62 protein-coding genes, 1 pseudogene, 1 riboswitch and 1 other annotated feature (1 of these 65 cut by a window edge) are annotated in these 57671 nt (G+C 36.3%); of the genes and pseudogenes, 40 read left to right on the top strand and 23 right to left on the bottom strand.

Annotated features, from left to right (window positions below; all coding sequences use genetic code 11):
- From zwf to AC1Q8L_RS18590, 7 genes are all read left to right on the top strand, one after another.
- Positions 1 to 747, top strand: the 3' portion of a protein-coding gene (gene zwf / locus AC1Q8L_RS18620) for a glucose-6-phosphate dehydrogenase (protein WP_016512522.1). Its footprint begins 738 nt before the window's first position; only the last 747 of its 1485 coding nucleotides appear in the window; its start codon lies off the left edge, out of view; the stop codon is at positions 745 to 747.
- A gap of 39 nt (positions 748 to 786) precedes the next feature.
- Positions 787 to 2781, top strand: a complete 1995-nt coding sequence (gene tkt / locus AC1Q8L_RS18615) for a transketolase (protein ID WP_000193055.1) — start codon at positions 787 to 789, stop codon at positions 2779 to 2781.
- 112 nt (positions 2782 to 2893) lie between these two features.
- Complete coding sequence (gnd, locus tag AC1Q8L_RS18610; protein ID WP_001195925.1) at positions 2894 to 3787, top strand: phosphogluconate dehydrogenase (NAD(+)-dependent, decarboxylating); 894 nt, start codon at positions 2894 to 2896, stop codon at positions 3785 to 3787.
- Positions 3788 to 3896: 109 nt separating this feature from the next.
- Positions 3897 to 4565, top strand: coding sequence for a fructose-6-phosphate aldolase (gene fsa, locus AC1Q8L_RS18605; RefSeq protein WP_098311814.1), 669 nt, complete (start codon positions 3897 to 3899; stop codon positions 4563 to 4565).
- A gap of 395 nt (positions 4566 to 4960) precedes the next feature.
- Complete coding sequence (gene gntP, locus AC1Q8L_RS18600; protein WP_001057636.1) at positions 4961 to 6286, top strand: gluconate permease GntP; 1326 nt, start codon at positions 4961 to 4963, stop codon at positions 6284 to 6286.
- Between the two features lie 131 nt (positions 6287 to 6417).
- Entirely contained in the window at positions 6418 to 7959 is a 1542-nt protein-coding gene (gene gntK, locus AC1Q8L_RS18595; RefSeq protein ID WP_000254948.1) for a gluconokinase, read from the top strand.
- A gap of 120 nt (positions 7960 to 8079) precedes the next feature.
- Positions 8080 to 9147: a lactonase family protein gene (locus AC1Q8L_RS18590; RefSeq protein ID WP_098311815.1), complete on the top strand. Its 1068-nt coding sequence runs from the start codon at positions 8080 to 8082 to the stop codon at positions 9145 to 9147.
- 46 nt (positions 9148 to 9193) lie between these two features.
- On the opposite strand, the gene AC1Q8L_RS18585 is transcribed toward AC1Q8L_RS18590, so the two are convergent.
- Complete coding sequence (locus AC1Q8L_RS18585) at positions 9194 to 9367, bottom strand: DUF1272 domain-containing protein (RefSeq protein ID WP_001162788.1); 174 nt, start codon at positions 9365 to 9367, stop codon at positions 9194 to 9196.
- 196 nt (positions 9368 to 9563) lie between these two features.
- Here AC1Q8L_RS18585 and AC1Q8L_RS18580 point away from each other — a divergent pair, with 196 nt between their 5' ends.
- Positions 9564 to 10385, top strand: a complete 822-nt coding sequence (locus AC1Q8L_RS18580) for a pentapeptide repeat-containing protein (RefSeq protein ID WP_000181428.1) — start codon at positions 9564 to 9566, stop codon at positions 10383 to 10385.
- Positions 10386 to 10404: 19 nt separating this feature from the next.
- A complete protein-coding gene (locus AC1Q8L_RS18575; protein ID WP_254904540.1) occupies positions 10405 to 10530 on the top strand; it encodes a hypothetical protein in 126 nt (41 codons plus the stop codon).
- Between the two features lie 37 nt (positions 10531 to 10567).
- Here the strand turns inward: AC1Q8L_RS18575 and AC1Q8L_RS18570 are convergent, their stop codons facing one another.
- Positions 10568 to 11452, bottom strand: a complete 885-nt coding sequence (locus AC1Q8L_RS18570; protein ID WP_098311816.1) for a DMT family transporter — start codon at positions 11450 to 11452, stop codon at positions 10568 to 10570.
- Positions 11453 to 11650: 198 nt separating this feature from the next.
- Here AC1Q8L_RS18570 and AC1Q8L_RS18565 point away from each other — a divergent pair, with 198 nt between their 5' ends.
- The gene (locus AC1Q8L_RS18565; protein ID WP_071714591.1) at positions 11651 to 12001 is read left to right on the top strand and encodes an SH3 domain-containing protein; all 351 of its coding nucleotides are present in this window, start codon (positions 11651 to 11653) and stop codon (positions 11999 to 12001) included.
- 61 nt (positions 12002 to 12062) lie between these two features.
- Positions 12063 to 12863 carry a glycosyltransferase family 2 protein gene (locus AC1Q8L_RS18560; protein ID WP_071714590.1) on the top strand — a complete coding sequence of 267 codons (801 nt, stop codon included), beginning with the start codon at positions 12063 to 12065 and terminating at the stop codon, positions 12861 to 12863.
- Here AC1Q8L_RS18560 and AC1Q8L_RS18555 read toward each other — a convergent pair.
- The 5 genes from AC1Q8L_RS18555 to AC1Q8L_RS18535 form a co-directional block, all read right to left on the bottom strand.
- Positions 12832 to 13755 carry an NAD-dependent epimerase/dehydratase family protein gene (locus tag AC1Q8L_RS18555; RefSeq protein ID WP_016512528.1) on the bottom strand — a complete coding sequence of 308 codons (924 nt, stop codon included), beginning with the start codon at positions 13753 to 13755 and terminating at the stop codon, positions 12832 to 12834. The genes AC1Q8L_RS18560 and AC1Q8L_RS18555 overlap by 32 nt on opposite strands.
- The gene (locus AC1Q8L_RS18550; protein WP_016512529.1) at positions 13752 to 14975 is read right to left on the bottom strand and encodes a class I SAM-dependent methyltransferase; all 1224 of its coding nucleotides are present in this window, start codon (positions 14973 to 14975) and stop codon (positions 13752 to 13754) included. The genes AC1Q8L_RS18555 and AC1Q8L_RS18550 overlap by 4 nt, the downstream gene beginning before the upstream one ends.
- Before the next feature lie 12 nt (positions 14976 to 14987).
- Complete coding sequence (gene rfbG, locus AC1Q8L_RS18545) at positions 14988 to 16043, bottom strand: CDP-glucose 4,6-dehydratase (RefSeq protein ID WP_098311817.1); 1056 nt, start codon at positions 16041 to 16043, stop codon at positions 14988 to 14990.
- Between the two features lies 1 nt (position 16044).
- Entirely contained in the window at positions 16045 to 16812 is a 768-nt protein-coding gene (gene rfbF, locus AC1Q8L_RS18540) for a glucose-1-phosphate cytidylyltransferase (protein ID WP_000648806.1), read from the bottom strand.
- A 115-nt stretch (positions 16813 to 16927) separates the two neighbouring features.
- Positions 16928 to 17701, bottom strand: coding sequence for a glycosyltransferase family 2 protein (locus tag AC1Q8L_RS18535; RefSeq protein WP_000750972.1), 774 nt, complete (start codon positions 17699 to 17701; stop codon positions 16928 to 16930).
- A 261-nt stretch (positions 17702 to 17962) separates the two neighbouring features.
- On the opposite strand from AC1Q8L_RS18535, the gene AC1Q8L_RS18530 reads away from it, so the two are divergent.
- From AC1Q8L_RS18530 to AC1Q8L_RS18515, 4 genes are all read left to right on the top strand, one after another.
- Positions 17963 to 18370, top strand: a complete 408-nt coding sequence (locus AC1Q8L_RS18530; protein WP_000285635.1) for a MerR family transcriptional regulator — start codon at positions 17963 to 17965, stop codon at positions 18368 to 18370.
- Positions 18371 to 18489: 119 nt separating this feature from the next.
- Positions 18490 to 19818: a hemolysin family protein gene (locus tag AC1Q8L_RS18525; protein ID WP_000402258.1), complete on the top strand. Its 1329-nt coding sequence runs from the start codon at positions 18490 to 18492 to the stop codon at positions 19816 to 19818.
- A gap of 52 nt (positions 19819 to 19870) precedes the next feature.
- Positions 19871 to 20284, top strand: a complete 414-nt coding sequence (locus AC1Q8L_RS18520) for an ATP synthase subunit I (RefSeq protein ID WP_000613876.1) — start codon at positions 19871 to 19873, stop codon at positions 20282 to 20284.
- A gap of 198 nt (positions 20285 to 20482) precedes the next feature.
- Complete coding sequence (locus AC1Q8L_RS18515; RefSeq protein WP_000938441.1) at positions 20483 to 21031, top strand: DUF2179 domain-containing protein; 549 nt, start codon at positions 20483 to 20485, stop codon at positions 21029 to 21031.
- Between the two features lie 121 nt (positions 21032 to 21152).
- Here AC1Q8L_RS18515 and AC1Q8L_RS18510 read toward each other — a convergent pair whose 3' ends face one another.
- Complete coding sequence (locus AC1Q8L_RS18510) at positions 21153 to 21392, bottom strand: DUF3923 family protein (protein WP_000747683.1); 240 nt, start codon at positions 21390 to 21392, stop codon at positions 21153 to 21155.
- A gap of 76 nt (positions 21393 to 21468) precedes the next feature.
- Positions 21469 to 21864, bottom strand: a complete 396-nt coding sequence (locus AC1Q8L_RS18505; RefSeq protein ID WP_002041528.1) for a hypothetical protein — start codon at positions 21862 to 21864, stop codon at positions 21469 to 21471.
- A gap of 279 nt (positions 21865 to 22143) precedes the next feature.
- Here AC1Q8L_RS18505 and AC1Q8L_RS18500 point away from each other — a divergent pair, with 279 nt between their 5' ends.
- Positions 22144 to 23058: a tetratricopeptide repeat protein gene (locus AC1Q8L_RS18500; protein WP_053563948.1), complete on the top strand. Its 915-nt coding sequence runs from the start codon at positions 22144 to 22146 to the stop codon at positions 23056 to 23058.
- Positions 23059 to 23098: 40 nt separating this feature from the next.
- On the opposite strand, the gene AC1Q8L_RS18495 is transcribed toward AC1Q8L_RS18500, so the two are convergent.
- Positions 23099 to 24292: an MDR family MFS transporter gene (locus AC1Q8L_RS18495; protein WP_016512534.1), complete on the bottom strand. Its 1194-nt coding sequence runs from the start codon at positions 24290 to 24292 to the stop codon at positions 23099 to 23101.
- A gap of 112 nt (positions 24293 to 24404) precedes the next feature.
- Between AC1Q8L_RS18495 and AC1Q8L_RS18490 the strand changes: the two genes are divergently transcribed.
- The 4 genes from AC1Q8L_RS18490 (at position 24405) to AC1Q8L_RS18475 (ending at position 30935) form a co-directional block, all read left to right on the top strand.
- Positions 24405 to 24947 carry a CGNR zinc finger domain-containing protein gene (locus AC1Q8L_RS18490; RefSeq protein ID WP_001072944.1) on the top strand — a complete coding sequence of 181 codons (543 nt, stop codon included), beginning with the start codon at positions 24405 to 24407 and terminating at the stop codon, positions 24945 to 24947.
- A 42-nt stretch (positions 24948 to 24989) separates the two neighbouring features.
- A complete protein-coding gene (locus tag AC1Q8L_RS18485) occupies positions 24990 to 25745 on the top strand; it encodes a class I SAM-dependent methyltransferase (protein WP_000679201.1) in 756 nt (251 codons plus the stop codon).
- A 146-nt stretch (positions 25746 to 25891) separates the two neighbouring features.
- Positions 25892 to 28399: a collagen-like protein gene (locus AC1Q8L_RS18480; protein WP_142317976.1), complete on the top strand. Its 2508-nt coding sequence runs from the start codon at positions 25892 to 25894 to the stop codon at positions 28397 to 28399.
- A 22-nt stretch (positions 28400 to 28421) separates the two neighbouring features.
- Positions 28422 to 30935, top strand: coding sequence for a BC_3345 family exosporium-associated protein (locus AC1Q8L_RS18475; protein WP_098311818.1), 2514 nt, complete (start codon positions 28422 to 28424; stop codon positions 30933 to 30935).
- Positions 30936 to 31008: 73 nt separating this feature from the next.
- Here AC1Q8L_RS18475 and AC1Q8L_RS18470 read toward each other — a convergent pair whose 3' ends face one another.
- Both AC1Q8L_RS18470 and AC1Q8L_RS18465 read right to left on the bottom strand, forming a co-directional pair.
- On the bottom strand, positions 31009 to 31152 hold the full coding sequence (locus AC1Q8L_RS18470; RefSeq protein ID WP_000945243.1) for a hypothetical protein: 144 nt from the start codon (positions 31150 to 31152) through the stop codon (positions 31009 to 31011).
- Between the two features lie 96 nt (positions 31153 to 31248).
- Positions 31249 to 31391, bottom strand: a riboswitch (cyclic di-AMP (ydaO/yuaA leader).
- 38 nt (positions 31392 to 31429) lie between these two features.
- The gene (locus AC1Q8L_RS18465) at positions 31430 to 31891 is read right to left on the bottom strand and encodes a GNAT family N-acetyltransferase (protein WP_000615105.1); all 462 of its coding nucleotides are present in this window, start codon (positions 31889 to 31891) and stop codon (positions 31430 to 31432) included.
- Between the two features lie 137 nt (positions 31892 to 32028).
- Here AC1Q8L_RS18465 and AC1Q8L_RS18460 point away from each other — a divergent pair, with 137 nt between their 5' ends.
- Together AC1Q8L_RS18460 and AC1Q8L_RS18455 are read left to right on the top strand one after the other, a co-directional pair.
- Positions 32029 to 32277, top strand: a complete 249-nt coding sequence (locus AC1Q8L_RS18460; protein WP_000539733.1) for a GlsB/YeaQ/YmgE family stress response membrane protein — start codon at positions 32029 to 32031, stop codon at positions 32275 to 32277.
- Between the two features lie 63 nt (positions 32278 to 32340).
- Positions 32341 to 33462, top strand: coding sequence for an AI-2E family transporter (locus AC1Q8L_RS18455; RefSeq protein WP_000411478.1), 1122 nt, complete (start codon positions 32341 to 32343; stop codon positions 33460 to 33462).
- 29 nt (positions 33463 to 33491) lie between these two features.
- Here AC1Q8L_RS18455 and AC1Q8L_RS18450 read toward each other — a convergent pair whose 3' ends face one another.
- Complete coding sequence (locus AC1Q8L_RS18450; RefSeq protein ID WP_016512536.1) at positions 33492 to 34649, bottom strand: 1-deoxy-D-xylulose-5-phosphate reductoisomerase; 1158 nt, start codon at positions 34647 to 34649, stop codon at positions 33492 to 33494.
- 138 nt (positions 34650 to 34787) lie between these two features.
- Positions 34788 to 34995 (top strand) — a binding site (T-box leader).
- Between the two features lie 44 nt (positions 34996 to 35039).
- Here AC1Q8L_RS18450 and AC1Q8L_RS18445 point away from each other — a divergent pair.
- The 6 genes and pseudogenes from AC1Q8L_RS18445 to AC1Q8L_RS18420 all read left to right on the top strand — a co-directional run bounded on the left by AC1Q8L_RS18445 (position 35040) and on the right by AC1Q8L_RS18420 (position 39962).
- Positions 35040 to 36037, top strand: a pseudogene (locus AC1Q8L_RS18445) (tryptophan--tRNA ligase).
- 210 nt (positions 36038 to 36247) lie between these two features.
- A complete protein-coding gene (locus AC1Q8L_RS18440; RefSeq protein WP_000845631.1) occupies positions 36248 to 36811 on the top strand; it encodes a maltose O-acetyltransferase in 564 nt (187 codons plus the stop codon).
- 12 nt (positions 36812 to 36823) lie between these two features.
- On the top strand, positions 36824 to 38017 hold the full coding sequence (locus AC1Q8L_RS18435) for an MFS transporter (protein ID WP_098311819.1): 1194 nt from the start codon (positions 36824 to 36826) through the stop codon (positions 38015 to 38017).
- A gap of 122 nt (positions 38018 to 38139) precedes the next feature.
- The gene (locus AC1Q8L_RS18430; protein ID WP_000003038.1) at positions 38140 to 39168 is read left to right on the top strand and encodes an ROK family transcriptional regulator; all 1029 of its coding nucleotides are present in this window, start codon (positions 38140 to 38142) and stop codon (positions 39166 to 39168) included.
- A gap of 61 nt (positions 39169 to 39229) precedes the next feature.
- A complete protein-coding gene (locus tag AC1Q8L_RS18425) occupies positions 39230 to 39610 on the top strand; it encodes a VOC family protein (RefSeq protein WP_000687575.1) in 381 nt (126 codons plus the stop codon).
- Positions 39611 to 39707: 97 nt separating this feature from the next.
- Complete coding sequence (locus tag AC1Q8L_RS18420; RefSeq protein ID WP_001289515.1) at positions 39708 to 39962, top strand: YbeF family protein; 255 nt, start codon at positions 39708 to 39710, stop codon at positions 39960 to 39962.
- 86 nt (positions 39963 to 40048) lie between these two features.
- Here AC1Q8L_RS18420 and AC1Q8L_RS18415 read toward each other — a convergent pair whose 3' ends face one another.
- Together AC1Q8L_RS18415 and AC1Q8L_RS18410 are read right to left on the bottom strand one after the other, a co-directional pair.
- On the bottom strand, positions 40049 to 40504 hold the full coding sequence (locus tag AC1Q8L_RS18415) for an NUDIX hydrolase (protein WP_000540454.1): 456 nt from the start codon (positions 40502 to 40504) through the stop codon (positions 40049 to 40051).
- A gap of 17 nt (positions 40505 to 40521) precedes the next feature.
- On the bottom strand, positions 40522 to 41361 hold the full coding sequence (locus tag AC1Q8L_RS18410) for a DUF2785 domain-containing protein (RefSeq protein WP_000355455.1): 840 nt from the start codon (positions 41359 to 41361) through the stop codon (positions 40522 to 40524).
- Between the two features lie 123 nt (positions 41362 to 41484).
- Here AC1Q8L_RS18410 and AC1Q8L_RS18405 point away from each other — a divergent pair, with 123 nt between their 5' ends.
- Positions 41485 to 42207: a GNAT family N-acetyltransferase gene (locus tag AC1Q8L_RS18405; RefSeq protein WP_016512540.1), complete on the top strand. Its 723-nt coding sequence runs from the start codon at positions 41485 to 41487 to the stop codon at positions 42205 to 42207.
- A 678-nt stretch (positions 42208 to 42885) separates the two neighbouring features.
- Here the strand turns inward: AC1Q8L_RS18405 and AC1Q8L_RS18400 are convergent.
- Positions 42886 to 43233 (bottom strand): hypothetical protein, encoded by a 348-nt coding sequence (locus AC1Q8L_RS18400; protein WP_229190080.1) that lies wholly within the window; start codon positions 43231 to 43233, stop codon positions 42886 to 42888.
- 355 nt (positions 43234 to 43588) lie between these two features.
- Here AC1Q8L_RS18400 and AC1Q8L_RS18395 point away from each other — a divergent pair, with 355 nt between their 5' ends.
- From AC1Q8L_RS18395 to AC1Q8L_RS18380, 4 genes are all read left to right on the top strand, one after another.
- Positions 43589 to 43822 carry a hypothetical protein gene (locus tag AC1Q8L_RS18395; RefSeq protein ID WP_016512542.1) on the top strand — a complete coding sequence of 78 codons (234 nt, stop codon included), beginning with the start codon at positions 43589 to 43591 and terminating at the stop codon, positions 43820 to 43822.
- 112 nt (positions 43823 to 43934) lie between these two features.
- Complete coding sequence (locus tag AC1Q8L_RS18390) at positions 43935 to 44954, top strand: tyrosine-protein phosphatase (protein WP_043352526.1); 1020 nt, start codon at positions 43935 to 43937, stop codon at positions 44952 to 44954.
- Between the two features lie 89 nt (positions 44955 to 45043).
- On the top strand, positions 45044 to 45754 hold the full coding sequence (locus AC1Q8L_RS18385; RefSeq protein ID WP_000875917.1) for a YjjG family noncanonical pyrimidine nucleotidase: 711 nt from the start codon (positions 45044 to 45046) through the stop codon (positions 45752 to 45754).
- 229 nt (positions 45755 to 45983) lie between these two features.
- Positions 45984 to 46949: a tubby C-terminal domain-like protein gene (locus tag AC1Q8L_RS18380; protein WP_016512544.1), complete on the top strand. Its 966-nt coding sequence runs from the start codon at positions 45984 to 45986 to the stop codon at positions 46947 to 46949.
- Positions 46950 to 46996: 47 nt separating this feature from the next.
- Here AC1Q8L_RS18380 and AC1Q8L_RS18375 read toward each other — a convergent pair whose 3' ends face one another.
- Positions 46997 to 47200: a helix-turn-helix transcriptional regulator gene (locus tag AC1Q8L_RS18375; RefSeq protein ID WP_000896294.1), complete on the bottom strand. Its 204-nt coding sequence runs from the start codon at positions 47198 to 47200 to the stop codon at positions 46997 to 46999.
- A complete protein-coding gene (locus AC1Q8L_RS18370) occupies positions 47188 to 47547 on the bottom strand; it encodes a DUF3796 domain-containing protein (RefSeq protein ID WP_000859208.1) in 360 nt (119 codons plus the stop codon). The genes AC1Q8L_RS18375 and AC1Q8L_RS18370 overlap by 13 nt, the downstream gene beginning before the upstream one ends.
- Positions 47548 to 47726: 179 nt before the next feature.
- On the opposite strand from AC1Q8L_RS18370, the gene AC1Q8L_RS18365 reads away from it, so the two are divergent.
- The 5 genes from AC1Q8L_RS18365 to AC1Q8L_RS18345 all read left to right on the top strand — a co-directional run bounded on the left by AC1Q8L_RS18365 (position 47727) and on the right by AC1Q8L_RS18345 (position 52251).
- Positions 47727 to 47921, top strand: coding sequence for a hypothetical protein (locus AC1Q8L_RS18365; RefSeq protein WP_000958863.1), 195 nt, complete (start codon positions 47727 to 47729; stop codon positions 47919 to 47921).
- A gap of 88 nt (positions 47922 to 48009) precedes the next feature.
- On the top strand, positions 48010 to 48735 hold the full coding sequence (locus tag AC1Q8L_RS18360) for an ABC transporter ATP-binding protein (protein WP_000570204.1): 726 nt from the start codon (positions 48010 to 48012) through the stop codon (positions 48733 to 48735).
- Positions 48728 to 50386: a putative ABC transporter permease subunit gene (locus AC1Q8L_RS18355; RefSeq protein WP_025118596.1), complete on the top strand. Its 1659-nt coding sequence runs from the start codon at positions 48728 to 48730 to the stop codon at positions 50384 to 50386. Before AC1Q8L_RS18360 ends, AC1Q8L_RS18355 begins: the two co-directional genes overlap by 8 nt.
- A 57-nt stretch (positions 50387 to 50443) precedes the next feature.
- Positions 50444 to 51202, top strand: coding sequence for an SDR family oxidoreductase (locus AC1Q8L_RS18350; RefSeq protein ID WP_002094093.1), 759 nt, complete (start codon positions 50444 to 50446; stop codon positions 51200 to 51202).
- Between the two features lie 338 nt (positions 51203 to 51540).
- Positions 51541 to 52251, top strand: coding sequence for a hypothetical protein (locus tag AC1Q8L_RS18345; protein ID WP_000782546.1), 711 nt, complete (start codon positions 51541 to 51543; stop codon positions 52249 to 52251).
- A gap of 61 nt (positions 52252 to 52312) precedes the next feature.
- Here the strand turns inward: AC1Q8L_RS18345 and AC1Q8L_RS18340 are convergent, their stop codons facing one another.
- Complete coding sequence (locus tag AC1Q8L_RS18340) at positions 52313 to 53251, bottom strand: hypothetical protein (protein ID WP_000810149.1); 939 nt, start codon at positions 53249 to 53251, stop codon at positions 52313 to 52315.
- Positions 53252 to 53322: 71 nt separating this feature from the next.
- Positions 53323 to 53799 carry a hypothetical protein gene (locus AC1Q8L_RS18335; protein WP_001056361.1) on the bottom strand — a complete coding sequence of 159 codons (477 nt, stop codon included), beginning with the start codon at positions 53797 to 53799 and terminating at the stop codon, positions 53323 to 53325.
- A 282-nt stretch (positions 53800 to 54081) separates the two neighbouring features.
- Between AC1Q8L_RS18335 and AC1Q8L_RS18330 the strand changes: the two genes are divergently transcribed.
- Positions 54082 to 55140, top strand: a complete 1059-nt coding sequence (locus AC1Q8L_RS18330) for a pyruvate kinase (RefSeq protein ID WP_492339476.1) — start codon at positions 54082 to 54084, stop codon at positions 55138 to 55140.
- Between the two features lie 39 nt (positions 55141 to 55179).
- Here the strand turns inward: AC1Q8L_RS18330 and AC1Q8L_RS18325 are convergent, their stop codons facing one another.
- Positions 55180 to 55461, bottom strand: coding sequence for a DUF1292 domain-containing protein (locus AC1Q8L_RS18325; protein WP_025118598.1), 282 nt, complete (start codon positions 55459 to 55461; stop codon positions 55180 to 55182).
- Positions 55462 to 55614: 153 nt separating this feature from the next.
- Entirely contained in the window at positions 55615 to 56298 is a 684-nt protein-coding gene (locus tag AC1Q8L_RS18320) for an NAD(P)H-dependent oxidoreductase (protein ID WP_000185605.1), read from the bottom strand.
- Positions 56299 to 56427: 129 nt separating this feature from the next.
- Here AC1Q8L_RS18320 and AC1Q8L_RS18315 point away from each other — a divergent pair, with 129 nt between their 5' ends.
- Positions 56428 to 56808 carry a winged helix-turn-helix transcriptional regulator gene (locus tag AC1Q8L_RS18315; RefSeq protein ID WP_016512549.1) on the top strand — a complete coding sequence of 127 codons (381 nt, stop codon included), beginning with the start codon at positions 56428 to 56430 and terminating at the stop codon, positions 56806 to 56808.
- 90 nt (positions 56809 to 56898) lie between these two features.
- On the opposite strand, the gene AC1Q8L_RS18310 is transcribed toward AC1Q8L_RS18315, so the two are convergent.
- Complete coding sequence (locus tag AC1Q8L_RS18310) at positions 56899 to 57498, bottom strand: hypothetical protein (RefSeq protein ID WP_000914418.1); 600 nt, start codon at positions 57496 to 57498, stop codon at positions 56899 to 56901.
- Between the last annotated feature and the right edge of the window lie 173 nt (positions 57499 to 57671).

Here is a 57671-nt window from a genome sequence, read left to right as displayed (position 1 = left end):
TTAATGATGACTGCTATGAATCTGCCGGAAAAGGTTAATGCGTGTGAAATTCGAGAGGAAAAACGAAAAGTAATGGAGACGCTTCGTAAAGTGAAAAAAGAAGACGTTCAAAACCATATCGTTCGCGGTCAATACGCTTCAGGAGAGATAAAAGGCGGGCAAGTTGTAGCATATAAAGAGGAACCAGGAGTAAATCCTTCTTCTAACATAGACACATTTGTTGCTGCTCGCTTGTGGATCGATAATCCGTTTTGGACTGGCGTTCCATTTTATATACGAACAGGAAAACGAATGAAAGAAAAGTCTACTCGTATTGTAATCGAATTTAAAAATACGTTAAAACAGCAATATCAAGATAATAATCCAAATGCAGAACCTAACTTATTAATAATTGAAATTAGCCCAGGTGAGAACGTTTCATTACAGTTAAATAGTAAAAATCCATTGAAAAATGGAGAAATTGAACCGATGCGTATTAACTTTACTTGTGACCAGGCGGATGTGGGAGTACCTGAAGCGTATGAGAGACTCATTCATGATGCTGTGAGTGGAGACGCTACATTCTTTGCACATTGGAGAGAAGTTGAATTGTCATGGGAATGGGTACAACCAATTCTTGAAGCGTTCGAGGAAAACTTATTACCGCTTCATGAATATGAGTCTGGTTCATATGGTCCAGAAGCGTCTAATGAACTGTTGCAAGAAAGTGGATTTAAATGGTGGTTAGATCAAGAGACGGAAAAATAAGTACTTTCTTTCATGAAAGCATTTAGGGGGACGATTACTATGACACAAAACATAAATCAATTAGCAGTGAATACACTTCGTACGTTATCGATTGATGCTATTAATGCGGCAAACTCAGGTCATCCAGGTCTTCCGATGGGAGCAGCACCAATGGCTTATGCATTATGGGCGAATCATTTAAATTACAATCCTAATCACCCAGAATGGTTTAACCGTGATCGTTTCGTTTTATCGGCGGGACATGGATCTAGTCTGTTATATAGCCTGCTTCATTTAGCTGGATATGATGTTTCAATTGATGACTTGAAAAACTTCAGAAAGTTAAATAGTAAAACACCAGGACATCCTGAGTTTGGTCATACTTCTGGAGTCGAAGCGACGACAGGCCCGTTAGGACAAGGGATTGCCAATGCTGTCGGAATGGCAATGGCAGAAGCGCATTTAGCGGCGAAGTTCAATAAGGATAGTCACTCTATTATAAATCACAATACGTACGCTTTAGTCGGAGATGGTGACTTAATGGAGGGTGTCGCTTATGAAGCGATGTCAATGGCAGGACATATGAAACTTGGCAAGTTAATTGTACTGTATGATTCAAATGAAATTTCACTTGATGGTGAATTAGGCATTGCTTTCTCTGAAGATATTCAGAAAAGGGCAGAATCTGTACATTGGCAATATGTAAGAGTTGAAGATGGAAACGATGTCGATGCTATTACAAAAGCTATTCAATCAGCGAAAGAAAATACGGATCAACCTACTCTTATAGAAATTAGAACTATTATAGGTTATGGAAGTCCAAAAGTTGCTGGAACGAACAAAGCACATGGTAATCCGCTTGGCGTAGAAGAGGCAACAGCGACAAAACAAGTGTATGGTTGGGATTATGAGGAAGATTTCTTTGTACCTGAAGAAGTAAAAGCTCATTTTAATGAACTGAAACAAAAAGGTATTGAAAAAGAAAATGACTGGAATGAGCAGTTCAACTCATACAGAGAGTCGAACCCTGCACTAGCAGATGAATTAGAAAAAGCGATTACAGGTGATGTTTTAATTGAAGCGAAAGACATTCTATCCTTTGATATTGAAAAAACGATTTCCACTCGTGTTGCAAGTGGGGAAGCTATTAATCATTATGTGAAATCGATTCCTTCTATTTTCGGTGGAAGTGCAGATCTTTCTCATTCCACTATGACAGATATAAAAGGTGAAGCTGTGTACGCGGTAGAATCGTATGCTGGACGAAATATATACTTCGGTGTACGTGAACATGCAATGGGCGCGGCAGCGAATGGACTGGCTCTCCATGGAGGAGTAAAACCTTTCGTAAGTACATTCTTTGTATTTAATGATTACCTTCGTCCATCGATTCGACTGGCTGCACTGCAAAATTTACCTGTTACTTACGTATTTACACATGATTCGATTGCTGTAGGAGAAGATGGTCCAACGCATGAACCAATTGAACAATTGGCAGCGCTTCGAGCAATTCCTGGTCTAACAGTTATCCGTCCGTCAGATGCAAATGAAACAGCAAGTGCTTGGGCGTATGCTTTACAGCAAACGGATGGTCCAGTCGTTTTAGTACTGAGCCGTCAAAATTTACCGGTGTTTAATGAAACGAAAGCGAACATAGAGAATCTCTCTAAAGGAGCTTACGTATTAACACAAACAAATGAAAATCCGGATGTAATTTTAATTGCGACAGGTTCTGAAGTATCCTTAGCTGCTAGTGCGAAAGCAAAATTAGAAGAAGAACAAGTTTCTGTTCGCATCGTTGCAATGCCGAGCTGGGAGTTATTCGATCGCCAATCGAACGAATATAAAGAATCCGTTCTTCCGTCTTCTGTAACGAAACGAGTATCTCTTGAGATGGGTGTATCTCTAGGTTGGGAACGTTATGTAGGACAAGAAGGAAAAGTACTATCAATTGAAACATTTGGAGCTTCAGGAACTGGAGCTGAAGTCATGAATCTATTTGGATTTACGACAGAAAATGTTGTTCAAATTACAAAAAATGTGTTGAATTCTTAAGCTATGACTGTGAATACCTTTCTGTACATACTAACATTTCAGTGCTGAAAGGTATTCCAGATTGTAGTGATATGGATTTTTAATAAAAGATGATTTGAGGAGGAATTATATTATGCAAGTAGGATTAATTGGGTTAGGTAAAATGGGATTAAATTTAGGGAAAAATTTAATGGATCATAAACATGAAGTAGTAGCATTTGATTTAAATACGAGCGCAGTAGAAGAAATGAAAGAGTACGGGGCAACGGGTACATCTAGTTTAAGTGAACTTGTTCAGTCATTACAATCACCAAGAATTCTTTGGGTAATGGTACCACACGCTGTTGTTGATTCTGTTATTGATGAGGTTACACCACTTTTATCAAAAGGAGATATTTTAATTGAAGCTGGTAATTCACATTATAAAGAGTCTATCCGCCGATATGAGCAATTAAAGAAAGATGGCATTCACTTTATGGATGCAGGAACTTCTGGCGGAATGGAAGGCGCTCGTAATGGTGCTTGTTACATGATCGGAGGAGATCAAGAAGCTTGGGACATCGTTGAACCTATCTTCCGCGATACTGCTGTAGAAAATGGATTCTTATATGCTGGAAAAGCTGGTAGTGGTCACTTCTTAAAAATGGTTCATAACGGAATTGAATACGGTATGATGGCTGCTATTGGTGAAGGATTTGAGATTCTAGAGAAAAGTGAATTTGACTACGATTATGAAAAAGTATCAAGAGTATGGAACAACGGTTCAGTAATTCGTTCTTGGTTAATGGAATTAACAGAAAATGCATTTTCTAAAGATGCAAAACTGGATGAAATTAAGGGTGTTATGCATTCTTCTGGTGAAGGAAAATGGACAGTAGAAACAGCATTAGACCTTCAAACAGCAACTCCTGTTATCGCAATGTCTCTATTAATGCGCTACCGCTCATTAGACAATGATACATTTACAGGAAAAGTTGTAGCAGCTCTGCGCAATGAATTTGGCGGACATGCAGTAGAAAAGAAATAAAGTGAAACTTTAATAAATAGGGGCTTTATTCCATACCAATCGGGCTTTTACGGGATAAGCATATTAAACATGTAACTCATCAACGTTTAAAAACTGGAGGGAATTGATCATGAAATTTTTTATTGATACTGCAAATCTTGAGGACATAAAAAAAGCATATAAACTTGGAGTTTTAGCTGGTGTTACAACGAATCCTTCTTTAGTAGCAAAAGAGGGCGTTAAGTTTGAAGACCGTATCGCAGAAATTTGTCAGGCAGTACCTAAAGTTGAGTCTGTTTCGGCAGAAGTAACTCCAGATGCTGTTACAGCTGAAGAAATGATTGCTCAAGCAGAAGAATTAATTAAAATTAACGGTGGCGATAAAAACGTCACGATAAAACTTCCAATGACGCTAGCAGGATTAGAAGCTTGTCGCTATCTTACTGAAAAAGGTGTGAAAACGAACGTTACACTTATTTTCACTGTGAACCAAGCACTTTTAGCTGCTCGAGCGGGTGCAACGTACGTTTCTCCATTTTTAGGACGCTTAGATGATATTTCTGAAGATGGTGTATTATTAGTTGCTAAAATTGCTGAATTATTCGATGTTCATCAATTAGATACACAAATTATTTCGGCTTCTGTCAGACATCCAGATCATGTAACTCGTGTAGCGATGGCAGGTGCTCATATTGCAACAATTCCTTATAAAGTAATTGAACAACTTGCTATGCACCCATTAACAGACCAAGGTATTGAGAAGTTTGCTGCGGATTGGGCGAAAGCTCCTAAATTATAATGCATGAAAGTGAAGGTGCTTTCCGAAAATTGCTTTTCATGAGAGGACAAATCCTAAGTAACTTCATCGTTTAAACTGGATCCTGAGTTTGTAGTCTTACTACGTGAAAACAGCAGAGAAGAAAGTGTCATTCACTTTTAAAAAAGGAAAAATTGATCGCGCGAAGCATTTATCACAATAACATTATAATTATTAAAGAGAAATCCCCTTATTAGAGAGATGAGTTATAGTGTATCTCTAATAAGGGAGATTCTTTTTATATAAATCATTATGATGTGAAGATGCTTTTAAGTGTATAGCAATATGTAAAGGTATCTTTTACTCACGTAAGAACTATATAGGTTCTTTTAATTATATAGTAATTATGAAAGGGTTTACATAAAGGGGGATTGAGTATGAATATGTACCTTTTAATGATTACATTATTATCAATCGTAATTGTTATTTTAGGGGTGTCGTGGTGGAGATGGCATGCGTTTATTAGTTTAACGGTTGCAAGTTTGTTTTTAGCAATTATGTCTGGAATGCCAATGGATAAAATAGTGAGTGCTTATGAAACAGGAGTGGGAAGTGTTCTAGGGCATTTAGTAGGTATTTTAGTATTAGGTACAATTTTAGGGAAAATGATGGCAGAGTCAGGTGCTGGAATGCAAGTGGCAGAGTTCTTTATTAAATCCTTTGGGATAAAAAACTTACCATGGGCTATGTTAATTGCAGGTTTTATTATTGGAATCCCGGTGTTTTTTGAAGTAGGCATTTTAATATTACTGCCGTTAGTAATTTCAATTCATAAAACAACGAAACAAAATATTTTATTAATAGCATTACCAGCAATTGCTGGGCTATCTGTCGTGCACGGTCTTGTTCCTCCGCATCCAGGGGCCATAGTTGCAATTGGTATTTATAAAGCGAATCTTGGGAATGTACTAATGTATTCACTCATTATTACATTTTTTGCAGCGATTATTGCAGGTCCTATATTTGCGAAATGGATTCACAAACGTGTAATTCCTGAAAATGAGCCAGAATTGATTCGTGTAAATACAAAATCAACGAAATTACCAGGAATAGGAGTTTCATTTTTAGTTATATTGTTACCTGTTATGTTAATGGTTTTAGCTGCAGCAGCTCCTTATGTGCCTCTTTCTAATACTTTGATGAAGATTATCACATTAATCGGTAGTCCTATCATTGCACTATTGATTGCATGTTTTGCGGCGTTCTATTTTCTTGGATTTCGTCAAGGTATCGATAAAAAAGCTATTAAGAAGATAACAGAAGATAGCTTATTACCAATCGGTTCAATTGTTGCGATTATTGGTGCCGGCGGGGGTTTTAAGCAAATTCTTATCGATAGTGGGGTAGGGAATGCTATTGCTCAAATGTCTGAACATTTAGCTCTATCTCCAATTGTATTAGCATTTATAGTAGCTGGTTTAATTCGAATTGCGACAGGGTCAGCGACAGTCGCCTTAACAACAGCAGCGGGTATCGTTTCGCCAATCGTTGAAAATACAACAGGTGTGAACTTAGAGTTACTCGTTATTGCAACAGGTGCAGGAGCATTAATGTTTTCACACGTAAACGATGCTGGTTTTTGGATGGTAAAAGAATACCTAGGTTTAACAGTGAAAGAAACATTTAAAACATGGACAGTATTAGAAACGTTACTTTCATTTATCGCTTTTGGAGGAGTTTTACTACTCGATATGTTTGTTTAAAATAAGGATATTTTTATATGAATGTAGAGAGATAACTTTAGCACATAACGTTATAAATAGATAAAATAAATGTATTTTTATGGTTCTTATATTATTAGGATACTATAGGGATTTTTTGTTAGGAGGAAGAAATGGTGAGCTCAAAATATATGATTGGTGTAGACATTGGGACAACTAGTACAAAATCAGTTCTATTTTCTACTGATGGATCTGTTATTGCTAGTCATGGAATTGAATATCCTTTATATTCTCCTACGCCTGAAACAGCGGAACAAGACCCAGAAGAAATTTTTCGTGCAGTAATAAATACGATTAAAGAAACTATACGATCAAGTAGTGTACAGCCAAGTGATATTCTTTGTGTCTCTTTTAGTTCGGCAATGCATAGTCTCATTGCTGTAGATGAAAAGGGGAATCCATTAACGGGATGTATTACTTGGGCAGATAATAGAAGTGCAAGCTGGGCGGAGAAAATAAAGAATGATATGAATGGTCATGAAATTTACCTTCGTACTGGCACACCAATTCATCCTATGTCACCGCTTTCGAAATTAGTTTGGCTACAGAATGAGAAGGCAGAGTTATTCGCAAAAAGTTATAAATTCATTTCTATTAAAGAATATGTTTTTTACAAGTTATATAAAGAGTATGTAATTGATTATTCTATAGCGTCAGCGACAGGGATGTTTAATTTGAAATCTTTAAAATGGGATGAAGAGGCTTTACATGTTGCGGGAATTACAGATGAAAAGCTTTCTAAACTTGTTCCAACAACGCACAGTTTAACAGGATTAGATGAAGAGCTTGCCAAAGAGATGAATGTACTTGTTTCTACGCCTTTTGTAGTAGGAGCGAGTGATGGAGTACTATCTAATTTAGGTGTAAATGCAATAGATCCTGGCGTTGTGGCTGTTACCATTGGTACAAGCGGTGCGATACGTGCTGTAACAGATCGTCCTGTAACAGATCCGAAAGGTAGAATTTTTTGTTATGCGTTAACTGAAGACCATTGGGTAATCGGTGGACCAGTAAATAACGGCGGTATGATTTTCAGATGGGCTCGTGACCAATTAGGCACTTCAGAGATTGAACTTGCGAAGCGTTTAGGGAAAGATCCATATGAAGTACTTACTGAAATAGCGGCAAAAGTGAATCCTGGATCTGACGGTTTATTATTTCACCCGTATTTAGCAGGGGAAAGAGCTCCTTTATGGAATGCAAATGCACGAGGATCTTTCTTTGGACTCGGATTGCATCATAAGAAAGAACATCTTATCCGTGCTGTTTTAGAAGGAGTAATTTATAACTTGTATACCGTTCTTCTCGCTTTAAAAGAGTTAATTGGCGAACCGAAAAAAATTCAAGCGACAGGCGGCTTTGCAAGGTCGGAACTTTGGAGACAGATGATGGCGGATATCTTCCATCAAGACGTATATGTTCCGGAAAGTTTTGAAAGCTCTTGCTTAGGAGCTGCAATCCTCGGTTTATATAGTTTAGGTGAAATAGATACATTATCCGTAGTTTCTGAAATGGTAGGTGCAGATTTTCATCATGAGCCAAACATGGAAAGTGTGGAAAAATATAAAGATTTAACGCCAATCTATATTCGTCTGTCCCGTCAATTGGAAGAAGAATATGAAAGTATAGCAGCGTATCAAAAAAAGTGGGTTTAAAAGCTATTTACCAAGAAAATATGGTAACGTATAAAGAAGTACTCCGATTTTTTTGGATACTCTTTCAACATAAAATATTTTAAGAAGCATGATGAACGTAAAATATAGGGAGAGAGGGTTATGAAAATGAAGGATAACAAAGAGTTTATTGGATATGTTGGAACTTACACGAAAGAAAATAGCGAAGGAATATATAAGTTTACTTTAGACACAAAAGCAAAAAAAATTAGTAATGTAACACTTGCCGCTAAGCTGGATAACCCTACATATGTAACGATTAACCAAAATAATGAATATCTCTATTCTGTTGTTAAGGAAGGCGAATCTGGCGGTGTAGCTGCGTATTCCATTGATAGTCATACTGGAGAACTAAAAGCGAGAAATAGACAAGTAGTAGAAGGTGCTTCTCCTTGTCATATTAGTGTTGATAGTGGAAATCATACAGTAGTTACAGCGAATTACCATAAAGGAACGATTGAGTCTTTTGAAATAAATGAAGAAGATGGAACTGTAAATCCTGCTTCATCTATTATGGCGCATGAAGGTTCAGGTCCGAATAAAGAAAGACAAGAAAAACCACATGCACATTACGCGGGGTACACTCCTGATGAAAAATATGTAGTGGGCGTTGATTTAGGGATAGATAAAATAATTACGTATGAAGTAAAAGATAGTACATTAATAGAAGTGAATCGTTTATCTGTAAATCCAGGAAGTGGTCCAAGACATATTACTTTTCATCCGAATGGAAAGTATGCGTATGTGATGACGGAGCTTAGTTCAGAGGTTATTGTGTTAACATATAATCCTGCAGAAGGATCCTTTACAGAATTACAGTATATTTCTACTGTTCCAGAACAATTTGATGAAAATAATCAAGGAAGTGCGATTCATATTTCTTCTGACGGCCGTTTTGTATATGCAGGTAATCGTGGTCATAATAGTATCGCTGTTTATAGCGTAGATCAAAATTCAGGTCAGCTTACATTTGTTGAACACACATCTACAGAAGGAAATTGGCCAAGAGACTTTGTATTAGATCCTACTGAAAAGTTCCTTGTTGCTACAAATGAAAAGTCACATAATCTTGTGTTATTTTCAAGAGATGAATCTACAGGTAAGTTAACACTTTTACAATCTGATGTTGTTGTGCCAGAGCCTGTTTGTGTGAAGTTTTTAAATATATAATTTTAGATGCCTAAACAAAAGCAAAGCGATATCGCTTTGCTTTTTATTATTTCTTTTTCGGTCTACGTACTAATTCGCCGCCGCAGTTTGGACAAACGTTATGTCTTTCTTCTGTACATGGTGCGCAAAATGTACATTCATATACGCAAATGTATGCTTCAGAATCTTGTTCGAGCGATTGATCGCAAATTTGACAGTTTGTTTTCATTTCTAGTGCCATAATAAGTCTCCTTTTTAGTTAGAAAATTTATAATTTAATTATAATTCATTAAATAGAAATAGTCCTTTTCAATTGAAAGGAAATCGAATGATAAAGTTATGAATTGAAACGAAAGATGCTGGTTTATTTTAAAATTGATTATTTATTACAGTTGGAATATTATGAAATAGTCAAAAGACAACAGGGGGTATAGATTTTGACTAATCATAACGATCATTTAAAAGCAAACTGCGAAAAATGCTTCGGTCTATGTTGCGTTGCATTACCGTTCGCAGCATCGGTAGATTTTGCAGTGAATAAAGATGGTGGTAAACCATGTTCCAACTTACAATCAGATTTTAAATGTAGTATACATAAAAATCTTAGAGGAAAAGGTTATAAAGGTTGTACAGTATTTGAGTGTTTCGGTGCTGGACAGAAGATTTCTCAGGGTACGTTTAAAGGGATTGATTGGCGGAAAGATGCAAAGCATGCAAGAAAAATGTACGATGCTTTTCCAGTTATGCATCAACTTCATGAAATGCTTTGGTATTTGAATGAGGCGATTCTTTTAAAGGCAACACAGCCAATTCATAAAGAGCTGGAGAACGCAATTGAGGAGACAGAGCGACTTTCGAATTTAAATCCAGATGAGTTAATGAAAATAAATGTTCCAATGCATAGGGCAGAGGTGAACATTCTTCTTTTAGAAACGAGCGAATTAGTATGGAAGGAAATGAATACTGCGCGTAAGAAACGAATCATTCACCGCGGAGCAGACCTTATGGGAGCGAATCTGAAAAAGAAAAATTTACAAGGTGCAAATTTAAGAGGAGCTTACTTAATTGCGGCTAACTTAAATGGTGCAGATTTAAGAGGGGCAGATCTCATCGGAGCAGATTTGCGAGATGCAGATATTCGCGGGGCTGATTTTACTAATAGTATTTTTCTGACGCAAGTTCAAGTTAATGCTGCTAGAGGGGACAAACATACGAAATTACCGAAATTATTGTCTCGTCCATCGCATTGGAGTGCGTAAAGAGTGAGGAGTATTTAGTGTGGAGATATTTCAGTATTTAGAAGAGATGCAAGAGGATGTCTTTTCGTTAGCAGTAGAGCAAATAGAAGCGAAGTATTATGATATATACCGATTTGTATTGGTTTTCACGACCAAGATCCAATAATGTGAACAGGCAGAGACTAAGAATCTCTGCCTGCTTTTTATTTCTTTTCAAAAGTAGTAATTAAAACGCTACATATAATAAGAATACCACCAATAAAAAAGTTAATATTTAATGTTTCATTTAAGAGCAACCAACCAAGTAACGATCCAACGATAGGTTGGAAGAAGAAAAATAAGGAGCCGATGCTTGCATCCAGTAATTCTAATCCTTTATTCCAAAGGAAAAAGGCACCTGCTGTTGAGACGATTCCTAAGTATAATATGCCTAATATTACGTACGTATTTACTGTTCCGATAGAGGCCGCTTGTAGCTCCCATATCATAAAAGGTGTAATAAAAAAGAGTGAAAAGAAAATTGCGTACGTTGTAATAACTAAGGATGAAAATTGGATTGAAGCGATTTTTACATAAATAGATAGTAAAGCCCACGTAATAGCGGCTCCAACTAAAATGATTGTTCCGATAAAATAGGAGCCGATTTCAATATCCCATCCGATTACGATAATGACACCGATTGTCGCTATTATAGTAGATAAAAGTCTACGAGCAGTTAGTTTTTCTTTCAAAATGAGCGCTGCAAATATAACCATAAATGCAGGTGTAGCTGATGTAACTAACGAGCCTGTATGAGCGTCGGATAATTTTGTTCCGATAAATTGGCATGTGATCGAAATGAAATAGCCGATAAATCCAATCCAAGCAAATAGGAGCCAATCTTTTTTGCGAATGGTTACTTTTTTCTTTTGCTTTTTCTCAGCTAGTTTCAAAATGCCATATAAAACAACAAAAGCGATAATAAAGCGTAGCCAAACGAGTGTTAGTGGTGGGATAAAATCGAGTACGTATTTGCTAACAACATACATACCGCCCCATATACTTGCTGCTAGTGATAAACATATAGCTCCTAAAATGGTTTGTTTCATTTGAAGTACCTCCGTCTATTTTTAGGGTAATATGAGTTCCCTAAGACGAGGCATAGTGTATGTGTTATAAGCCCGTCTTAGTTTATAGACGGCCTACAGGTTGATCGTTTTCGAATGAAGTGTTGTAGTACATGTGTATTCCTCCTTTTTAAGTTATAGTGATAGTATAACTTAATTTTCTGATTATTGGAGGGTGTTATGAAATATATCGTTATAAAATCACATGTTAGCAATTATCCTAATCCAATTCGCTTAGAAGAGGGGAATGTAGTGAAAATGATAGAGAGTTACGCTGGTCCTGAAAATTGGGAAAACTGGATGTTTTGTCACGAAGAGAAATATGACCGGAAAGGATGGGTTCCGGAGCAAATTATAAGAAAAGATATGAATGGAACAGGAATTATTATAAAACAATATACTGCGAAAGAATTAAATGTGAGTATTGGAAAAAGATTGATCGGATTAGAAGAATTGAATGGATGGGTTTGGTGCGAAGGAAGAGATGGTGAGGAGGGCTGGGTACCAAAGGAAAACTTACAAAAATATTAATAATAATATTTGATCAATAATTAGGAAACATATTTTTGCTTATGAGTATATTGGTTGTAGGATAAAAAGTAGATTAATAGAGAAAGAGGAGGAGATTATTATAACTACAACCGTTATTTCACATTTTTACAATGAAGAGTATTTATTGCCATGGTGGCTTATGCATCATACGAAACTTTTTGATCATGGTATTTTAATTAATAAAGGTTCAACAGATCGTTCCGTTGAGATTTGTAAAAAATTCGCACCGCATTGGGAGGTGCGAGATTCTGTAAATCCAGAGTTTGATGCATATGCGACAGATCATGAAGTGATGAGGATAGAACAAGAAGTACAAGGATGGAAAATGATTTTAAATACGACTGAGTTTCTTTGCGTGCAAGATAAAAATCAGTTTTGGAAATCGCTAAATGAATTGGGGGGGAGGATGTATTGGCTGGACGGGCTTATTATGATTGATGATCCTAACTACAACTATCCGGACCTTAACTTTGGAATACCTTTAATGAAACAGCGGTTTCATGGTTATTTACCAGAAGATTGGCCGTTATGGAGAAGAGGTAGATTTATTCATAATCATGAGCATGGAAGTTATACGGTTGGAAGACATTTATCTGCGCATGAATCGATGATTTATCCACCTCTTGCCTGTATATTATGGTTTGGGTTTAGTCCGTGGAACGATGCGATGAGAAAGAGAAAGTTACAAATTGGTCCGACTCTTTCTGAAGCTAGTAAGCATGGGGGAATGGGGACGCATCATATTGTTACGCCGGAAAGATTAGAAGGATGGTATAAGGAATTAGCGAGAGGAACGAAGGATTTACGTTTTAATGATGCATATCGTTATGTTTTTGTATAAATGATTTCCACCATAAAATTGTTTCTTCAATTCCTGTATTTAGATCGTATGTTGGTTTCCAGTTTACTTCAGTTTTTAAACGTTCTACATTAACCCCGACAAATAAAGGTTCATCTTTAGAGAAAGGGATTGCACCTAGTTTAATTAAATCTTCTTTTCCTATCTTTTTAGCAATGATAGAAGCTAACTCTTTAATTTGTACAGATTGACCAGAAGCGATATTGATGGTGCCTGTAACGCTGTGTTCTAATATTGTTACGAGAGCGTCAGCGACGTCACTCACATGGAGGAAATCTCTCGATTGTTTTCCATGTGTACATAGTGCTTCCTCGTTTTTTAATAAGGAAGTGATAATGTTAGAAACGAGCCGATTACCTTGTTCGTGAGGTCCATACATATGAAAAATGCGGCCCCAACACATGCTGAGGCCTGTTTGTTGTGCATACGTTTCTAGCCAAGAGTGCAGTGCATTTTTACATAAAGAATACGGGGTTTTATAGGAAAGGAGCGGTGAATCTTCAAATAATACGCCGTTAAACCATTCGTACTCTGCGCCAGTACCTGCAACGACAACACGCTTTCCACCGCATGTTGTAAAGTGTTGAATCAATGAAATACTAGACTTTAGCCAATAGTAATTATTAATAGATACATAGCATGCTGGTGGCACTGCTTCCCAAGCAAGGTGAATGAGATGGCTAGGCTGAACGTCGTAAATGAATTGTTTTACTTCGTCATCGCGAAGCAAGTTTACTTTATGCCAATGGCAAGGGAGGTGAGAGGGGTTATTTTTATTATAGGTGGCGTGCACTTCATATCCCTTTTGTATAAGTGAATGTACAACATATTTACCTATCCAGCCACTACCACCTGTTACAACAACTTTCTTCATGGCTCGATCACCTCAATTTCTGGAACCGTCACTAAAAATTTACCGCCCCATTCACGAATGAAAGAGCATTCTTTCATAATTTCGTCTTTCAAATTCCAAGGAAGTATAAGAATGTAATCTGGTTTTGTACGTTTAATTTCTGCTGGAGATTTTATTGGAATACGAGTTCCTGGTAAAAGGAGATTTTGTTTGTGAGGATTTTTATCTACTGTATAAGCTAGAAATTCTTTACCTATCCCGCAATAATTCAAAAGGGTGTTTCCTTTAGCGGGAGCACCGTAACCGATAATTTGTTTGTTTAAAGCTTTCGCTTCAATAAAAAACTTTAAAATATTTATTTTCAATTGTTCGATGCGTTTAGAAAAAAGGAGATAGCAATCTAAAGTACCTAACCCGTGGTCGACTTCTTTTTGAATTAATTTTGTAACATTGGAATGGATAGTTGATTGGGCACTTAGATGGTTTACAAAAATCCGTAAGGAACCACCATGCGTTGAAAGTTCTTCTACATCAACAATTTGTAAATGATGATAACTTAAAACTTTTTGAAGGCTTATAAGTGAGAAGTAGGAAAAGTGCTCATGGTAGATAGTATCGAACTGTTTAAAGGATATGAGGTTTAATAAGTGTGGGAATTCAATTGTTATCGTGCCATCTTGTTTTAATAACGTTTTTAAACCGGCAACAAAATCATGCAAGTTTGGAACGTGTGCTAATACGTTATTTGCGACGATTAAATCAGCTTGTGGCAATTTTTTTGCTAAGTCATTACTGAAAAAATTCACATGAGTAGGAATTCCTTTTTTGATAGCAATTTCTGCTACGTTTTTCGCGGGTTCAATTCCCAATGTCTCGATATTTTCTTTTTTAAAGTATTGTAATAAGTACCCATCGTTACTTGCGATTTCAATCACTTTTGAATGTTTCGTTAAGTTGAAACGCTTAATCGCCATTTCTACATATTGTTTAGCGTGTAGTAGCCAACTTGAGGAGTAAGAGCTGAAGTATAAATAGTTATGAAAAATATTTTGTGGAGATTCAAATTCATCTAGCTGTACGAGTAAACAAGAGTTACAAACAAATGTGTGCAGCGGATAAAAAGGTTCCATTTTATATGAGCTTTCAGGAGCTACAAATGAATTAGCAAGAGGGGAAACGCCCAAATCTAAAAAAGTGTTGGTTAGTAATGAGTGGCAAAAACGGCATTTTTTCTGTTCCATTTTATAGCCCCCTTATAAATTTTTGAATGCATCGATTTGTTGTCGTGTGAAAGATTCTATCTTTTCACCAGATGCATATTTTTTGTACCAATCAACAGTCCAAGCGACAGCATCATCTGTTGATAACTTAGGAGTCCAGCCGAGTTTGTTTACTGCTTTTGTACTATCGAGTGTTAAAACAGGTGATTCATAAGGAGTATTTGTAGAGGAGGAAATGATTGTTAGTGGGTTATTCCATAATTTTATTACAGATTCAATGACATCATGAACGGTTCTGCTAGATTCATTAATCGGTCCGAAATTCCATGCTTCTGCATATTTAGCATCATTCCAAAGTTTTTCAGCTAAAAGGATATAGCCATGTAGAGGATCTAAAACATGTTGCCACGGACGGATGGCATATTTGTTTCGAATACACAAAGTATGATTGTGCAAATATGCCCGAATGATATCAGGGAATAATCGATCTTCTGCCCAATCACCACCACCAATAACGTTACCTGCTCTTACAGAAGCAAGCGAAGTAGTATTCGTGTGAAAAAAAGATTGGTGATAAGATGTTGTAACTAATTCAGCACAAGCTTTACTAGCGCTATAAGGGTCGAAACCTCCTAGTCGGTCATTTTCCACGAACGCTCGGTCGCCACTACCGTCATTCTCATAACATTTATCGCTTGTCACATTAATAATGGCACGTACGCTTTCGATGGACTTTGCTGCTTCTAGCACGTGAACAGTACCTAAAACATTCGTTTTGAATGTATCGATAGGGTTTTTGTATGAAGCGGTTACGATTGGCTGAGCTGCTAAATGAAATATTATGTCAGGTTTATGCTGCTTCATGGCATGAAATAAAGAATGGTAATCTGTAATATCGCCTTTCATTGTCGTGCACTCTTTTGCTACGTTACCTTGTTCAAAAATGTTAGGAATGGATGGGGGATGAGAAGAAAAGCCTACTACTTCTGCACCTAAAGAACTTAAGAAAAGGGTGAGCCAGGAGCCTTTAAATCCAGTATGTCCCGTAATAAATACTTTTTTCTTATTCCAAAAAGATGATGAAGCCATATTACCAAACCTTCCACGGAGCGTTATTACTTTCCCATAGCTCGACTAATTTATTTTTATCGCGCAATGTATCCATCGGATGCCAAAAACCAGAATGTTGATATGCGGCCAATTCATTTTTGTTTACTAACTGAACTAAAGAGTCTGTTTCAAAAACAGACTTATCTCCACTAATGTAATTGAAAACTTCAGGATTTAAAACGAAAAATCCACCGTTAACCCATCCGCCATCACCTAATGGTTTTTCTTGAAAAGATGTTACAGACTGTTTATCTAATATGAGAGAACCAAATCTACCAGGAGGTTGTACGGCAGTAACAGTAGCCATTTTTCCATGTTTTTTATGGAATGTAATAAGTTCTTTTATATTTACATTACTTAATCCATCACCATAAGTGAGGCAGAAAGGTTCGTCTCCGACATAATTTTGAATCTTTTTCACTCGGCCACCCGTTTCGGTATTTACACCAGTATCGATTAGTGTAACTTTCCATGGTTCTACACGATGAGAATGGCTAGTAATTGTATTATCGTTTAACTGTATTGTGAAATCAGACATGTGTAAGTTGTAATTTAGAAAGAACTCTTTAATTGCATATCCTTTATAGCCTAAGCAAATAATAAACTCAGTAATCCCGTAATGACTATACAAACTCATAATGTGCCATAGAATAGGTTTTGTTCCAATTTCAATCATAGGTTTCGGTTTTAAATGTGTTTCTTCCCCAATTCTTGTACCGTACCCACCAGCAAGAATAACAGCTTTCATTTTTTCCTCCTAAAATAAAAATTTATTATTTATACAGTATTCATGTTTTATGCAAATGAAATTGTTTTTGATTAAGTGAATGAAAATGTTTGAGGTGATGACGATGCAGAAAATATTACGGTTTGAATTTTGGAAATAATTCTTGATATTCAGGGTTATGACGGAGGTCTTGTGTTAGGTTACTAAGCTCTAAAAAACGTATGTCCAGTACTTCAGGAGATTGACCGTAATGTGTTTGAAGTCCCATTTGAATACCCCTTTTTGAAAGGGTAGGTGTAATTTGTAATTTTCTTGCCTTTGATTGTTCATTCCAAGGGCTAAAATAAAATTTTAAAATAAATGAAGGATAGTCATAAATTATATATCCGTGTCGCGAATGATGTCTACCAGGTAAATATGCACCGTCTAGATGATTGTGAATAAATCTCCAAGCACATCCGAGATTTGGGTTATAAGGGAAGACACCGTGGTATCGCTGTTCTACTAAGGGGATAGAATATCTAGGCTTTGAATAATTATAATTATGATTATCTATCATTAAAATCATTCTAATCGCATACATGTTTTGGCCTAGTGTATGAAGAGATGAAAAAAATTCTTCAGTATTATTACAACAAAAGAATTCAGTAGTATTTAAAACGATTTTCCAACCTGAAACTTCTCTTTCAATTTCCATCACTTCAATATCAGTATTAGTTGGATCAAACTCAAGAAATCTTGAATTTCGTACTTCCCAGTGGGGTGCTAATAGTTTACAAATCTCTACGGAACGATCTGTAGACCCCCTATTAATTAAAATGCCGTGATCGAATATTTTCGTGTGATGCATAAGCCACCATGGAAGTAGGTATTCTTCATTATAAAAATGAGAAATGATTGTCTTTTTCATATTAATTCCCTCCTATACAAGCAATCATTATTAGTAGGATATGCTTTTAAATAAGAAAGGTTAAAAGTGGCAGACAATGTAGTGATTAGGTAGTAGTTTAGTAATTTTATTGTATAAGTGTAGATTACTCGTATTGAATCATCATAGGAGGAGATTGGAATTTTGTATAAATTGTGAATAATAAACCGTCACGTTTGACTGTACAGTTTATGTGTTGTATGATGTAAGTAATATAAACAAGGGGGGAAGATCGTTGGGAAGGTGTATCGAATCGGACAGTTGGCTCTCATGGCTCACGTGTCGAAACGAACGATTGATTATTATACGAATCTAGGTATCTTAAAAGCGGAGCGATCTCAATCTAATTATCGCTATTACGACGAAACAGCATTTGAGACATTACAATTTATTGAGAAGTGCAAAGAAATGCATATGCCGCTTTGTGAGATTAAAGAGAAAATCGAGGAGAAGAAGAAGCTGCTCGGTATCAATGAACACGTTTCGAAACAAGTGAATGAAGTGACAGACCATATTCATCAATTAGAAGTGGAGCTTACTGAGTTAAAGCCGCTTTTAGATGGATTGACTGATTCACAACGTGAAAAAATATCGAAATCTTTATCTGGTCAAACGACAGCTTTAATACAGACACTTGCTCTATTATTATAGAATAAGTGAAATCCGACCTCTTTAATTTTTGTATCGGGCTATGTTTTCTAACAAACAAATAAGAAAACATTATAGTATACAGGAGGTGGACACCTTAGTTTTTTAACTAAGGGGATTCATTGGAAATATTTAATTTAGTCATGGTTGCGATTTTAATCGCATTTACTGGATTTTTCGTAGCAGCAGAGTTTGCGATTGTAAAGATACGTTCAAGCCGTATCGATCAGCTTGTTGCGGAAGGAAAACGCGGTGCTTTAGCAGCGAAAAAGGTAACAACAAATTTAGATGAATATTTATCTGCTTGTCAATTAGGTATTACAGTTACAGCTATGGGATTAGGTTGGTTAGGTGAACCGACAATTGAAAAGTTATTACACCCGTTATTTGAGAAATGGAACTTAAATCCTTCTATTTCATCAGTATTAACATTTGGTCTTGCTTTTATGATTATGACGTATTTACACGTTGTAGTAGGGGAATTAGCTCCGAAAACGATGGCAATTCAAAAGGCTGAAAGGGTAACGTTATTATTGGCAGGTCCATTAATGATGTTCTATAAAGTAATGTATCCATTTATTTGGGTATTGAACGGTTCAGCTCGTGTGATAACTGGTTTATTCGGTTTAAAGCCAGCTTCAGAACATGAAGTAGCTCATACAGAAGAAGAATTACGTCTTATCCTTTCAGATAGCTATGAAAGTGGCGAAATTAATCAAGCTGAATACAAGTATGTAAATAACATTTTTGAATTTGATAATCGTATTGCAAAAGAGATTATGGTACCGCGAACAGAAATCGTTGGTTTCTACCTGGAAGATTCAGTAGAAGAACACATGAAAGTGATCCAAAATGAGCGATACACACGTTATCCGATTTTTGGAGAAGATAAAGATGATATTATCGGTATGGTCAACGTAAAAGATTTCTTTATTCGATATATGACCGAGGATCAAAAAGATTTATCATCTATTCGCTCGTATATGCGTCCGATTATTGAAGTGATGGAAACGACTCCAATTCACGATTTATTACTTCAAATGCAGAAGAAGCGAATTCCGATGGCTGTTTTATATGATGAGTACGGAGGAACAGCTGGAATTGTAACGCTTGAAGATATCTTGGAGGAAATCGTCGGCGAAATACGTGACGAATATGATGAAGATGAAGCACCACCAATTCAACATGTGAACGAGCAACATATTATTGTTGATGGAAAAGTGCTTATCTCAGAAGTGAAAGATTTATTTGGATTACACATCGAAGAAGATGATGTGGATACAATCGGTGGATGGATTATGATGCAAAATCATGAAATCGAAGAAGGACAACACGTTGAGGCGGAAGGTTATGAATTTAAAGTGTTAGAAAAAGACGCTTACCAAATTAAACGTGTTGAAATTCGTAAGATGGAACAAGAACAAGAAGAAGAGAAAGCAGCAACTGTGTAAGTTGCTGCTTTTCTTCTAAAGTACAAAAAATGAGAACTTAGGAGCGGATATTTTGATTCAAGAAGCCTTACGTGTATATCGATTACAATTGTATGTGATCTTTAGTGGTTTACTACTTATGTGGACGATTACTCCGTTTGGAAAACAAGTGACAGGGTTCGGTATTGGATTAGCAGTAAGCGCCTATTGTCTTTGGTTATTAGCTCGCAGAGTGGAGAAACTCGGGAAAAGTATCGTAATGAAGGAAAAGGCTCCTGGATTAGGAGTTTTAAACCGATTTGCAGCTGCTATTTTAGGAGCTATCATCATGTATGAAATTGAGCATGAAATGGAAATGTGGGCATTTGGTACAGGTATTTTAGGTGGTCACTTTTTAATGATTGCAAATTTAGCGTATGCAAATATGCAGTTAGTGAAAGAAGAAGAGAAGCAAAGGGAACATGCTTCGAAAAACATAGAGCTATGATGAAAGGGACCTAATCGGGTTCCTTTTTTAGTTTAGCGATAATATACAAGTAATCAAATTAACGACAAATATAATACGCTTCTTTTTTGTGTTTTTCAATAGTATGAAAAATAATAAAAATTTTTTAAAAAACCCATCGATTTCTAAAGGTTATGTATGTTATTATGACAAAAGACTTTTTGAAAGAGGTGGATACCAATGTTACAAGCGTTACTTATTTTTGTGCTTCAAATTATTTACGTTCCCATTTTAACAATCCGTACGATTTTGCTTGTAAAGAATCAAACAAGATCCGCTGCTGGTGTTGGATTGTTAGAAGGGGCTATTTACATTGTCAGTTTAGGTATTGTGTTTCAAGATTTATCAAATTGGATGAACATCGTTGCCTATGTCATTGGCTTTAGTACAGGACTATTATTAGGCGGTTATATAGAGAATAAATTAGCAATTGGTTATATTACGTATCAAGTTAGTTTACTAGACCGTTGTAATGAATTAGTAGACGAATTACGTCACTCTGGATTTGGCGTTACAGTATTTGAAGGCGAAGGTATTAATTCTATACGTTATCGCTTAGATATCGTCGCAAAGCGTTCTAGAGAGAAAGAGCTTTTAGAAATCATTAATGAAATTGCACCGAAAGCGTTTATGTCTTCGTATGAAATTCGCTCGTTTAAAGGTGGATATTTAACGAAGGCGATGAAGAAAAGAGCGTTAATGAAGAAGAAAGATGAACATGCATCGTAAAAAAGAGGAATAGTGATGCATTAAAAGCGCAGTATAAGTCCAAATGTAAAAGGGAGGAATCTATTTTGATGTAGATTCCTCTCTTTTTTTATGAAAAATATTCATCTATTAATTCAAAAAGCTAAATCGTATAATTATTTTTTTTACTCATTCTCAAATTAATGATTAGCCATATAATTTGAAAAAATACTGGTATGATAAACGTGATTAATAAAACGATAAGTGATATTGATTTAATTTCGGGTGTTTGAGTAACACCGGCCCCATCAACATCTCGTAGCCAAATAATAGCTGCCCATATTCCAAAAACGATAATCCAAAATATGTTACCAATCCACCAAGAAATCCATCGTTTTTTCATGTTAGCACCCCCTACATTTATCTACTGTTAAAAGTATATTTTCTTTTGTTACATTTATAATGAAACAACTTTAAAATCAGTTTTTAACTGTATATCTAACTTGTTTGAAGGTTACTATTTCTCCATCATCATCATCGTCTTTCGTTTGTAAAAGTTGAACTTTTGGTTTGTAGTCCGTCCTATGAGCGTGTTCGATATCTTTAATGTTAAGTTTGTAGGATTCACCATTTTTTAGTTTTTGTTCCAACACTTTTTTATTAGCAACATAAATAAAAGTTACTTTATTTTCATCAATGCCTTTAGTTTTAATTTCTAATTCATTGTCTTTTGCTGTAATCGTTGGTGTTAATAATTCCATACTGCCTTTCCCGCTTTCTAAAGAATTCTCTGCTATAGTTGAACATCCTGATAATATGATTCCAGTGAATAGAAGAACAGCTAATTTCTGTTTCATAACATCCCTCAATTCCATGTGATTTTTGATTTTGGTATTGCTAGATTACTAGTGTGGAGCGTAAATGTTTAGTTAGTATCCTCTTAATTGTACCATAATATGTAAAATGAAACAGGATGTATATCCAATTTAAGGGAGAATGAAAAATTTACTGATTTTTGTAAATTCGTATGTTTTAGCTTCTATTTCAATCGAAATGTAGACGAGAGAAAGAAATTTTTTTATAGAAATTATAATTTTTACATTTTACAATAATGATAGGGAATAGATGAATTCATTTACTTCGGAGGTAGTTATTTGAACATTAATGAGAAGGCAATTGAAATGTTTGAACAAAATAAATATGAGGAAGCAATGGAACTGTTTCAACAAGCAGTACATGAATCTAGAGACGTACAATCTCTCAATAATCTGGCTTGGATGTACTTTTATGAGGAAGAGAATGATGATAAAGCTCTTGAATTAATAAGAGAAGTTGTTAAGTTGAATCCTTCTTCATACTTTCCTTATAACATCTTAGGGGACATTTACATGAAACAAGAAAAATGGACAGAAGCGAAAGAAGCATTACAAAAGTCTATTTCGATTCAACCATCAGATGAAGCATATCATAATGTAGCTGTAGCGCATTATAACCTTGGAGAGCTGGAAAAAGCTTCAGACTTTTTCTTGCGAGTTGCAGGGGATTCGGACTATATCATGTATAGCTATGTAAAATGTTTAATTGATTTAGAACGAACGACAGAAGCAAAAGAGAAGTTAGATACTTTTAACAGGGAATCTGATAATTTTTTAGGGGAAATTAATGTAGCAGATTTATATGTTGAGTTGAATTGCTATAAAGAAGCAATTGAATGGTTCGAAAAGGGATATAAAGAATGCTGGAAAAGTCCTAATTGGATTGGTAGATTTGTGTATGCTCTATATAAAACGAATAATTTCTCCCGTATAAATGAAGTTATACGGGAATCTATCGAAGCGAAAACAGCAGAAATAGAAGATGTTCAGAATGAAGAAGTAGAAGAAAACTGGACAGAAAATGATAAGAAAGAGTTAATTGAGGAATATACAGAAGAGAATAATTGTTATAAAACAATGGTAGAACGTATCAAATCTGGATACGTTCCAGGGTTAGAATTTGAAACGGATTTTATAGGTGGGTGCTATTTGTTTGGTTGTAAAAGGCATAATCATCTTGAATATGAACAATAAAAAGATTCGACTGTCACATATGATGGTCGAATCTTTTTCGTTATAGGTCGCTTGTATTACATAGGTGTATATCCTCTTTAGAGGCCACTTTTTTTATATTCAAAATATGTAGTGAAATAAAACCAATAAGTCCTATTCCGCCAAAAATAAGCCATGGTGTATACATTCCGCTTAAGTTGGATGTAAAAGATGTACCGGTATAATTACCAATGATAAAACCAAATGCGAGTGATAGTTGATAAAATCCGAAGAAAGTGGCTGTATATGATTCATTACTGTAATTTGCAATAGCGATATCAGCGTTAGGTAATACGAGTGTTTCACCGATTGTAAATAAAATTACACAAATAAAGAGCCAATATGGGTGTTGAAATAAAGGAATGAGTAAAAAGGAAATACTCATTAATAAAACACCGTATTTAATAATCGAAAGTGTGTTGTATTTGTGGAATAATTTTCGGAATAATACCATAAATATGACGCCTGTTATCGCATTTATCGTAATAACGAGTGTAGCAAGTTGATTGCTATTACTAATGTTTTTCATATGAAGTGGAAGTGCGACAGTAAGCTGAGTAAACATAATATAGAAGAAAATCATGATAAAGGAAAACAGAAGGAAAGACTTGTTTTGTAAGATGGCCTGTATTCCTAATGTAATAGACGTGTTTTCAGTAGTGACTTGGAAGTGATTTTTAAGTAAGTAAAAGATAAAAGCAAATAACAGCATAAGAGATCCTGTTAGAGAGAAAGCGTAGAGTGGATCGAGTAAGAGTAAGAACCCTCCTGCAATTGGTCCGATTATTGCACCGCAATTAAAGCTAAGGTTTAAATATGTAAATAAATTTTTTCTCAAATGAGCTGGCTGTGAGCCAAATATAGCGCGAGCGGCAGGTTCGTAAAATGCAGTTCCGAAGCCAATAAGTGCAGAAGAAATAGAAATTGTATAGAAATCAGAGCATATTCCTAAAGCGATAAATCCGATTCCTCTCAAAAATAAACCAGCTATCATCATAATGATATAGCCTATTTTGTCAGCAATTAACCCTGAGAATAATGGGATAACTCGTGATGTAATTGTCATAACCGTCAACACTGTTCCTACTTGGACAGCAGAAAAATGAAGAAAGGTTAATAGATAAATAGCTAAAAATGCGTATACTGCAAAATATCCAAAAGACATAAAAAATGAAGAAATAAGCATGAAACGTATCGGTGTTGAGAAACTTTTCATAGAAATCCCCCTAATTATGTAACCAGTAAAATTATTTGATGGTTAACTATTTTATACTATAATTATACAAAAAGTCAGAAAAAAGTAAATTTTAAGAAGAAGGTGGATCGAATTGAATCAAAACGCTCCAAATGAACTAGAATATATTCGGGAATTTTTAAATACATGGAGAATACCAAACGATACGAGAGAGCCAATTGATTTGCTGCAAACAAAAGAAGATATAAAGCTCTTTATGAAAGAATATTTTGATGAAGAGTTTCCATTTCATACGATAGAGGAATTAAGAGGTTTTCGAGAAGATATTCGGATGACAATTGAAGGCGAAGGATCATTGCAAAAATGGTTAGAGAAATACCCATTTCATGTACATATAAAGGATGATATGAAAGGTATTACATATGAACCAGTATATGAAGAGAATGTGTATACAAAAATGTTAAGCATTGTGTTAATGTCAATTCAAGAAAATGTGTGGGGAAGGTTAAAAGCATGTCCAGATTGTCGCTGGGTATTTTATGATTATTCGCGAAATGGAAGTAAAAGATGGTGCGGTATGTATGCTGGAGAAGAAGGAGGAAGAGCATGCGGTACGATTGCAAAAGTGAAAAACTACCGGGCGAAGAGAAAAGGGCGATCTGGTTATGATATGTAATTAATATTAGAGAAAGAAAAATGGATGGGGGGAATGAATAATATGAAAGGCACACAAATGCTAGCTACAAATAAAAAGTGTTGGGATACAGTTGCACCTTATTTCTTTCAAGTGGATTGTTTACCGAAATACGGACCGTATACGGCATCTGAAGATGAGATCCATTTGTTCGATTCAATTAAAGATAAAAAGGTACTTGATATTGGGTGTGGAAGTGGACATTCGTTGCAGTATATGGCGGAACAAGGGGCAAAGGAATTGTGGGGACTTGATCTTTCAAGTGCACAAATTGCAATAGCGAATAAGACGTTAAAGGATTGGAATCCAAAGTTAGTATGCGGAGCAATGGAAGAAGAAGGAGATATTCCGAAAGGGTATTTTGATATTGTATATTCCATTTATGCATTAGGTTGGACTTCAGATTTAAGAAAAACGTTGGAACTGATTTATTCATATGTAAAGCCAGGGGGAAGTTTTATTTTTAGTTGGGAGCACCCAGTATATTCAAACTTACAGTATGGTACGGAAGAAGTTGCTATAAAGTCTTCTTATCATGAGGAAACGCCCATTACGTTTGAAACATTTAAAGGAGAAAATGTACAAGCGACATTATATAAGAGAAAAATAAGTACATACATAAATGAGTTAAATAGATCGGGATTTAAAATTGAGAGAATAGAAGAGCCTGAACCATCGAGCTCGCTTGATGGAGAACTAGCTGAGCCGTCTACGAAATATTATTCTTTATATAAAGCTAGAATGGTGCCAACTACTTTTATTATTAAGGCGAGGAAGTAAATTGTTTTATAAAAAGAAGCCTATCATTTCAAATAGATGAAATGATAGGCTTCTTTATTTTAAAAAAATGAGGTCAAAGGTGTACTTTTCTTATAAAAATGCATTTCATATAAAAGGTGTAATTATTTTGGGGAAGGGGGATTGTTGTGCGTCATCATAGAAAGTGCAAAAAATTTGGAGTGGCACTGCCTCTTCCGCTTATAGGAGCAACGGGTCCGACAGGTAATAGTGGTCCAATCGGTCCAACTGGAGGGCATGAAGGTCCTGTTGGTCCTACAGGGGTGACTGGACCGACGGGAGCAACTGGGCCCCAAGGTCCTCAAGGTATCAGGGGGATACAAGGTCCCCGAGGGACAACAGGAGCACAAGGGATACAAGGTCCCGTTGGTGATACTGGAGAGCAAGGAATTACTGGTCCGGTCGGCTTACAAGGTCCTCAAGGATTAATTGGAGAGCAAGGTCCTGTTGGCGATATTGGATTACAAGGTATGCAAGGAATACAAGGAATTACAGGCCCTGCTGGTAGTCAAGGTATACAGGGCGCCCAAGGAATACAAGGAGAAATAGGTGAGCGAGGAGAAACGGGTGCACAAGGAATGCAGGGAGAGAGAGGCATAACTGGAGTCGCGGGTGTAACTGGTCCACAAGGCTCTCAAGGTGTTCAAGGAATACAAGGAGAGCAAGGGGCTATTGGTATACAAGGAGAAGACGGCTTCCAAGGTATACAAGGAATTACTGGAGAAGAAGGCCCACAAGGAGCTCAAGGAATACAAGGTGAAGTGGGTCCAACTGGTTCTACTGGAATGCAAGGTGCCCAAGGTATAAGTGGAATAAAGGGGATAACAGGTGTAATAGGTTTACAAGGACCACAAGGTGTGCAAGGAATACAAGGTATAACGGGAGCAACAGGTTTTCAAGGGATAAAGGGAATAAGAGGTATAACAGGAGCGACGGGGAGTATTGGTGCTCAAGGCTCAGAAGGACCACCGGGCGGTCCGACGGGAACAACTGGTCCAATTGGCCCTTCTAGTGGGGTGACTGGACCAGCTGGCCCACCCGGTCCACCAGGAGGTCCAACAGGTCCAACGGGTGCGACCGGTTCAACAGGTGTAAGCGGAGGGATAGGACCAATTGGAGCGCAAGGAGTGCAAGGTATAACAGGTCCAATAGGTCATCAAGGTGTAAGGGGAGCCCAAGGTTCCCAAGGTGTAGATGGAACAGTTGGAGTACAAGGGGCACAAGGTCCTCAAGGTAACCAAGGTATAACAGGTCCAACTGGTGCAGAAGGTTCTCAAGGAATACAAGGTCCGCTGGGAGTAACTGGTCCAACTGGTGCGGAAGGTCCTAAAGGTATTCAAGGTATTCAAGGTGTAATAGGTCCAACTGGTGCACAAGGAATGGTGGGAATACAAGGGATAGCTGGTCCAGCTGGTGTTACAGGAGCAGAAGGAGCTCAAGGAACACAAGGAATCCGAGGAGCAACTGGTCCTGCTGGAGCACAAGGTATACAAGGAGTTCAAGGAATTCAAGGGGAAACAGGAGCAGCTGGAACACAAGGTCCTCAAGGTGTTCAAGGGATACAAGGGACTACCGGATTGACAGGTAAACAAGGTGCCCAAGGTCCTCAAGGAGTGCAAGGAATAATAGGACCGACTGGAGCTATTGGTTTGCAAGGTCCTCAAGGATTCCAAGGAATAACGGGTCCAACAGGAGCGCAAGGAGTGCAAGGAATACAAGGTGTGCAAGGAATTATCGGTCCAACAGGTGCACAAGGAATTAGAGGTCCCCAAGGAAATACAGGGGAAGTCGGTATAACAGGCCCACAAGGAGTCCAAGGGGCGCAAGGTAGTCAAGGCCCACAAGGCCCACAAGGAAATGTTGGAATTACAGGTGCAACGGGTGAAACTGGAGCCACAGGAGCAACTGGGGCAACTGGACTACAAGGTGTGCAAGGTGTTCAAGGGATTACGGGAATACAAGGAATAACGGGAACGACAGGCAATACAGGTGCAACGGGTCCGCAAGGAATACAAGGTATACAAGGAGTTCAAGGGTTGCAAGGCCCAATTGGAGCAAGTGGGGTGACAGGTGCTAGTGGTAGTATAGGCCCAGTTGGAGCACAAGGTAGTCAGGGCCCAAGTGGCGTGGTGGGACCGACAGGAGCAACTGGTAGTGCAGGTTCAATAGGTTTCTTGGGAATAGCGGGAGCGACAGGAGCGACTGGCTTACCTAGCGGGGGAGGTTATTTCTTTTCTACTTCAACGAGTACAATTGCAGCGAATGCGTTAATACCAATTAATTCAGGAGCTACCACTTTTGGTTCTGGTGTCAGTTTAACAAATGCAACAACTGTAACGTTAAGTACGCCGGGAATATATTTAGTCAGCTATTATTTTCAAGGTGATCCAACTGCCGGAAATGAAACAATTTCAGTGAGGCTTACTTTAAATGGAACACAAGTCGCAGGGAGTTTTATTTTTTATGTTACAGGAGGTACTTTTATATTAGAACCAGCAGTTTCGAATACGATGGTCATTGAAGTTACTTCTTCAAATGCAACTTTGTCTTTACAAAATGGTCCGTTAGCTATCGGGCATGTAACGACATTATCTGGTGTGATAACAGCTAGTTTAAATGTATTAAAAATAGTTTGATACGTTAGTTATAACGGGGGAGATGCTTGTGAAGAATCAAGATAAGTGTAGTAAGTTTCAAGCACCTATTCCTTTTCCACCGCCAGGTATTACGGGGCCCACTGGTCCAACCGGTCCAACTGGTGCTTTAGGTGGACCAACTGGACCGCAAGGAATACAAGGCGTACAAGGTCCAATCGGTCCAACCGGCCCACAAGGAATACAAGGAGTGCAAGGGGTGCAAGGAGAAAATGGTCCAACAGGCCCAACTGGTTTAACTGGACCACAAGGTTCTCAAGGTAATCAAGGACCTATGGGAGAACGAGGCCCACAGGGAATACAAGGTGTTCAAGGAATACAAGGAGAAAGAGGTCCGACTGGTCCAACTGGTATTCAAGGGGTACAAGGAATTCCTGGCCCAATCGGTCCGACCGGTCCAACAGGAATACAAGGCATACAAGGAATGCAAGGAGAAATCGGTCCAACAGGCCCAACAGGAATACAAGGAATACAAGGAGTGCAAGGGGAAATTGGTCCGACTGGACAAACTGGAAATACTGGTATACAAGGTGTGCAAGGTAATTTAGGAGGTAGTGGTTTACAAGGTGTAACAGGTATACAAGGTATTCAAGGTCCGATGGGTCCGACCGGTCCAACAGGTTCACAAGGAATACAAGGAGAACAAGGACCAATGGGACCAACAGGCGCAACTGGTGTTCAAGGTTTACAAGGTCCACAAGGTGAGATGGGGGTAACTGGACCAACAGGCTCTCAAGGAATTCAAGGAGTGCAAGGTGTAATAGGGCCAATAGGTGCAACTGGCTTGCAAGGGGATCCGGGTCCGACCGGCTCGACCGGTCCAACAGGGGTAACTGGACCAACTGGATCTGCAACGGGTCCAACCGGAGCAACGGGCCCAACAGGTCCGCCAGGAGGTCCAACCGGTCCAACGGGTCCAGCAGGATTACCGGGGGGTCCAACCGGTCCAACTGGAGCAACCGGAGCAACCGGGGCGACCGGAGCAACAGGAACGACTGGAATTCAAGGAGTGCAAGGAATACAGGGACCGACAGGTGCAACCGGTTTAACAGGTTTGCAAGGAGTACAGGGACCGATGGGGGTAACCGGTCCAACGGGTGATCAAGGCATTCAAGGTCCACAAGGGATACAAGGAGTAACCGGCCCGACAGGTCCGCAAGGTCTACAAGGAATCCAAGGCCCAATCGGCCCAACCGGTCCGACTGGTCCACAAGGAGTGCAAGGGGCACAGGGACCAATCGGTCCAACCGGCCCTCAAGGGATACAAGGCATACAAGGTGAGCAAGGAGTAAGGGGAGCGACCGGTCCAACTGGTTTACAGGGGCTACAAGGAATCCAAGGTCCGAGTGGTCCAACCGGTCCTCAAGGAGTGCAAGGCGTACAAGGTCCGAGTGGCATAACAGGTCCAACTGGTCCTCAAGGAATACAAGGTATTCAGGGACCACAAGGAAGTATAGGCCCAACCGGTCCTCAAGGAATACAAGGTGTGCAAGGTCCACAAGGCCCAACCGGCCAGGCGGGGGCAACGGGTCCTCAAGGAATACAGGGAATACAAGGTCCAATTGGTCCAACCGGTCCCCAAGGAATACAGGGGATACAAGGCGTGCAAGGTTCCCAAGGCCCAACTGGTCCAACCGGCCCTCAAGGTCTACAAGGAATAACCGGTCAGTCGGGCCCAACCGGTCCAACCGGAGTAACAGGTCCGACGGGAGCAACGGGTCCCCAAGGTCCACAAGGAATCCAAGGTCCACAAGGAGTAACCGGCCCAACAGGGGCAACCGGCGAGGCGGGAGCAACGGGTCCTCAAGGTCCACAAGGAATCCAAGGACCACAAGGAGCAACAGGTCCAACTGGAGCAACCGGCCAGACGGGAGCAACGGGTCCTCAAGGTCCACAAGGAATCCAAGGTCCACAAGGAATAACAGGGCAGGCGGGAGCAACCGGCCAGACGGGAGTGACTGGTGCAACTGGACCAACCGGAATCCAAGGCATACAAGGAATAACTGGAGCAACAGGGGGAACGGGAGTAACAGGCCCAACAGGTGCCACGGGTCCAACAGGTTTAACTGGAGCAACAGGATCATCTGCTATATCTACAGGTGGTGGCTATTTCTTCTCTACATCAACAAGTACAATTGCAGCAAATACTAACATTCCAATTAATTCTGGATCCACTGTATATGGAACTGGTGTATCTTTAACTAGTGCTACGACAGTCACAGTAGCGACGCCAGGAATATATTTAGTAAGCTACTATTTCCAAGGAGATGCAAATGGTGGGAATGAGACAGTATCTGTTAGATTACTATTAAATGGAACGCAACTAACAGGGAGTTTTATACAAAACGTAACGACATCAACTGTAGTAATCGAACCAGCCATTTCAAATACACTTCTTGTGAATGTGACGAGTGCCAATTCAACATTAATATTACAAAATGGCCCGTTAGGTGTAGGGCATGTGACTACTATAGCAGGTGCGATTACAGCAAGTTTAAATGTAGTGAGAATTTTATAAAGAATATAAAAAACACAAGGAATGTCTTTGTAAGACACACCTTGTGTTTTTTAATATTAAATAAACATTTTCTTTATCTTTTCGGTTGAAAAATATGCTGAAAGAAGTATTTGTGATGTAAGTTATCTACAACTTTATTTGCTTGATATGTGCGTTGTTTTTCAATTCGTAGTCTTTGCTCCATCATTTTTATTGCGTGATCAGATAAACGTAACATAATACATTCTCCTTTTCTATAAATATAGGTGACTATTTGATATCGATCCCATATTTATAATTAAGGAGGCAAAATGTGTAACATAGGCAAAAAGCACCTTCCTCTCCCATTACGCTTACGAGGTTAGCTGTCGGACTCGGGAAGTGAGAGTTTCCCTACTTAAAAAAGATTCGCCCCAAGTAGCATAGCTACAAAAATGGTTCCCCCGCTCCAAAATTTGGACTCAGCAAAAGGTTTTATAAAGTAAAAGATAACATAAATAAATTGACGAGTCAAACTATTTATTGTTTTCTGATTTTTTAAGTGAGGTTAAAACCACTCCATCGGGTAATATGATATCCTTTACTTCAATAAAGCCATGTTTTTTATATAAAGACAGAGCAGGGGTGTTTTCTTTCCCTGTTTGTACAATATATGTTTGGGAAGGGGAAAACATGTCAAATACATACAGTAGTAGTTTTGTTGCAATCCCTTTATGAAAATGATTAGGGGATACTACTAAACGATGAATATCCACTTCCTCTTCGTCTACTTTAAAAGAAATAAACCCAGCAAGTGTATCTTCATAAAAATAGCCGTAGAAAATTTCATCACAGGATTGAATATCAGCTACAGTATCATAAAGGCGAGGGATAGCTGTACTATTTATATATTTTGCCTCAATTTCATAAGCTGGTATTTGAATGCTTAAAATAGAAGTAGCGTTTTTGTGAGAAGTTGTTATTAATTTTTGAATCATAGAGAAAGAACCTCCTTGTTGGCTGTATTTTCATAGATTTGACAAGATTTTTCTTTATTGGATATAATAATTATAATAGTTACATAACAATTTAGTATGAAAAAGAAATACACCATAATAGAAATGGAGGACTAAAAATGGGATGGATTATCACATTAATAGTTGGTGCTATTATAGGTGCAATTGCTAGTTCTATAACGGGTAAAAATTTCCCAGGTGGTATGTTCGGAAATATTATCGCAGGTTTATTAGGTGCTTCGTTAGGTGGTAGATTATTTGGATCCTTTGGGCCATCATTTGGTGGGATTCATGTCGTGCCAGCATTATTAGGTGCAATCGTGTTAATTCTTATTGTATCATTTGTAGTGAAAGCTGCAAGGAAATAGAGATATAGATTATGATGAAGAGCCCTGAATAAGGGCTTTTCATCATTCGAAGAGGTGGTTTCATTGGAGAAAATAAATATAAGAAAAAGAGATAAGTTAAGAAAGTTTTTTAGAGAACAAAATTATTTGGCGGTATTACTTGGATTTGCGTTATTGTTCATTAATATTTTATTGCTAACAAAAATATCATTTGTTTTTACACCGTTTATCGTATTTTTAAAAACAATTTTCTTCCCAGTACTATTAGCGGGCGTGCTATTCTATATTTTACATCCATTCGTTTCGCTTTTAGAAAAGAAAGGTGTTTCAAGAATCGTATCGATAGCCTCAATATACTTAATAGTAATTGGATTATTTGTGTTTTTAGTTTTAACGGTTATTCCTATTATCAAAGATCAAATTGATGCATTGATAGATAATCTACCATATTTTGGTCATGAAATTGAAAGGGCAGCACGTAGATTTGGGGAAAGTAACTTACTCGGTAAAATTCAGGAGAATTTAAATATTGATGTTGCGAATATTGTAAAAGACTACACAGTTGATTTTACAAAGTCATTATCATCAGTAACTGGTAATGTAACTGGATTTTTGAGTACTATTACAGAGGTTGTTTTAACATTTGTAATGGTTCCATTTATATTGTTCTATCTTTTAAAAGATGGTGAGCAATTACCGAATCACTTTTTAAAGTTCATTTCAGAGCAAAGACAACCAGCAGCAATGAGAATACTAGATGATATGCATTATGCGATTAGTTCGTACATTAGGGGGCAAATTATAGTTAGCTTGTTTATCGGTATTATGCTATTAATTGGTTACCTTATTATCGGTATTAAATATGCAGTACTACTCGCTATTTTAGCGATGATTGTAAATATCGTTCCGTACGTAGGACCAATTATCGCCATTACACCAGCGTTAATTATTGCGTTTATTGATTCGCCAGGGATGGTTTTAAAGGTAATTATTGTAATGATGGTTGTACAATTAGCAGAAGGTAAATTTATTTCTCCGCAAGTTATGGGTAAGAAGTTAGATATTCACCCAATTACAATCATATTTATTATTTTAACTGCCGGAAACTTATTCGGGATTATGGGCATTATTTTAGCCATTCCAGGATATGCGATATTAAAAGTGTTAGTTACACACGGTTATAGATTTGTTAAGTTGAATACATGAAAAAAAGAGCTAAAACAGTGGGAACTGTTTTAGCTCTTTTTTATTAACAATTCATTTGCATATTGGCGCGCCCATTGATCCGCTTCCAATATAGCATCAAGTGAAGGATCTTTTACATTATGATGAGCTTCAACTGTTTTGTAAATTATTTTTTCAATATCGAAAAAGGCAATTTCATTTTTTAAGTATAGTGCATTCGCAATTTCATTTGCTGCATTTAATACAGCGGGAGTAGTACCACCGATTTTGCCACATTCATATGCGTATTGTAGACAAGGGAACTTCTCTAAATCTGGTTTTTCAAAATGTAAACTACCGATTTCTAATAAATTTAATTTTTCATAGGAAGAAGGTAGCCGAGTAGGATAGTGAAACGCATATTGAATCGGCATTCTCATATCAGGAGCACCGAGCTGTGCCATAACTGATCCATCAATAAATTCTACTAAAGAATGAATGATACTTTCTTTATGAATCATTACATTAATTTTTTCATATGGAATATCAAATAGCCATCTCGCTTCCATTACTTCGAACCCTTTATTCATTAATGTGGCAGAATCAATCGTTAGTTTTGCGCCCATTAACCAGTTTGGGTGCTTTAAAGCATCTTTTGCTTGTAATGTTTGCATTTCATCACGTGTTTTATCACGGAAAGCACCACCGGAAGCTGTTACAATTAACTTCTCAATCTCTTTATTATTTTCTCCGTTTAAACATTGGAAAATAGCTGAATGCTCACTATCTACTGGAATTAAGCGACATCCGTTTTGTTTCGCTAGTTCAGTTACGATATGTCCAGCTGCAACCAAAGTTTCTTTATTAGCAATAGCGATATCTTTCTTCGCTTTTAATGCTTCAATTGTTGGGAGTAATCCTGAAACACCTACAACAGAGCTTAATACAAGATTTGAATCAGGGTGAGTAGCTACTGCAATTAAGCCATCAGTCCCGTGTGTAATTTTTGTATTTGCTGAAATACGCGTACGAAGCTTGTCTGCTAAGTCTTTTGTCGCAACGCTTACAATACGAGGTTGAAACGTTTTGATTTGTTGCTCAAGAAGATCGATATTATAATTTGCGGTTAAACCAACGATTTTAAAATGTTCAGGATGAGCTGAAACGACATCTAATGCAGATGTGCCGATGGATCCTGTTGAACCTAAAATTGATATATATTTCACCATGAAAAAACCTCCAAAGTTGTTTCGAATATTTCTACAAACCTATATAACATTAGACAATTGAAGTGGAAATTCCTGCTATATAAAATAGAAAATTAGGGTTTGTTTGGAAGTGAAATGTGATAAACTGTAAAAAATAACGAAAAAGCAATGAAAGAGAAGAGTACATATTCGAAACTTTTTAGAGAGCTGATGTGTGGTGGAAATCAGTAAGGGATGAATATGGAATGGGCTCTGGAGCTTCTAACTGAAATGAGTAGGTAAAGACGGTTACTTCACGTTAAGAAGTTGAAGTGAGCTATAATGATAGCTAATTAAGGTGGTACCGCGGGAGTCTCTCGTCCTTTTTTAAGGATGAGAGGCTCTTTTTATTTTGAGAAAGGAGGAGTTAGTGTGAGTGAGAAAATAATGTTAACAGGAATTAAGCCGACAGGTTATCCGCATTTAGGAAATTATATTGGTGCGATTAAACCTGCATTACAAATGTCAAAGAATAATGAAGGAAAAGCATTGTACTTTATAGCTGATTATCATGCATTAAATGCTGTTCATGATCCAGAGAAGTTCAGCAGTTATACGAAAGAGGTAGCAGCTACTTGGTTATCGCTTGGACTTGGAGAAGATGTTATTTTTTATCGGCAAACAGAAGTGCCGGAGATTCTAGAATTAGCTTGGATTTTAGCTTGCCTAACTCCGAAAGGTCTTATGAACCGTGCTCATGCGTATAAAGCGAAGGTGGAGCAAAATAAAGAAGCAGGGTTAGAGGTCGATGCGGGAGTGAATATGGGTTATACACGTACCCGATTTTAATGGCAGCTGACATATTATTATTTCAAGCTACTCATGTACCAGTTGGAAAAGACCAAATTCAGCATATTGAAATTGCGCGTGATATTGCGACTTATTTTAATCATACATTTGGCACGACATTTACACTTCCAGAGTATGTCATACAAGAAGAAGGAGCTATTTTACCTGGTCTTGACGGAAGGAAGATGAGTAAAAGTTACGGAAATGTGATCCCATTATTTGCAGAGCAAGCAAAACTACGAAAGTTAATATTTAAAATCAAAACAGATTCTTCACTTCCAAATGAACCGAAAGAACTAGAAACCTTATTTACAATTTATAAAGAATTTGCGACAGAAGACGAAGTACAGTCATTACGTGAAAAATATGAGACTGGAATCGGATGGGGAGATGTGAAAAAAGAGTTGTTTCGCATTGTAGATCGTGAGTTAGCTGGACCTCGTGAAAAGTACGCAATGTATATGAATGAGCCGAATTTATTATATGAAGCGTTAGAAAAAGGTGCTGAGCGAGCAAGAAAAATCGCGAAGGTAAATTTAGTAGAAATTAAAAAAAGGATTGGATTTGAGAGGGGGCGCTGAGCGTTCCCTCGTTTTTCGATATAAATTATTCTTCATATTGATACGTAGAGCAAGGAGTTCGCACTTCTTTTCCGAACTTATTAGTTGCATATATGAAAAAGTATGATAATATAGGGTTACTTATTAAACGTGTTTAATAAGTTTAATTAAAGGTACTTATTAAAGATGTTTAATAAGTGAATCTCATTCAATAAAAAAGGAGATGAATGTATGAAAACGGAGAAAGAAAAGATGGTGGCAGGAGAAATGTATATTGCGGATGACGAAGAATTGGTGGCTGATAGGGTGGAGGCAAAACGTTTAACACGCCTTTATAACGAGGCGATGGAGACAGGAGATGAGAGGCGTTTTACGTTATTAAATCAGCTTTTAGGTTCTTCAACTGATGGGAAAGCACAAATTAATCCTGATTTTCGTTGTGATTACGGCTACAATATTCATGTCGGAAAGAGCTTTTTCGCAAATTTCAATTGTGTGATTTTGGACGTTTGTGAAGTTCGAATTGGTGATAATTGTATGTTTGCACCTGGTGTTCACATTTATACTGCTACTCATCCATTACATCCGGTGGAACGAAACTCTGGCAAAGAATATGGAAAACCGGTAAAGATAGGTAACAATGTTTGGGTTGGCGGAGGCGCTATTATTAACCCTGGTATTTCAATTGGAGATAATGTTGTAATTGCTTCAGGGGCAGTTGTGACAAAAGATGTACCTAATAATGTAGTTGTTGGTGGTAACCCAGCTAAAGTTATTAAAACGATAGAAGAGTAAAAGGTGTTTCATATGAAGAAAGATTTTGCGGAAAATGATACAAAGACGCTACTTGTCTCTCGAAATGCTCTATTCCTCTTATTTGCTTTGCCAGGTGTGGCATTTGCTACATGGATTTCTAGAACAGCAGCTACTCGAGATATTTTAGCAGTGTCAAATGCAGAAATGGGCTGGATTTTGTTCGGATTATCTGTCGGTTCAATAATTGGTTTACTAAGTGCAAGTCATTTTATTGACGGTAAGGGAGCTAGAGACGTTATTATAGGCAGTATGTTTTTTATGATTGTTGGATTGCTTTGTTTAGGTATTACTATTTATTTTGTTTCTAGTATGGGGGCTTTTGGTAGCTTACTAGTATTTGGAGTAGGATATGGATTAGCAGAAGTCGCATTGAATGTAGAAGGTTCTGCCATTGAGCAGAAATTAGGAACAACTCTTCTTCCGAAATTCCATGGTTTTTTTAGTATAGGAACTTTAGTAGGCGCGCTTAGTAGTTCTGCCGCCATCTCGCTTCACATCCCAATTCTGTATCAATTTCTTGCGATTTCGGTCATGTTTGTATTACTTGTATGTATGTTGTATCGTTTTCTTCCGCATGGAACAGGAAAGAAGGAGAAATCGCGGAACAAAAAGCGAGCGAAGCATACTTCCTTACGTATGGAAAGAAGGGTGCTTTTACTTGGTCTTTTCGTGCTTGGAATGGCATTTGCAGAAGGGAGTGCAAATGATTGGCTACCTATTGTGATGGTAGATGGACATGAGCAAAGTGTAGTAACAGGTTCTATTATGTACACTATTTTTGTATTGGCAATGACATTAGCTCGAATGTGCAGTAGTTATTTTCTTGATCGATTCGGTCGTGTCGCGGTTATGCGTGCTACTATTATGATGGCGATTATAGGAATGACAATCGTCATATTTGGGAGTAACTCATATTTTCTAGCACTTGGTGTAGTACTGTGGGGGATTGGTGCCGCGTTAGGTTTCCCGATTGGGCTTTCTGCTGCTGGAGGTGACAGTGAAAATGCGACTTCTAATGTTGCTGCAGTTTCTATCATCGGTTTTACAGCGTTTTTAGTCGGACCACCATTTTTAGGAATACTTGGAGAAGCATTCGGAATACGTAATGCTTTGCTAGCTGTTTTATTATTTGTTATCTTGTCTGGAATTGTATCGTCTGTTATGAGAGAGAATGCATGGAGTTAAATACGGAGTGCCGCTAGTAGAAATATATCATCTCTATTGCTTTAGAAAATGATGTATGATATATTGTCAACGCAACTTATTAAAAGTGTTTAATAAGTATGTTGATTAAGGTGGTGAGCGATTTGAGTGAACAATTTGTTACTCAAAAATCGATTAAAGAGACGATCCTTCGCGGCATTCGTACAGCTCTTCTAGAGCGAGGTAGTGCAACGAAAGTTGAACTTAGTAATACATTAGAAATCAGTTTTCCAACGATAAGTAAATTTATAGAAAAAATGAAACAAGACGGTGAAGTCACTTTAGCCGGTTTAGATGATTCAAGTGGTGGAAGAAGAGCAAAACGATATGAATATAATCCAGAATATATGTTAGGTTTAGCGATATTTTTAGAAAAAAATGAGACGAACTATACAATTTTTAACTGTTTAGGGGAAGTAAAAGAACAAGGTAGTACTTCAAGTGCATTAATTGATACGGGTCTAAGTGTATTGACAGAACATATAGAAAGTCTTATAGCTACGTTTCCAAAGATAAGTTCAATCTCAATTGGTGTTCCTGGTGCTGTCGATAATGGGCGTATTTTCTATATTCCTGGATATGAAAAGTTCCAAAATTTTAATTTGAAAAGTCACTTGGAGGAACTGTTTTCTATACCAGTAGTAATAGAAAACGATATGAATGCTGCAGTGCTCGGCTATCATAAAAATACTGGAAACAATGAAAATTCCTCTCTTGTATATTTGTATTCAGGTCAAAATGGCCCAGGTGCGGGGATTATGGTAAATGGAGATGTCGTACGCGGAAGCACATTTTTCTCAGGAGAGATATCTTTCGTCCCGCAGTACGATAATAAAAATTTCTTGCAAGCTTTGAGAAGTGAAGATTCGAATAATCCAGAGGAATATAATATAGATGCTATTACTCGTTTAATAGCTACATGTATAGCTATTATTAACCCTCATGGATTCATCTTCTGTGATGATGAAGTGAACCAAATTGTTATAGATCAGATTGTAAAAAGTTGTCCACAGTACATTCCGGCAGAACATATTCCGAAAATAACAGTGAGCAACTGGAAAGAAGATTATTTATATGGGTTAAAAAGCCTTGGACTTGATCTTATGATTACGAGAACAAATAAAGAAAATTAAATGTACTGGCAATGAAGCATCCAATTGCCAGTTGAATAACATAAAAGAAAAGGTGTCGATTATGAAAATTGAGCATGTAGCAATTTGGGTGAATGATTTAGAAAGAATGCGTGATTTCTATAAACAGTACTTCGGTGGTGAAGAAAATAGCTTATATCACAATCCGAAAAAGCAGTTTAAATCTTATTTCATAACTTTTGAAGGCGGTGCGCGTCTAGAACTTATGAAGCAGGTAGGGATAGACGAGAAAGTACAAACACAAACAATAGGATATGCGCATATTGCTTTTTCAGTAGATAGTAAAGAAAAAGTGAACGAATTAACTAATACATTAAGAGAAGCAGGATACTCAGTGTTAAATGGGCCGCGTACTACAGGGGATGGTTATTATGAAAGTGTAGTAAGTGATCCTGAAGGAAATCAGATTGAGATAACAATCTAACATTATATTTACTAATAATTGATAAAAAATAAAATTTTGTTGTTCCCCCAAATGTGAACGAGAAACCTATTATTTCTGCAGAAAGGGGGACATAACGTTGAGTGAAATCATTTTTATTTTCTGTATATATCCATTGCTTGTTTGTATTGTTTCAATAGCTGGAGCATATAAAGTAGGTACATTTTATGTGATGCCAATAGTAACATTTCTTATTTTTCTTATGTTAAATGTTACAGTGCACGATCCAGCATTTTTCTTTTGGGTGGGCATGTATACTATTCTTTCATTTATTGTTTCTTATATAACTATCCTTTTTATAAAGGGATATAAAGTTGTAAAAAGAGAGCGTTAATATCATTTTGGGGAAATAGGGATTTACGGTGAACGATAACAACCTCATTTCACGTTGTAATGACGGGAAATGAGGTTGTTTGATTTCTATTTTTTATTGGATTGATGAAAATCGCGAAGAATCTTCTCAATGACTGGATGAAGATTACTAGGTAACTCATCAAGCGGAAAGAAGCGTAATTCTTTCGATTCCCTTTGATCGCATACAAGCTCACCGTGGAATTCTCGGCAAATATAAACAACGAGTACACCATGTACTTGATCACCATTTGGATAGATTTGAAAGAAGTCTGGTCCTGAGTATGTACGGAATAATTCTGGCTCTTTAATAATAAGTCCAGTTTCTTCAAACACTTCTCGTTTTAAAGCATCTTCTAACGTTTCGTTATATTCTAGGGCACCGCCAATAATGCCCCAGAGGTTAAAATCTGTACGGAACTGCAGCAATACTTCATCTTTTTCATTTAATATAATGGCGTGTGATCCTATTAAAATAAGTGGATGATTTCCTACTAGATTTCTCATATCTTCAATATAACCCATGTCATTGCTCCTTGTATTTAATAATAGTTAGGAAGTTCTTTTAACATTCTTTCTGTTTTACGTGCTGTAAAGGCTAAGTTATGGTCATCTTTCGTTCTGAAAAATAATGTGCGTAAAAAGGTTTTAATATTGGCACATAAAATACAATACTCAGTAAGCGAAAGGCGTTTTCTAATTTGAGGAAGCCTTTTTATTTTTTTTTGAATAATAGAAATTAACTCGTTTTGAGGAAAATCATGATACAGCATTGCTAGTAATGGAGTAACGATGCGCTCATCTTCGTTATTATGAAAAAGGTCAGATGGAATAAAGATTTTATTTAATAAACAATGAATTAATTCTTCGTACCATTCAAAAGTGGTATACGTATTATGAACAATTTCAGTAAAGGCATCAGATACGTGAGCAAGACAATGAGCCCATCCTTTATTTTCGATATAGCCCCGAAAATCTGTTTCTAAGTTTGTGTAAGTAATGAGTTTATTTTTTATTTCTTCGATATCCTCCTCTGTACAAAAGTAGTGCGAATTAGCGAATTGGAGTATTAACGCAATTAACGAAACAGTGTAAGAACGTGTGAAAACCCCATCTGTATGTGGGGAGTAAATGTCACAATATAAATACTCATCACTTAAACAAGTTTGCAGAAGTAATTTCAGCTGATCGTCCATAAGGAATTCATGATGAATGAAATGCGCAAAACATTTATATATAAGTTGGTAACGAACGTAGCTATCAGTCGTTCCGATATACTGAAGCATGTTCAAAGTTAACTCATTTACGTCTATATGTTGCAGTTGCGTATAGTCATTTTGTTGTATAAGCTCTAACTGTTGTTGCAATGCTGTAATATCCACTGGAGAACCTCCTCCGCACTTTAAAGATGCGATCTTTTCTAGTATTCTATATATTCAAGGACAATCCTGCTCATGCAAGGAGAACGATTAGAAATTCGAGTATGATATAGATGAGGGAAGAATATGACGACGATAGAACAGTTAGAAAAACATTTTAAAATAAGAAGAAGTGCTTCTTCTATTATGATAAAAGAAAATAATGCAGAGATTTTTACAGAAGAGCAATTAGAGGAAATGATGCAGTATTGCGTTGCCGAAGCTAAAAAAGGTGGATTAGAAAAACTACATTTTGAAATCTCTTCAAAAAGTCCAAATTATGATGTGTATAAAAAATGTTTTGAAACGTATTCATTTGAATATGTTACGGAAAACATGATTGTATTTAAAGATATATACGAAGTAGAAGATGTAGAAAGTGAAATTGATTTTAAGCTTATTGAAGAAGTTGGAGAAGAGGCTTTTTATTCACTGTGGAATGAAGCGACGGGAGAACCAGTTGCTCATGATCAATTTGTGCATATGATGCTACAAGAAATTGGTGAGCAATGGAAAGAACATTGCTTAACAGCGAGTGTAGGTAAAGAGCCGATAGGAATTGTAATTCCGCATATTGAAAGAGGTACGTTAGAAGAAGGGAAACTTATGTACTTCGCAGTTACTCCAAATATGCGTAATAAGGGATATGAAGCTGCGTTATTTGCAGGTGCGATGTTTGTCTTAAAGGAAATAGGTGCATCTTATTATATTGGTGAGACAAATGTACAAAATGAGTGGATGAAGGATGTTTTTGAAAAGAACGGATGTCAGCTGCTGAGTTGTACTGAGCGGTATATGAGGGAGTTTTAAAGGATGAATGATGTACTCTCTCGAACTCATTTAGCGGGAGGTTAGGGCTCAAAAATAATATATATCTAATTATATGTATGAAATTTACTTAAAGTTTTTAATAGGAATTTTTATGAGTAAAGTTACGTTATCAGTCATTACTATGACTGATAACGTAATGAAGAACATAGTTTAGATATTGAAACATGGAGAAAGGTACATAATACGAAGTATTTGTAGGGATAAATTAGAAGTCATGCATTCATTATGTGAATCCACTGACATAAGTTTTCTTTCAGATAACCTAAATACCTCCAACACAATACGCTTATCTATCCAATTGGCAGGATTCGAAAAAAACTATCGAAAGTTTATTAAAAGGAGTGAGTATCCATGTATTACTTTTTAGACATATTTGTTCGTGACGTAAGTTGGTATGTTTACTGGGAAGCGATCCTTATCGGTGTTTTAGTTGCTACATCCCTTTACTTTTTCACCAAAAACAAGTGGGGTTCTCTCTTTCTTGGAATCCCGATAAGTGCCGCTTACCTTTCATTTGTTCATCACTATTCGTATCATTTGATTCTGATTAGTATCCATGTTGCTTTGCAATATCTAGTGCTGACCATGATAGAAGAGTGTACACTTCGTAAAAAGAAACGTAGCGTCTAACGTTATCATCCTATGTATTTCTAAACATCATTCATACTCCAGACGGGTAACTTCCTTTGAAAATGGTAAATATTCTATTTTACACATGTAATAATCCTCTTCTATGTCTGGGAGTTCTAATTGATCTGCTACTAAGAACAAATCATCAATTTCAATGTCTACTCTTGAAGATTTATAGTGGTTTTCATTTACAGTGATATAGCATTCACCTTCTACCTTACTAACATTTCCTTTTAGATAATAATTTAATTCCAGAAGAGTAGAAGCTAACAAATAAACTGAAGAGATAACGAAAATAGACAGAACTAATATCCCTTGCCAGAATCCCCTCTTTTTTCGCTTTCTATTCTTTTTATAAAAAACAACCAATCCCACAATGAATGCAATCAGTAGTGCAGAACACAAAAAAATATCTAGTATAAAATAATCTCGAATGATGTTTCACCCCTTTTGTGATTTTTTTCTTACAACACAGATATGAATCGTTTTATGCCAAAAAAGCTATAAATCTGAGTAAACAAATTTATAGCTTTTTTAATTTTACTATATAATGTTTTCATTACGAATAATATATTATATCTCAACTTTATTGGATATCTTATTTTTTAATGTTACCACCTTTTACCTTACACCTCTTCCCCTGTTATTTTTCCCGCCAATAAGTACCGTGGAGAATTCTACAGTTCCCCTTATATAATTAGATATAAAATATGTAAAGGTGTGAAAGGGTATGGAGAAACACGAAGGAATCAAAGATATTTCAAATGAAATTACCGAAAACACTCGCCCTACTCTACAAGAGTATTTTAATATGTTTATTCATATCAAATATGCGGAAGGACGCGGGCCCCGTACCATACAGCAATATCAAGAGAACTGGCGCTATTTCCTTGAATACTTAACGGAAAAGAACAAATCGCATAATTATTTCGAGGGAATCCATGTACAAATTTTGAACAAGTAAAAGAACTTTTCGCCTGTTTGTAAGATAAAAAGAAAAATGAGAACGACAAAGTAGTTATTCCTATAATAAAATAGAGTAAGATTTGACTATAAGAGAAAGCGTTGGTGAAAGAATGGAGCAGCAAAGACATTGGTTACAAGCAACTGTAGAGAGAAATGAAGATAATACGTTACAAATAAAATGGGAAAATAATATAGAAGAAGTTCGTATTTATTGGAGTACTTCACCAGAACATATTGAAGAAACTGGAGAATTACTTGCAACGGTAAATGGAGAATTATCATATACAATTGAAAACCCGAGTGAAAATGAACGTCCATATTTTAGATTAGTAGGAAGTAATGGACAAGCAGTAACAGTAGCTGAGCGTAGACTGCCATTACAAGGCGCGTTTAACTTCCGTGATATGGGAGGATATGAAACGACAGAAGGCCGTAAAGTGAAATGGGGCAAATTATACCGTTCTGAAGAATTAGCAGGACTAACAGAATGGGATATTGCGTATTTACAAAAGTCTGGTTTAAAGTTAATTTGTGATTACCGTACAGACTTTGAAGTGAAGCATAAGCCGAATCCAGAAATTACGGGTGCTCGTCAAGTGTGCTTACCAGTTATGCAAGACTTAGCGAAAGATCTAAATATAAATGAATTTTTCCAAGTTGGTGACCTTTCTATGTTAGGAAAACCAGGTGAGTATCTTGTGAAAATGAATCAAGATTTCGTAAGTGGTAACGAGGCATTCGTGAGCTTCTTAAACTTAGCGCAAAACCCGGAAAACTTACCATTAGTAAACCACTGCACAGCTGGAAAAGATCGTACTGGATTTGGTTCAGCGCTTTTATTACTTTTACTAGGTGTACCGGAAAAAACAGTAATGGAAGATTACTTATTAAGTAACGGATTCCGTGAAAAGCTAAATGAAAAAATGATGGCCTTTTTAGGTGCGAAATTACAAAATGATGAGAGCAGAGCAATATTAGGTGCAATGTTTGAAGCGCGCGCCGAATATTTACAAGCTGCGATTGATGGAATCCAAAAGCAATACGGATCAGTTGAAGCATACGCCGAAAAAGCTCTTGGCTTTACGAAAGATTCGTTAGAAGAAATGAAAGTGTTATTGCTGGAAGATTAATAATGAGAAGGAGGCTGATTTGGATTAGCCTCCTTTTACTATTGTTGTTATAATTAAGCTATGAGAATATAGGAGTTGAGGAAAACATCATGAAATACAAAGTAATACTATTCGACGTAGACGATACATTATTAGATTTCCCTGAAACAGAAAGACACGCATTACACAATGCGTTTGTACAGTTCGGCATGCCTACAGGGTATAATGATTATCTTGCAAGTTATAAAGAGATTAGTAATGGATTATGGAGAGATTTAGAAAATAAAATGATTACGCTAAGTGAATTAGCCGTAGAGCGATTTAGACAATTATTTGTACTTCATAATATAGACGTAGATGCGCAGCAATTTAGTGATGTATATCTTGAAAACTTAGGGAAAGAAGTACATCTTATAGAAGGTGCAGTGCAATTATGTGAAAATCTACAAGATTGCAAGCTAGGTATTATTACAAATGGATATACGAAGGTGCAACAATCAAGAATCGGAAATTCGCCTTTAAGTAATTTCTTCGATCATATTATTATTTCTGAAGAAGTTGGTCATCAAAAGCCAGCACGTGAGATTTTTGATTATGCATTTGAGAAATTTGGAATTACGGATAAATCAAGTGTACTTATGGTTGGAGATTCGTTAACTTCTGATATGAAAGGCGGAGAAGACTACGGCATTGATACATGTTGGTATAATCCGAGTTTGAAAGAGAATACGACAGATGTTAATCTGACTTATGAAGTGGAGAATCTGCTACAAATTTTAGAAATTGTGGAGTTGGCAGGAGAAAAAGTAGCCTCATTTTAATTGAGCTGATATTTGTCGAAAAATCGTTGATATATTATAAGTTGTGATAGATATATTTGAAAAATCGCTCTTATAAGTTCATATACTAAGATATAGAACAAAAAATAGAGCTACTATACAAGGTCATTCACGTGTTATAGTGCGTGAATTAAATATGCGTATATAAATAGTTTCCCAGCGTGATGCGATGTCATGTATGATTAGTGTAACAACTAGAGGTGAATAAAGGATGTTAACGTTTTTATTTGAGTTAGACAAGAATCTCCCGCAGAAGGATGAGCCACGGTATGTTGCTTATACAAATGGTTTTATCGAAGGGGATTTAACAATTTGTATGGGTGACAGAGTATTTTTTCAAAAATCATGTATGAAGGTTGCAGAGCTGGGCATTTATTTAGGTCAGTGGATGGAACAAGTTCAACACGGGCAAAACGTGCCTATGAAATATGAAACGGCTGACCGTGAAGAGGTCATTCTTGGCTTCTTCTATGAAGAGGATCATAACCAATGGAATGTTTCTTCCAGCTGGCAAGAATTTGAACTTCAAGAGCGTATCTCTACTGAAACATTAGTAGAGAGCGTTCAATGCTATTTATATGAGCTAAATAAGGAACTGCGTGCGATAGAATATCCTGTGACGTTTGATCAGTACTTAAGAGGAGAGCGAGTGATGCAGCTTTCTTACAAACGACCGTGTGATAGCAAAGCAGATACGACGCCGATAGAGGTTTATAATGGAAGCGAGCAAGTAGGCGTAGTAAGGGGCTATTATAAAAATACGCTGATGAGAGTGCTGGATTTTATTCCGAAAATTGGTAGTAATATCATTTATGAAATAAAGGATAGTAAGAACAATATTCACGTCATTGCAAAGGATGTAAGTAGGCAGCGCCAAAGAAAGATTTTAGTAACGTACATCGATAATAATGATGCAGAGCATGAAATACTTGTATGTGACGGAAAGTTATTGGATGCAAATTTTATATTTACCTTTACATATAAGGCAGAAGAATATGTTGTTCATAAAACTTCATTTGGAATGGGAAAATTATTACGAAAAGGCTATTTAATCGCAGATTGGAACATTCGTCTTGAGGAAGATATGTATTACATCGAGATGAATGCATATGATGGAGATTACATGGAGGATCAATACTTACTATTAGGCGTATTTCATGCGGTTTTATATGGATAATCTATGAGAAATACCGTCATTCTTCTTGGAAAGAATGACGGTATTTTTTATTTATCCTCAAAAATAAAAATCTCATCAATCGTACTATGAAGTGCCTTCGCTATATCGTGAGCGAGTTGCAATGAAGGATTATACTTACCTTTTTCAAGGTGGCTAATTGTTTCACGGCGTACACCAACTTGCTTCGCTAAATCTTCTTGTGTCATGTTCAATTTTGCGCGGTATTCTTTTATCTTCGTTACGAACGCCATGGTGCATCTTCCATTTCATCAACAGGTTTATCATAAAAGAACATAGAAAAACCGAACGTAAGAATGAGTGTGCCGAAAATAAGAGCGATATCAATTTCTTGTAGCGCCGGGTTTGGAAATAACATTTCAATAAATATAATGATAGCGGTAGTTAGTAATGTAACGATAAATGCATTGCGACACGATTTATTGACAATTTGTTCAAACAGTTCATCGTGTTGAACTGTTCTATACGATGTGAAAAAGGAGAAGAAACAGAACATAGTAAACAATCCTTTTTCATAAAAAAATCCGAGGAAACCGAAGAAACCGAGAAATCCTAAATATTTTATCCAAGTTGTTTTCATGATAGGTCCTCCTTACGTTGTTAGAAATAAGTCACGTTATGTTACAAATATATCACAATTGGATAGGAATGGTAATAATAGTTTTCCAGTTTGCTTCATAATAATAGTAAAAAGAGGAAATATGCTGCGAAATAAAGAGGATAATATTGTAAAATGGTTGTAAGGAGGGGGAGGAAGAAATGCTAACTTGGATCATGATCGTTGTATTACTTGTAGTGATTACTGTCATTGCGACGGTGTTAATTGGGCGGAATGGTGATGCAAATTATAGCAAAGCGACAAAGGGGAATATTAAACGATTAACAATGATTTATATTATACTAGCTGTCGTTTTAGTTGTTGGATTAGGGGTGTATATTTATTTTAAAGGTTAAATAAACTGAAAAATGTAAAAATCTTAAAATAGAAGTATGCTATAATATCAATATAGTTATTTGGTAATTAAGGAAAGGATTGGATGTAATGATTGAAATTACGAATGTGTCAAAAAGTTATAATGGGTCTACTTATGCAGTAAAAGATTTAAGTTTATCTGTACCTAGCGGCGAAATCTTTGGATTTTTAGGACCAAATGGTGCGGGTAAATCCACGACAATTAAGATGATTACTGGCATTCACGGGGTGGACAAAGGGACTATTACGATTAATGGAAAAAATATTATGGAAGAGCCGATGGAAGCAAAGAAGACGTTTGGTTATGTGCCGGATAGCCCAGATATGTTTTTACGTTTAAAAGGAATTGAATATTTAAACTTTATGGCTGATATGTATGAAGTGCCGAAAGAAGTAAGACAAGAACGAATAGAGTCTTTAGCGAAGAAGTTTGATCTTTATAATGCATTATCTGATCAAATTCAAAGTTATTCGCACGGTATGAGACAAAAAATCGTTATTATTGGTGTGCTCGTGCATGAACCAGATGTATGGATTTTAGATGAACCGTTAACAGGGCTTGATCCGAAATCTGCATATATTTTAAAAGAAATGATGAGAGAACATGCGGATAAAGGAAAGATTGTATTTTTCTCTACACACGTATTAGAAGTAGCGGAAAAAATATGTGACCGGGTTGCTATTATTAATAAGGGGAATTTGCAGTTTAAAGGAAATTTAGATGAAATGAGGGATCATTTTAAATCCAATGAATCACTTGAAAAAATGTTCTTGGAGATGACGGGCAATGAGTAAAATTTGGACGTTAACGAAGGTACTATTAAAGTTAAATTACGCAGATTTTATAGCAGATAAGAAGAAGCGATGGGCGTATTTATTTTCATTTGCAGCTATTTTATTTGTTGGATTTTTAATATTTGGTTCGATGACGCACGGAATGTATGAAGGTCTGAAACAATTAGGGCAAGGGCCGGGAATGATTATTGCAATGGGACTTGCGATTGCGAGTATATGGGTATTTTTAATGAGTATAACGAACATTTTAACTGTATTTTACTACAGCAATGATATTGAAATGTTACTGCCGTTACCATTAAAACCAGCGCAAATTATTTCGGCAAAATTTTTAACGGTATTAATTACACAATACGTAATGAGTTCATTTATTTTATTACCAATCTTCATTACGTACGGTTTAAAAAGTGGCGCATTTATTACATATTACATATATATGATTTTTATTTACTTACTCTTCCCAATCGTGCCGTTAGTATTAGCTTCGTTACTGATGACAATTATTATGAGGTATACAAATATAGCGAAAAATAAAGATCGAGGAAATATATTTATTGGAATCGTAAGTATATTATTTATTGTAGGAATTAACGTATTTATGCAGTGGAGAAATAAAAGTGCGTTTTCTGGAGATGGGGCTGCGGAATACCTTGTAAATAATCAATCTTCTCTTTTAGTACAAATGACAAATTATTTTCCAACTACATATTTTGGAGCAGTGGCATTAGTAGAAAGTGCAAATTGGAAGGGACCTTTATATGTAATAATCTTTGCAGTTATTTCATTTGTCTTCTTTGTGTTGTTTTATTACATAGCAGAGCGTACATATTTAAAAGGGGTTATTGGACTTTCAACGAGTACAGCAAAGAAACAAGTTATTTCGGCGGAAGGTTTACAGAAATCAACAGTACAAAGTTCGCATTTAAAAGCGTATGTGAAAAAAGAATTTAAAACGTTATTCCGTACACCACAATTTTTCTTAAATTGCATTGTACAAACTTTCGTTATGCCAATTATGTTGTTCTTTATTTTATTTGTGCAAGATGGAAATTTAAAGTTTATTACAGAGTATATTAACAATCCAAAGACAACAGGATTTGCAATTGGTGTTGGTCTTTGTGCATCGTTATTTTTAATGGGTAGTAACGTCATTGCAACAACGTCATTTTCGCGAGATGGAAGCTCTTGGTTTGTGAATCGTTATTTACCAGTAAAGGCTGCGGATATCTTTTTTGCGAAAGCAATCACTGCTTGGTTAATTAATGTGATCATTTTAGCAGTATTCGGTATTACGATGGCAGTTGTAGCTGGGATTTCTCCAGTCTTTATGATACTGTGGTTTTTACTAAGTGCGAACGGGTTGTTATTAATTAATTTAATCGGAACACGCTGGGACGCGCAAACTGCAGATATTCATTGGGATACAGAGCAGAAATTATTTAAAAGTCGATATACAACTTTGTGGAATTTTTTAGCTAATATTTTAATAGCTTTAATTATTGTGGGGGGAGTAAGTGTATTATACTTCTTCCTTCATGTCGGACTGTGGGTTATGTTTATCGTTTTATTTGTAATGTTTACGATTGTAAATTATATCTTTATTAAAATGTTAAAATTAGGTGCTGAACGTATACTGTCAAATATTCAATAAGAAGATAGATCCTCTGTATTCATGCAGGGGATCTGTGTATAGATGGAGGAGAAAAAGGTGAAGAAAATAGCAATTGTAACAGGGGCAACTCGTCTGAATGGAATTGGTGCAGCTGTATGCAAGGTGCTTGCTCAAAAGGGGATAGACATTTTTTTCACGTACTGGCCAAAGTATGATAAAGCGATGCCATGGGGAATGAGTGATCAAGAACCCTTTTTGCTGAAAAAGGAAATTGAAAGTTACGATGTTCGATGTGAAATGGCAGAAATCAATTTATCGCAGTCTTATTCGCCAAATCGTTTGTTTTATATGGTATCAGAACGGTTAGGTGATCCATCTATTCTAGTTAATAATGCAGTATATTCTACTCATACGAGAATTGAGGAATTAGATGTAGAGCAGTTGGATAAACATTATACAGTTAATATTCGGGCTACTATGCTATTAAGTTCATTGTTTATAAAACATTATTCACTTAAAACGGGCGGGAGTATTATTAATCTTACTTCAGGACAGTCAGTAGGTCCAATGCCAGATGAACTAGCATATGCAGCAACGAAAGGGGCAATTGAAGCATTTACAAAGTCAGTAGCACCAGTTGCGATGGAGAAGGGGATTACAGTGAATGCTGTAGATCCAGGACCGACGAATACAGGATGGATTACAGAGGAGCTGAAGCATCATTTAGTATGGAAGTTCCCGCAAGGTAAAGTAGGAGAACCGGTGGATGCTGCGCGCTTAATTTCTTTTTTAGTAAGTGAAGAAGCGAAATGGGTTACTGGGCAAGTCATTCACTCGAATGGTGGTTATTCATAAAAATATTCTGTTAACAAATGTTGAGAAACAAAAAACGAAAGAAAATTTTATTTTTTTGTATAAATAAAATGTCAAGAAACATAAAAATTTGATAGAAGAGTATATCGTCATATGAAGATAGTAATTCTTAATGTGACAATATACTCTTTTTCTTTTACTTGCGAGTAGAAAAATGAAGTAGAAGAAACTCGAATATTAAAATGAGTTTATCAGTTTTTGTACGTATTATTATGAAGATTACTGTCGGAAAGATGGTAATTCGTATGAAAAGGGATTTTTTAAGGGGGAATCGAATCGTAAAGGGGAGGATAAATTATGTAAAACATAGGGGGATTTATATGAAAATGAAAAAGGTCGCTATCGCATCGATAACAATTGGTACTATGCTTACTATGGCAGCTTGTAGTCCTTCAGCAGATAAAGAAACGGAAAAGAAAGAGCAAGTAACTGCGCAAAATGATGGAGAAGCAAAAACGACAAGTGCAGATGAAGCGTCAAAAACAACGAAAGATACTGAAAAAGAAACAAATACTTCTTCAAATGAAAAAACAGATAAGGATGCAAAAAATACGAAAGAATCATCAGGAACAGAAAGTAATGGCAAAACGTCAACTCAAAACGAGAATGTAAAAACAAAAGAAAAAGAGACGACAGGAAAAACGAATGATCAAACGACTAGCGGGAAAACAACAGATTCAAGCACAAGTACAAACAATAACGGAAAGACAACGAAAGATCCGAAGAAAAGTGTTGCTGTGAAAACGAATGTTAAAGAAGTTGTAGCATTAATTGATAGCTTGGACAAGCAGTTAGCTGCTAATCCGAAATTGGAAACAGTGAATAAGCTTGGCAAACAAATTAATGAAAAGTGGGATGTGATTGAAAAAGAGCTAGAGGCATCACATCCGACGGATTCTAAAACAATCGGTCAAAGTATGTATCCGTTAATTGTAGGAGCGGAGAAAGAAAAAATCGATATTAATAAAATGAAATCTTTAACGACGAAAACGAAAAAAGATTTAAATCAGTTATTGACGAAACTTTCGTAGTTTCAAAAGCCTACTCGTGTGAGTAGGCCTTTTTTGGTTGTTATACTGTGCATAGTATAACTTATTTATTTTCATTTTCAATTACGATGCGAAAAGAACTGAATGCTTGTTGACTGACATAATCTTCTTCGCTAACTTTAAAAGGAAATGGAAAAGCGACGAGTTGAAAATTACTTTCCTGATCCACTGAAGGCAATATGAAATTAAAGATTTGCCTCGTTTCAGGTGCAACTTTAGTATAAACGACTTTTCTATTGTTAAATATTTCAACTTGTTTCCAATCTTTAAAAGCCACGATTGCGTAAGTCATTTCATCATTCGTTTCATTACCGTTTGATAGGGTTAATTGCTTGCCTTCCTTTTCAAAGAAGACAGTTTGTAAGTTCTCTTCACGGTTCGTAACAAATAATGGTTCGTAAAGACCATCTTTTAAAATAGCATCTGGATCTATAAGGGAGAGTTTTATTTTTTCGCTTTCTTTCTGAGGAGGATGCATTGAGTATCGCATACTTAGAATATCTTCTAAAATAGCTGCTTTATTTAAGTTATTATCTTTTAATTTGTATTCAGGTTTTTTAATTATTAAAAAGGTTAATTCACTTGCATTAGGAGAAGTGTGTAAAGAGATTTTCGTAGTCATTGAGCTGTTTGGTTTCATATCAAAAAAATAGTGTGATATTTCATTAGTAGTATCTTCTATTTTAAAAGGTTTTTGTTCGTAATCTTCTAGAACAATTAATCCATATTTTCGGTTTTCGTTAATAGTATGTACGAATGATAATGATACATTAATTTTATTATCCTCACTAGTAATTGTGCTACCGTTGTTAATATGTTGGCCTTGATTATCCTTCAATCCGTAAGAAATAGTATTGGTTTGTTGCTCTCTCTTATTTTCTTTAGAAGGTGGATGAGGTTGTATGATTGAAGTATTGAACAAAATATAAATTGTAAGTAATGAAATGAGTAAAACACCGATAATAATATATATTTGTTTCATAAATAGCACCTCAATATATGTAAAGTATTAGAGAAAAAAGATATGCAAGATGCATATCTTTTTTCTCTTTCTTACCAGAAGGCTTTTGTTTCGTGATTCACATCATTATAACCACTTAATTTATAGGTATGATTACCGATAGCGTAATCATCTCCATAATAAACGCTTGTGTTGGTCGCTGTAGCACTGACAAAGGATGATTTTTTTGCACTATTACTTTTCGTATTTACTAATGAGCCATCGCCATTGAAAGTTCTTGCTTTTGCATAAACATAGTCTTCGGTCGTAGTTGATTTCGATTTAGCAACTGCATATGGGTTACCAAAAAAGGGAGTATATACGCTAATGTTAGAGTCATTCTTAGGTGCAGCTGCAACAGTCAAACTAGGAACACTAGATGTTTTTGTTGATTGAATTGTATCAAAGTCAACTAAAACGGGCTGCCTGTCTACAGTATCGACCTCTGAAGCACTTGCGTTATTAGTAAAACCAAAACCTAAAACCGCTAACCCTAAAGTTGTCACCGATAAAGATTTTTTCATATTCACTAATTTTCCCACCTTTTTAAATTTTTGAGTTCGAACTCAATTCATACAATATATGAAAATTTCGAAACTCTCAATGGTTTATCCCATACTTAACTTTTCTTTTACTTTCGATTCAACATGTCTTCATTTGCAAAAAAGCGAATATATCTTCTAATGCTTAGCTAGCAAGGGATACAGGTTTAATTTTATGAAATTCATGTAAATTTAAATCTATTCATGTCAGAATCTCTGTTATTTTTAAGTTCATATGGGAAACTTATTAAAAAAAGGATGGTGACAAAAATGACAATCGATCGAATTTGTACAATTGGACCCGCAAGTAATAATAAAGAAACATTAGCACAGTTAATAAAGAATGGTATGAAAATTGTTCGACTGAATTTATCGCATGGCACGCATGAAAGTCATAAAGACATCATTCGTTTAGTGAAATCATTAGATGACTCTATTAAATTTTTGGGTGATGTACAAGGACCTAAAATAAGATTAGGTGAAGTGAAAGGAGGGCAAATTACACTTCAGGCAGGAGATTCTTTTATTTTACATACACAACCAGTTACAGGGAGTAATACAGAAGCGAGTGTTGATTATGAAGGAATTGCGGATGATGTGAAAGTAGGCAGTAGAATTTTAATTAATGATGGAGAAGTTGAATTAATTGTTGAAAAGATAAGTACGGACAAAATAGAAACGAAGGTAAAAACAGGTGGCAATATCTCATCTCATAAAGGAGTTAATTTACCAGATGCGGCTGTTCGTTTACCAGCTATTACAGAGAAAGATAAAAAAGATATTCAGTTTCTTTTAGAGGAGAATGTTGATTTTATCGCATGTTCTTTCGTAAGAAAACCTAGTCATATAAAAGAAATACGAGATTTTATACAACAGTATAAAGAAACGTCACCTAATTTAATTGCAAAAATAGAAACGATGGAAGCAATCGAGAATTTTCAAGATATATGTAAAGAAGCAGATGGAATTATGATTGCAAGGGGCGATTTAGGAGTAGAGTTACCGTATCAATGCATTCCGCTTTTACAGAAAATGATGATTCAGGAATGTAATCGAACGAATACATATGTCATTACAGCAACACAAATGCTTCAATCTATGGTAGATCATTCTATTCCAACAAGAGCAGAGGTGACTGATGTGTTTCAAGCTGTACTGGACGGGACGAATGCAGTTATGCTTTCAGCTGAAAGTGCATCAGGAGAACATCCAATCGAAAGTGTGAGAACATTACGTCTCGTTTCAGAATTTGCGGAGCATGTTAAAAAAGATGGACCTTTTGCGATGAAAGATGTACTGGAGTTACTGCATAAATCACTGAATGAGTGATGAATAAAAAAAGAGGGTGGATATGCATCCCCCTCGTGTTTACTCTTGTTCTTGTTCATCTAAAATCTTATCAAAAGCAGCAGATACTTTATCAAACTCTTCATCATTTTCAATGTATGAAAACTCATTATCTTCTTCTACTTTTAAAAAGAAAATATCAATGTCTTCCTCAGTTTCTGTTTGGATATCTTCAACAAAGGCAACTGCAATATACTCTGCGCCTTCGACATCCATCGCTCCAAGTACTTCTACTTCTTGCTCTTCGTTATTCTCATCACTAAGAGTAAACACTTCGCCAACTTCAATATCAGACATATTCATTCTCCTCCTGTTCGACTCTAAAAATAGAGCACTCAAACTGTATACATACTAACATATCTTTCCATGAAAAACCAAATTCATACGTAAGAAAACAATTGATTCTTCTTTAGTATGAGTATACAGCTATTAGGAGCATTATTTGTCTGTGCTATATTACTTAATCCATTCAACAATTGTATCCATAGTCTGTCTTGTTTTATCACGCTTTGGCTCTTCTTTACGGTAACCAAAGGCAACCATAACTGATACTTCAAGATTATCGCCTTGTATAATCCCTTCTTGACGAAGTAAAGAATCTACTTCCTCTTTATCAAATCCTTCTATTGGACAAGAATCAATACCGATTTGAGCTGCGCTCGTCATCATATTACCTAAAGCGATATAAGATTGCTTGGATGCCCAATCAAATACAGCACGATCGGATTGTAATAAGTTAAAATCTGTTTCCTGGAACTTTTTGAAGAATTCATATCTAATTTTTTGAGTGTCTTCAGGCAATCCAATAATATCGTTCATCATATATTTAATATACTCTGCATCATAATGCATATCTTTAATGTTTCTTGAAAGAACAATAACAAAATGACTAGCTGTTGCAAGTTGCCCACCAGCGCCCCATGAATACGGTTGTAGTTTTTCTCTTAATTCTTTATTTTGTACGACAATAAATTTCCAAGGCTCATATCCAAAAGAAGAAGGAGATAATCTGCCTGTTTCTAAAATGAATTTGAAATCCTCTTCTGAAATTTTGTGCATAGGATCGAATTCTTTACATGCATGTCTGAAATGAAAAGCCTCCATAATTTTTTCTTTTGTAATTTCTTTTGTATTTGTCATAAAAGTTCCTCTTTTCATGAATTTATTTTTGTAAGTAAATTATATTTTTAAAGTAACATAGATACAAGTACGCACATTTATGTGGTATAGTATCAAAAAAAATACTAATGTTAAGGGAAGGGATTTATTATGGATTGTCCAAAGGAAAATAATATAAATTACCCATTTTTAAATAAATATTCTTGTCCAGTTGAAGCTATGGTTGAGGTGATTGGAGGGAAATGGAAAGGGGTAATTTTGTATCATTTATTAGATGGTACAAAGCGGTTTAATGAATTAAAAAGATTAAAACCAAATATCACACAAAGAATGTTAACACTGCAGCTGAGAGAACTTGAAGCAGATGGCATCATACATCGCGAAGTATACCGTGAAGTGCCGCCAAAAGTAGAATATTCATTAACTGATCTTGGTGAATCTCTTCGTCCAATGATTCTATTAATGATGGAATGGGCAACTCATAATATGGAGAAGGTTTTGGAGAGTAGGAATACGAAAGATAATAATTAAGAGTTGAAATTGGTATAGACGAGATATGTGAAATAGTTGTAGAAATAAAAGGTGTTTCCATACGTGAAAACACCTTTTATTTCTATATTTTTACTTTTTAACTTCAACTGCTGAAGTTGGAAAGTTATTTAAGTTTGCAATTTGACCATACCAATCAGCATGTTTAAAAACAACACCTTTTCCATATCCTTCAGTTGAAGTACGTTCCCATAGTGTTGTTGAATAGCTAGCGGTAGGGGATGCTGTACGTACAGAAACAATTTGATTTTGCCAACTAGCAGACAAGTTTTTATAACCGCTACTTAGAGAAAAATACTCGCTACCTTGATTTGTGAGTTTATAGAAGTCTGTACTACCAGGTCCGCTTCCTCCAACACCAAGGGGAGTGATTGAATTATTCAACCTTTGTTTATCTTTTTCAATAAAAGACTCTAAACTTTCTTTGCTCGAAAATCCATAAGATAACCAGTCTCCATTTTGATTTTGTTTCGGTAGAACTAACGTTATTTTTACGTCTTCCTTTAATGGAGCACTCAATTTGTTAAACGAATCAACAGTCTTTTCATCTACAGTTACATATTCGAAAGAGGAAATCGTATAATCTTTTTCGGTACTAGCTGATACTGATCCCAGTCCTCCAGTTAACGACAAAACAGTTAATAATGCACCTGCTACCAACTTTTTCAGCATGGATTCATCTCCTTAAAACTTAGATTTTTTACATAACTAAAATGTATGTTAATTTGAATATATTATAAATATTTAGAAATTTATAAAAATTAAACAGAATATTCTTTTATTAGTCTTGAGTAAGGAAAGTAATTAAAAATGAAAAAAAGGTTTACTTAAAAAGTAAATCCTTT

The organism is Bacillus sp. GW823-FHT06A11 (assembly GCF_058795355.1).
The sequence above is the reverse complement of the archived record's forward strand: the minus strand, read 5'-3'. Positions and strand labels throughout refer to the sequence as shown.

Coding starts and splice junctions, on each gene's coding strand:
- AC1Q8L_RS18510 (WP_000747683.1), bottom strand. CDS start 21,392: ATGAAAAAACGATGGATTTCTTGGTGGATTGGTAACATATTTTGGATT.
- gntK (WP_000254948.1), top strand. CDS start 6,418: ATGGTGAGCTCAAAATATATGATTGGTGTAGACATTGGGACAACTAGT.
- AC1Q8L_RS18475 (WP_098311818.1), top strand. CDS start 28,422: ATGCTTGTGAAGAATCAAGATAAGTGTAGTAAGTTTCAAGCACCTATT.
- AC1Q8L_RS18380 (WP_016512544.1), top strand. CDS start 45,984: ATGTTAACGTTTTTATTTGAGTTAGACAAGAATCTCCCGCAGAAGGAT.
- AC1Q8L_RS18340 (WP_000810149.1), bottom strand. CDS start 53,251: ATGAAACAAATATATATTATTATCGGTGTTTTACTCATTTCATTACTT.
- AC1Q8L_RS18360 (WP_000570204.1), top strand. CDS start 48,010: ATGATTGAAATTACGAATGTGTCAAAAAGTTATAATGGGTCTACTTAT.
- AC1Q8L_RS18325 (WP_025118598.1), bottom strand. CDS start 55,461: ATGAATATGTCTGATATTGAAGTTGGCGAAGTGTTTACTCTTAGTGAT.
- rfbF (WP_000648806.1), bottom strand. CDS start 16,812: ATGAAAGCTGTTATTCTTGCTGGTGGGTACGGTACAAGAATTGGGGAA.
- AC1Q8L_RS18320 (WP_000185605.1), bottom strand. CDS start 56,298: ATGACAAATACAAAAGAAATTACAAAAGAAAAAATTATGGAGGCTTTT.
- AC1Q8L_RS18370 (WP_000859208.1), bottom strand. CDS start 47,547: ATGAAAACAACTTGGATAAAATATTTAGGATTTCTCGGTTTCTTCGGT.
- fsa (WP_098311814.1), top strand. CDS start 3,897: ATGAAATTTTTTATTGATACTGCAAATCTTGAGGACATAAAAAAAGCA.
- AC1Q8L_RS18470 (WP_000945243.1), bottom strand. CDS start 31,152: ATGTTACGTTTATCTGATCACGCAATAAAAATGATGGAGCAAAGACTA.
- AC1Q8L_RS18395 (WP_016512542.1), top strand. CDS start 43,589: ATGGAGAAACACGAAGGAATCAAAGATATTTCAAATGAAATTACCGAA.
- rfbG (WP_098311817.1), bottom strand. CDS start 16,043: ATGGCTTCATCATCTTTTTGGAATAAGAAAAAAGTATTTATTACGGGA.
- AC1Q8L_RS18355 (WP_025118596.1), top strand. CDS start 48,728: ATGAGTAAAATTTGGACGTTAACGAAGGTACTATTAAAGTTAAATTAC.
- AC1Q8L_RS18330 (WP_492339476.1), top strand. CDS start 54,082: ATGACAATCGATCGAATTTGTACAATTGGACCCGCAAGTAATAATAAA.
- AC1Q8L_RS18505 (WP_002041528.1), bottom strand. CDS start 21,864: ATGGAATTGAGGGATGTTATGAAACAGAAATTAGCTGTTCTTCTATTC.
- AC1Q8L_RS18345 (WP_000782546.1), top strand. CDS start 51,541: ATGAAAATGAAAAAGGTCGCTATCGCATCGATAACAATTGGTACTATG.
- AC1Q8L_RS18365 (WP_000958863.1), top strand. CDS start 47,727: ATGCTAACTTGGATCATGATCGTTGTATTACTTGTAGTGATTACTGTC.
- AC1Q8L_RS18570 (WP_098311816.1), bottom strand. CDS start 11,452: ATGAAACAAACCATTTTAGGAGCTATATGTTTATCACTAGCAGCAAGT.
- gntP (WP_001057636.1), top strand. CDS start 4,961: ATGAATATGTACCTTTTAATGATTACATTATTATCAATCGTAATTGTT.
- AC1Q8L_RS18310 (WP_000914418.1), bottom strand. CDS start 57,498: ATGCTGAAAAAGTTGGTAGCAGGTGCATTATTAACTGTTTTGTCGTTA.
- gnd (WP_001195925.1), top strand. CDS start 2,894: ATGCAAGTAGGATTAATTGGGTTAGGTAAAATGGGATTAAATTTAGGG.
- AC1Q8L_RS18405 (WP_016512540.1), top strand. CDS start 41,485: ATGACGACGATAGAACAGTTAGAAAAACATTTTAAAATAAGAAGAAGT.
- AC1Q8L_RS18590 (WP_098311815.1), top strand. CDS start 8,080: ATGAAAATGAAGGATAACAAAGAGTTTATTGGATATGTTGGAACTTAC.
- AC1Q8L_RS18415 (WP_000540454.1), bottom strand. CDS start 40,504: ATGGGTTATATTGAAGATATGAGAAATCTAGTAGGAAATCATCCACTT.
- AC1Q8L_RS18435 (WP_098311819.1), top strand. CDS start 36,824: ATGAAGAAAGATTTTGCGGAAAATGATACAAAGACGCTACTTGTCTCT.
- AC1Q8L_RS18390 (WP_043352526.1), top strand. CDS start 43,935: ATGGAGCAGCAAAGACATTGGTTACAAGCAACTGTAGAGAGAAATGAA.
- AC1Q8L_RS18440 (WP_000845631.1), top strand. CDS start 36,248: ATGAAAACGGAGAAAGAAAAGATGGTGGCAGGAGAAATGTATATTGCG.
- AC1Q8L_RS18460 (WP_000539733.1), top strand. CDS start 32,029: ATGGGATGGATTATCACATTAATAGTTGGTGCTATTATAGGTGCAATT.
- AC1Q8L_RS18535 (WP_000750972.1), bottom strand. CDS start 17,701: ATGAAAAAGACAATCATTTCTCATTTTTATAATGAAGAATACCTACTT.
- AC1Q8L_RS18375 (WP_000896294.1), bottom strand. CDS start 47,200: ATGGCGTTCGTAACGAAGATAAAAGAATACCGCGCAAAATTGAACATG.
- AC1Q8L_RS18425 (WP_000687575.1), top strand. CDS start 39,230: ATGAAAATTGAGCATGTAGCAATTTGGGTGAATGATTTAGAAAGAATG.
- AC1Q8L_RS18515 (WP_000938441.1), top strand. CDS start 20,483: ATGTTACAAGCGTTACTTATTTTTGTGCTTCAAATTATTTACGTTCCC.
- AC1Q8L_RS18465 (WP_000615105.1), bottom strand. CDS start 31,891: ATGATTCAAAAATTAATAACAACTTCTCACAAAAACGCTACTTCTATT.
- AC1Q8L_RS18450 (WP_016512536.1), bottom strand. CDS start 34,649: ATGGTGAAATATATATCAATTTTAGGTTCAACAGGATCCATCGGCACA.
- AC1Q8L_RS18585 (WP_001162788.1), bottom strand. CDS start 9,367: ATGGCACTAGAAATGAAAACAAACTGTCAAATTTGCGATCAATCGCTC.
- AC1Q8L_RS18485 (WP_000679201.1), top strand. CDS start 24,990: ATGAAAGGCACACAAATGCTAGCTACAAATAAAAAGTGTTGGGATACA.
- AC1Q8L_RS18385 (WP_000875917.1), top strand. CDS start 45,044: ATGAAATACAAAGTAATACTATTCGACGTAGACGATACATTATTAGAT.
- AC1Q8L_RS18550 (WP_016512529.1), bottom strand. CDS start 14,975: ATGGAACAGAAAAAATGCCGTTTTTGCCACTCATTACTAACCAACACT.
- AC1Q8L_RS18315 (WP_016512549.1), top strand. CDS start 56,428: ATGGATTGTCCAAAGGAAAATAATATAAATTACCCATTTTTAAATAAA.
- tkt (WP_000193055.1), top strand. CDS start 787: ATGACACAAAACATAAATCAATTAGCAGTGAATACACTTCGTACGTTA.
- AC1Q8L_RS18495 (WP_016512534.1), bottom strand. CDS start 24,292: ATGAAAAGTTTCTCAACACCGATACGTTTCATGCTTATTTCTTCATTT.
- AC1Q8L_RS18565 (WP_071714591.1), top strand. CDS start 11,651: ATGAAATATATCGTTATAAAATCACATGTTAGCAATTATCCTAATCCA.
- AC1Q8L_RS18555 (WP_016512528.1), bottom strand. CDS start 13,755: ATGAAGAAAGTTGTTGTAACAGGTGGTAGTGGCTGGATAGGTAAATAT.